The 54634-nt window shown below is 63.7% G+C and carries 54 protein-coding genes and 2 tRNA genes (2 of these 56 cut by a window edge); 29 read left to right on the top strand and 27 right to left on the bottom strand.

What is annotated here, in order from left to right:
• Window positions 1-1142 carry the 3' portion of an FAD-binding domain-containing protein gene (locus CWE17_RS07360; protein WP_131455785.1) on the top strand. It extends 340 nt beyond the left edge of the window, so 1142 of the gene's 1482 nt are visible here — the last part of the coding sequence; its start codon lies off the left edge, out of view; its stop codon occupies window positions 1140-1142.
• On the opposite strand, the gene CWE17_RS07365 is transcribed toward CWE17_RS07360, so the two are convergent.
• Window positions 1118-2335, bottom strand: a complete 1218-nt coding sequence (locus CWE17_RS07365) for a DegT/DnrJ/EryC1/StrS aminotransferase family protein (RefSeq protein WP_131455787.1) — start codon at window positions 2333-2335, stop codon at window positions 1118-1120. The genes CWE17_RS07360 and CWE17_RS07365 overlap by 25 nt on opposite strands.
• Window positions 2336-2345: 10 nt before the next feature.
• Window positions 2346-2984, bottom strand: a complete 639-nt coding sequence (locus CWE17_RS07370; protein ID WP_131455789.1) for a thioredoxin family protein — start codon at window positions 2982-2984, stop codon at window positions 2346-2348.
• A gap of 9 nt (window positions 2985-2993) precedes the next feature.
• Between CWE17_RS07370 and CWE17_RS07375 the strand changes: the two genes are divergently transcribed.
• Window positions 2994-3512 (top strand): hypothetical protein, encoded by a 519-nt coding sequence (locus CWE17_RS07375; protein ID WP_131455791.1) that lies wholly within the window; start codon window positions 2994-2996, stop codon window positions 3510-3512.
• Here the strand turns inward: CWE17_RS07375 and CWE17_RS07380 are convergent.
• Both CWE17_RS07380 and CWE17_RS07385 read right to left on the bottom strand, forming a co-directional pair.
• The gene (locus CWE17_RS07380; RefSeq protein WP_131455793.1) at window positions 3497-3946 is read right to left on the bottom strand and encodes a hypothetical protein; all 450 of its coding nucleotides are present in this window, start codon (window positions 3944-3946) and stop codon (window positions 3497-3499) included. The genes CWE17_RS07375 and CWE17_RS07380 overlap by 16 nt on opposite strands.
• Entirely contained in the window at window positions 3946-4851 is a 906-nt protein-coding gene (locus CWE17_RS07385; RefSeq protein WP_370318286.1) for an FAD-binding domain-containing protein, read from the bottom strand. Before CWE17_RS07385 ends, CWE17_RS07380 begins: the two co-directional genes overlap by 1 nt.
• 97 nt (window positions 4852-4948) lie before the next feature.
• Here CWE17_RS07385 and fabI point away from each other — a divergent pair, with 97 nt between their 5' ends.
• The 4 genes from fabI (at window position 4949) to CWE17_RS07405 (ending at window position 8849) form a co-directional block, all read left to right on the top strand.
• Window positions 4949-5731, top strand: a complete 783-nt coding sequence (fabI, locus tag CWE17_RS07390) for an enoyl-ACP reductase FabI (RefSeq protein WP_131456001.1) — start codon at window positions 4949-4951, stop codon at window positions 5729-5731.
• 55 nt (window positions 5732-5786) lie between these two features.
• Complete coding sequence (gene hisB, locus CWE17_RS07395) at window positions 5787-6392, top strand: imidazoleglycerol-phosphate dehydratase HisB (protein WP_131455795.1); 606 nt, start codon at window positions 5787-5789, stop codon at window positions 6390-6392.
• A 74-nt stretch (window positions 6393-6466) separates the two neighbouring features.
• Window positions 6467-7954, top strand: a complete 1488-nt coding sequence (locus tag CWE17_RS07400; RefSeq protein WP_131455797.1) for a carotenoid oxygenase family protein — start codon at window positions 6467-6469, stop codon at window positions 7952-7954.
• 190 nt (window positions 7955-8144) lie between these two features.
• Entirely contained in the window at window positions 8145-8849 is a 705-nt protein-coding gene (locus CWE17_RS07405; protein WP_240789309.1) for an SIMPL domain-containing protein, read from the top strand.
• Between the two features lie 10 nt (window positions 8850-8859).
• On the opposite strand, the gene CWE17_RS07410 is transcribed toward CWE17_RS07405, so the two are convergent.
• From CWE17_RS07410 to CWE17_RS07435, 6 genes are all read right to left on the bottom strand, one after another.
• The gene (locus tag CWE17_RS07410; protein ID WP_131455801.1) at window positions 8860-10455 is read right to left on the bottom strand and encodes a BCCT family transporter; all 1596 of its coding nucleotides are present in this window, start codon (window positions 10453-10455) and stop codon (window positions 8860-8862) included.
• Window positions 10439-11626 carry an FAD-dependent oxidoreductase gene (locus CWE17_RS07415; protein WP_131455803.1) on the bottom strand — a complete coding sequence of 396 codons (1188 nt, stop codon included), beginning with the start codon at window positions 11624-11626 and terminating at the stop codon, window positions 10439-10441. The genes CWE17_RS07410 and CWE17_RS07415 overlap by 17 nt, the downstream gene beginning before the upstream one ends.
• An 8-nt stretch (window positions 11627-11634) precedes the next feature.
• On the bottom strand, window positions 11635-12711 hold the full coding sequence (locus tag CWE17_RS07420) for a Glu/Leu/Phe/Val dehydrogenase dimerization domain-containing protein (protein WP_131455805.1): 1077 nt from the start codon (window positions 12709-12711) through the stop codon (window positions 11635-11637).
• Window positions 12711-13748, bottom strand: coding sequence for an SAM-dependent methyltransferase (locus CWE17_RS07425; RefSeq protein ID WP_131455807.1), 1038 nt, complete (start codon window positions 13746-13748; stop codon window positions 12711-12713). Before CWE17_RS07425 ends, CWE17_RS07420 begins: the two co-directional genes overlap by 1 nt.
• Before the next feature lie 88 nt (window positions 13749-13836).
• Window positions 13837-14424, bottom strand: coding sequence for an RdgB/HAM1 family non-canonical purine NTP pyrophosphatase (gene rdgB / locus CWE17_RS07430; protein ID WP_131455808.1), 588 nt, complete (start codon window positions 14422-14424; stop codon window positions 13837-13839).
• Window positions 14425-14508: 84 nt separating this feature from the next.
• Entirely contained in the window at window positions 14509-15996 is a 1488-nt protein-coding gene (locus CWE17_RS07435) for a phosphoglucomutase/phosphomannomutase family protein (protein WP_131455810.1), read from the bottom strand.
• A gap of 62 nt (window positions 15997-16058) precedes the next feature.
• Here CWE17_RS07435 and CWE17_RS07440 point away from each other — a divergent pair, with 62 nt between their 5' ends.
• Window positions 16059-17609 carry a TM0106 family RecB-like putative nuclease gene (locus CWE17_RS07440; RefSeq protein ID WP_131455812.1) on the top strand — a complete coding sequence of 517 codons (1551 nt, stop codon included), beginning with the start codon at window positions 16059-16061 and terminating at the stop codon, window positions 17607-17609.
• Here the strand turns inward: CWE17_RS07440 and CWE17_RS07445 are convergent.
• A complete protein-coding gene (locus CWE17_RS07445) occupies window positions 17564-18463 on the bottom strand; it encodes a glycine cleavage T-protein (protein WP_131455814.1) in 900 nt (299 codons plus the stop codon). The two genes, CWE17_RS07440 and CWE17_RS07445, sit on opposite strands and share 46 nt — an antisense overlap.
• Complete coding sequence (gene pyrE / locus CWE17_RS07450; protein WP_131455816.1) at window positions 18460-19044, bottom strand: orotate phosphoribosyltransferase; 585 nt, start codon at window positions 19042-19044, stop codon at window positions 18460-18462. Before pyrE ends, CWE17_RS07445 begins: the two co-directional genes overlap by 4 nt.
• Window positions 19045-19101: 57 nt before the next feature.
• Between pyrE and CWE17_RS07455 the strand changes: the two genes are divergently transcribed.
• The 4 genes from CWE17_RS07455 (at window position 19102) to CWE17_RS07465 (ending at window position 22101) form a co-directional block, all read left to right on the top strand.
• Window positions 19102-19617: an occludin/ELL family protein gene (locus tag CWE17_RS07455; RefSeq protein WP_240789310.1), complete on the top strand. Its 516-nt coding sequence runs from the start codon at window positions 19102-19104 to the stop codon at window positions 19615-19617.
• A gap of 59 nt (window positions 19618-19676) precedes the next feature.
• Window positions 19677-19749 (top strand) — tRNA-Ile (locus CWE17_RS12045).
• Window positions 19750-19762: 13 nt separating this feature from the next.
• Window positions 19763-21070, top strand: a complete 1308-nt coding sequence (locus CWE17_RS07460; protein ID WP_131455818.1) for a hemolysin family protein — start codon at window positions 19763-19765, stop codon at window positions 21068-21070.
• A 26-nt stretch (window positions 21071-21096) separates the two neighbouring features.
• Window positions 21097-22101 carry a Gfo/Idh/MocA family protein gene (locus CWE17_RS07465; RefSeq protein WP_131456007.1) on the top strand — a complete coding sequence of 335 codons (1005 nt, stop codon included), beginning with the start codon at window positions 21097-21099 and terminating at the stop codon, window positions 22099-22101.
• Here CWE17_RS07465 and CWE17_RS07470 read toward each other — a convergent pair.
• Complete coding sequence (locus CWE17_RS07470; protein ID WP_131455820.1) at window positions 22085-25306, bottom strand: glycoside hydrolase family 15 protein; 3222 nt, start codon at window positions 25304-25306, stop codon at window positions 22085-22087. The genes CWE17_RS07465 and CWE17_RS07470 overlap by 17 nt on opposite strands.
• Window positions 25307-25355: 49 nt before the next feature.
• Between CWE17_RS07470 and CWE17_RS07475 the strand changes: the two genes are divergently transcribed.
• Window positions 25356-26111, top strand: a complete 756-nt coding sequence (locus tag CWE17_RS07475) for a WecB/TagA/CpsF family glycosyltransferase (protein WP_131455822.1) — start codon at window positions 25356-25358, stop codon at window positions 26109-26111.
• 15 nt (window positions 26112-26126) lie between these two features.
• Here CWE17_RS07475 and CWE17_RS07480 read toward each other — a convergent pair whose 3' ends face one another.
• Together CWE17_RS07480 and tgt are read right to left on the bottom strand one after the other, a co-directional pair.
• Window positions 26127-26270 (bottom strand): photosystem II reaction center protein K, encoded by a 144-nt coding sequence (locus CWE17_RS07480; protein WP_007100770.1) that lies wholly within the window; start codon window positions 26268-26270, stop codon window positions 26127-26129.
• 30 nt (window positions 26271-26300) lie between these two features.
• Window positions 26301-27419 carry a tRNA guanosine(34) transglycosylase Tgt gene (gene tgt / locus CWE17_RS07485; protein WP_131455824.1) on the bottom strand — a complete coding sequence of 373 codons (1119 nt, stop codon included), beginning with the start codon at window positions 27417-27419 and terminating at the stop codon, window positions 26301-26303.
• A gap of 74 nt (window positions 27420-27493) precedes the next feature.
• On the opposite strand from tgt, the gene cobS reads away from it, so the two are divergent.
• Window positions 27494-28261, top strand: a complete 768-nt coding sequence (gene cobS / locus CWE17_RS07490; RefSeq protein ID WP_131455826.1) for an adenosylcobinamide-GDP ribazoletransferase — start codon at window positions 27494-27496, stop codon at window positions 28259-28261.
• Here the strand turns inward: cobS and CWE17_RS07495 are convergent.
• Window positions 28224-29366 carry a sensor histidine kinase KdpD gene (locus tag CWE17_RS07495; RefSeq protein WP_131455828.1) on the bottom strand — a complete coding sequence of 381 codons (1143 nt, stop codon included), beginning with the start codon at window positions 29364-29366 and terminating at the stop codon, window positions 28224-28226. The genes cobS and CWE17_RS07495 overlap by 38 nt on opposite strands.
• A 388-nt stretch (window positions 29367-29754) precedes the next feature.
• Here CWE17_RS07495 and CWE17_RS07500 point away from each other — a divergent pair, with 388 nt between their 5' ends.
• Window positions 29755-30123 carry a DUF3155 domain-containing protein gene (locus CWE17_RS07500; protein WP_131455830.1) on the top strand — a complete coding sequence of 123 codons (369 nt, stop codon included), beginning with the start codon at window positions 29755-29757 and terminating at the stop codon, window positions 30121-30123.
• A gap of 54 nt (window positions 30124-30177) precedes the next feature.
• On the opposite strand, the gene CWE17_RS07505 is transcribed toward CWE17_RS07500, so the two are convergent.
• Entirely contained in the window at window positions 30178-30858 is a 681-nt protein-coding gene (locus tag CWE17_RS07505; protein WP_370318287.1) for an alpha/beta hydrolase, read from the bottom strand.
• Between CWE17_RS07505 and purH the strand changes: the two genes are divergently transcribed.
• Both purH and CWE17_RS07515 read left to right on the top strand, forming a co-directional pair.
• Window positions 30857-32458, top strand: a complete 1602-nt coding sequence (gene purH / locus CWE17_RS07510) for a bifunctional phosphoribosylaminoimidazolecarboxamide formyltransferase/IMP cyclohydrolase (protein WP_131455834.1) — start codon at window positions 30857-30859, stop codon at window positions 32456-32458. The genes CWE17_RS07505 and purH overlap by 2 nt on opposite strands.
• A gap of 49 nt (window positions 32459-32507) precedes the next feature.
• A complete protein-coding gene (locus CWE17_RS07515; RefSeq protein WP_131455836.1) occupies window positions 32508-32969 on the top strand; it encodes a DUF4079 domain-containing protein in 462 nt (153 codons plus the stop codon).
• Window positions 32970-33006: 37 nt separating this feature from the next.
• Here the strand turns inward: CWE17_RS07515 and CWE17_RS07520 are convergent, their stop codons facing one another.
• The 4 genes from CWE17_RS07520 to sfsA all read right to left on the bottom strand — a co-directional run bounded on the left by CWE17_RS07520 (window position 33007) and on the right by sfsA (window position 37317).
• Window positions 33007-33633: a DUF1997 domain-containing protein gene (locus tag CWE17_RS07520; protein ID WP_131455838.1), complete on the bottom strand. Its 627-nt coding sequence runs from the start codon at window positions 33631-33633 to the stop codon at window positions 33007-33009.
• A 62-nt stretch (window positions 33634-33695) separates the two neighbouring features.
• Entirely contained in the window at window positions 33696-34892 is a 1197-nt protein-coding gene (locus tag CWE17_RS07525) for a 4-hydroxy-3-methylbut-2-enyl diphosphate reductase (RefSeq protein ID WP_131455840.1), read from the bottom strand.
• Window positions 34893-34991: 99 nt separating this feature from the next.
• Complete coding sequence (locus CWE17_RS07530) at window positions 34992-36458, bottom strand: ammonium transporter (RefSeq protein WP_131455842.1); 1467 nt, start codon at window positions 36456-36458, stop codon at window positions 34992-34994.
• Between the two features lie 94 nt (window positions 36459-36552).
• Complete coding sequence (gene sfsA, locus CWE17_RS07535; protein WP_131455844.1) at window positions 36553-37317, bottom strand: DNA/RNA nuclease SfsA; 765 nt, start codon at window positions 37315-37317, stop codon at window positions 36553-36555.
• Between the two features lie 113 nt (window positions 37318-37430).
• On the opposite strand from sfsA, the gene murJ reads away from it, so the two are divergent.
• Window positions 37431-39038: a murein biosynthesis integral membrane protein MurJ gene (murJ, locus tag CWE17_RS07540; RefSeq protein WP_131455846.1), complete on the top strand. Its 1608-nt coding sequence runs from the start codon at window positions 37431-37433 to the stop codon at window positions 39036-39038.
• Here murJ and CWE17_RS07545 read toward each other — a convergent pair.
• Genes CWE17_RS07545 through CWE17_RS07555 form a run of 3 tightly spaced genes read right to left on the bottom strand, consistent with a single transcriptional unit; the run spans window position 39025 to window position 39864 of the window.
• Window positions 39025-39288: a cytochrome-c oxidase gene (locus tag CWE17_RS07545; RefSeq protein ID WP_131455848.1), complete on the bottom strand. Its 264-nt coding sequence runs from the start codon at window positions 39286-39288 to the stop codon at window positions 39025-39027. The two genes, murJ and CWE17_RS07545, sit on opposite strands and share 14 nt — an antisense overlap.
• Before the next feature lie 25 nt (window positions 39289-39313).
• Complete coding sequence (locus CWE17_RS07550) at window positions 39314-39604, bottom strand: DUF3181 family protein (protein ID WP_131455850.1); 291 nt, start codon at window positions 39602-39604, stop codon at window positions 39314-39316.
• Window positions 39601-39864, bottom strand: coding sequence for a hypothetical protein (locus CWE17_RS07555; protein WP_131455852.1), 264 nt, complete (start codon window positions 39862-39864; stop codon window positions 39601-39603). Before CWE17_RS07555 ends, CWE17_RS07550 begins: the two co-directional genes overlap by 4 nt.
• A 123-nt stretch (window positions 39865-39987) precedes the next feature.
• Here CWE17_RS07555 and CWE17_RS07560 point away from each other — a divergent pair.
• The 7 genes from CWE17_RS07560 to CWE17_RS07590 all read left to right on the top strand — a co-directional run bounded on the left by CWE17_RS07560 (window position 39988) and on the right by CWE17_RS07590 (window position 46675).
• A tRNA-Arg gene (locus CWE17_RS07560) sits at window positions 39988-40061 on the top strand.
• 86 nt (window positions 40062-40147) lie between these two features.
• Entirely contained in the window at window positions 40148-41440 is a 1293-nt protein-coding gene (glyA, locus tag CWE17_RS07565; protein WP_131455854.1) for a serine hydroxymethyltransferase, read from the top strand.
• A gap of 93 nt (window positions 41441-41533) precedes the next feature.
• Entirely contained in the window at window positions 41534-42712 is a 1179-nt protein-coding gene (locus CWE17_RS07570; RefSeq protein WP_240789320.1) for an undecaprenyl/decaprenyl-phosphate alpha-N-acetylglucosaminyl 1-phosphate transferase, read from the top strand.
• Window positions 42684-43997, top strand: coding sequence for a competence/damage-inducible protein A (locus tag CWE17_RS07575; protein ID WP_131455856.1), 1314 nt, complete (start codon window positions 42684-42686; stop codon window positions 43995-43997). Before CWE17_RS07570 ends, CWE17_RS07575 begins: the two co-directional genes overlap by 29 nt.
• A gap of 26 nt (window positions 43998-44023) precedes the next feature.
• A complete protein-coding gene (leuC, locus tag CWE17_RS07580) occupies window positions 44024-45448 on the top strand; it encodes a 3-isopropylmalate dehydratase large subunit (RefSeq protein ID WP_131455858.1) in 1425 nt (474 codons plus the stop codon).
• A 49-nt stretch (window positions 45449-45497) separates the two neighbouring features.
• The gene (locus CWE17_RS07585) at window positions 45498-46124 is read left to right on the top strand and encodes a 3-isopropylmalate dehydratase small subunit 2 (protein ID WP_131455860.1); all 627 of its coding nucleotides are present in this window, start codon (window positions 45498-45500) and stop codon (window positions 46122-46124) included.
• 74 nt (window positions 46125-46198) lie between these two features.
• A complete protein-coding gene (locus tag CWE17_RS07590; RefSeq protein WP_131455863.1) occupies window positions 46199-46675 on the top strand; it encodes a pentapeptide repeat-containing protein in 477 nt (158 codons plus the stop codon).
• A 3-nt stretch (window positions 46676-46678) separates the two neighbouring features.
• Here the strand turns inward: CWE17_RS07590 and CWE17_RS07595 are convergent, their stop codons facing one another.
• Window positions 46679-49771: a DUF3769 domain-containing protein gene (locus CWE17_RS07595; protein WP_370318293.1), complete on the bottom strand. Its 3093-nt coding sequence runs from the start codon at window positions 49769-49771 to the stop codon at window positions 46679-46681.
• A 171-nt stretch (window positions 49772-49942) separates the two neighbouring features.
• Complete coding sequence (locus CWE17_RS07600) at window positions 49943-50062, bottom strand: photosystem II reaction center protein I (RefSeq protein WP_006042333.1); 120 nt, start codon at window positions 50060-50062, stop codon at window positions 49943-49945.
• 61 nt (window positions 50063-50123) lie between these two features.
• Here CWE17_RS07600 and CWE17_RS07605 point away from each other — a divergent pair, with 61 nt between their 5' ends.
• Window positions 50124-53159: a glycoside hydrolase family 38 C-terminal domain-containing protein gene (locus CWE17_RS07605; protein ID WP_131455867.1), complete on the top strand. Its 3036-nt coding sequence runs from the start codon at window positions 50124-50126 to the stop codon at window positions 53157-53159.
• Window positions 53160-53166: 7 nt separating this feature from the next.
• On the opposite strand, the gene psbN is transcribed toward CWE17_RS07605, so the two are convergent.
• Complete coding sequence (gene psbN, locus CWE17_RS07610) at window positions 53167-53307, bottom strand: photosystem II reaction center protein PsbN (RefSeq protein WP_131455869.1); 141 nt, start codon at window positions 53305-53307, stop codon at window positions 53167-53169.
• Window positions 53308-53390: 83 nt separating this feature from the next.
• On the opposite strand from psbN, the gene psbH reads away from it, so the two are divergent.
• The 4 genes in view from psbH to CWE17_RS07630 are tightly spaced (at most 9 nt apart) and all read left to right on the top strand, a layout consistent with a single transcriptional unit that may run on beyond the window.
• Window positions 53391-53591, top strand: coding sequence for a photosystem II reaction center phosphoprotein PsbH (gene psbH, locus CWE17_RS07615; RefSeq protein ID WP_131455871.1), 201 nt, complete (start codon window positions 53391-53393; stop codon window positions 53589-53591).
• A gap of 9 nt (window positions 53592-53600) precedes the next feature.
• Entirely contained in the window at window positions 53601-53912 is a 312-nt protein-coding gene (locus CWE17_RS07620) for a TatA/E family twin arginine-targeting protein translocase (RefSeq protein ID WP_131455873.1), read from the top strand.
• Window positions 53912-54529: an aminoacyl-tRNA hydrolase gene (gene pth / locus CWE17_RS07625; protein ID WP_131455875.1), complete on the top strand. Its 618-nt coding sequence runs from the start codon at window positions 53912-53914 to the stop codon at window positions 54527-54529. Before CWE17_RS07620 ends, pth begins: the two co-directional genes overlap by 1 nt.
• Window positions 54526-54634 carry the 5' end (the start) of a DUF3146 family protein gene (locus CWE17_RS07630; RefSeq protein WP_131455877.1) on the top strand. The gene runs 149 nt beyond the window's last position, so the window shows 109 of its 258 coding nt (coding positions 1-109); its start codon is at window positions 54526-54528; its stop codon lies beyond the right edge, outside the window. Before pth ends, CWE17_RS07630 begins: the two co-directional genes overlap by 4 nt.

Below are 54634 nucleotides of genomic sequence, written 5' to 3' on the forward strand. Positions count from 1 at the left end.
GCGACCGGGCGGTGGCCAAGGCGTTGCAGGCCGATGGTCGCAAGGTGCTGGTGGATTGGGACCAAGTGCTGGTGGCGCCTGAGGCGCTCAAAACCGGCGGTGGCGATCCCTACAGGGTCTACGGACCTTTCCTGCGCAACTGGCGCGGCCAGGTGGAGCGCAGCGAGCCCAGCACCGTTGAGGCTCCTTCCGGCTTGATCGATCTGGAGGCTGCGGCCCTTGACGCGATCAGCAGCGGTGAGGGTCCTCTGGGCCGCCTCTGCCTGGAGGGTCAGCGTGCGTTGGAGCGCCTGAGGGCTGAGCATGGTTTCCGTGGCACTGAGATGTGTCCCTGCCGGCCTGGGGAGGCCGCGGCGGCGGAGCAGTTGGCCACGTTTGTGGATGGCCCGTTGATGGCCTACGAGCCCGACCGTAACTTCCCTGGTGTGGTGGGCACGTCCTATCTCAGCGCTGCCCTGAGTGTGGGCACGGTGAGTCCGCGTCAGGCCTGGTGTGCAGCCCAGGAGATCAAAGCGTTGGCCCGCAGCGATGAGCAGCGCCAGGCGATCACGGTGTGGGAGCAGGAGCTGGGCTGGCGCGAGTTTTATCAGCAGGCCTTGTTTCATTTTCCCGAGCTGGCGGACGGTCCCTACCGGCCGCAATGGCGTCAGTTCCCTTGGGACAACAACAAGGACTGGTTTGACTTCTGGAAGGATGGTCAAACCGGCATGCCGATCATTGATGCGGCGATGCGACAACTGAACGAAACCGGATGGATGCACAACCGTTGCCGCATGATCGTGGCCTCGTATCTGGTCAAAGATCTGATCTGTGATTGGCGCTGGGGGGAGCGCGCCTTCATGGAGCTGGAGGTGGATGGCGATTTGGCGGCCAACAACGGCGGCTGGCAGTGGAGCGCCAGCAGCGGCATGGACCCCAAGCCCCTGCGCATCTTTAATCCCGCCACCCAGGCTTCAAAGTTCGATGCGGAAGGGGAGTACATCCGCCGCTGGGTGCCGGAGTTGCGCCACGTGAACACCAAGGATCTGCTCAGTGGAGAGATTGCTGCATTGGAGCGGCATGGTTATCCCGAGCCGCTGGTGAATCACAAAACCCAGCAGGCGCGCTTCAAGGCGCTCTACGCCACCATTCGCTCCGCCTGAGTGGTGCTGGCCAGTAGGTTGCGCAACACGGCAATCACCCTGTCCTGCTGATCGCTGGATAGCTCAGGGAAGATCGGCAGGCTCAGGACCTCGCTGCAGAGCTGTTCGGTGATCGGCAGGCTTCCGGGTGCGAGGCCGAGGGCCTCGTAGGCCGGCTGGCGGTGGATCGGAATCGGGTAATAGATGATCGTGTTGACGCCCTGCTCCTGAAGGCTCTGCTTGAGCCAGTCACGGCAGCGGCTGCTGGGTAATCCGAAGCTGCTGGCTGGGTCGTCGCACCGACCGGCGCAATTGGGCTGGTTCTCGGGGCAGAGGCGCACGCGCACCACGAACTGGTTCCAGCCATGGCCGACGGCTGTGGCAGAGGCGGGGTCGGGGAGTTGGAGACCAAGCAGGCCTGCCAGAGCCTCCTGATAGCGGGCGGCGATTGCATTGCGCTTCTCCACCCAATGGCCCAGATGGGGCAGTTTCACGTTGAGCACTGCGGCCTGCAGAGCATCGAGTCGGCTGTTGTAGCCCAGCTCCGTGTGCAGGTAGCGCCGGGGCATGCCATGCACTGCCAGTTCGCGCATGCGTTGGGCTAGGTCGGCATCGCGACAGGTCACGGCACCACCATCGCCGGCAGCCCCCAGGTTTTTGGTGGGGAAAAAGCTGAAGCAGCCCACATCACCCCAGCTGCCGACAGCTTTGCCGCCCCAGTGGGCTCCTGTGGCTTGGGCGCAGTCTTCCACCACCTTCAAGCCATGGCGTTGGGCGATCGCCATCAGGGCCCCCATGTCCACTGGCCTGCCGAACAGGTGTACCGGTATCAGCGCTTTAGTGGCCGGGGTGATGGCCGCTTCGATCTGGCTGAGATCGATCAGGTAGGTGACGGGATCCACATCCACAAAAACCGGCTTTGCCCCAACGGCGCTTACGGCTTCGGCGGTGGCAAAAAAGCTGAAGGAGGCGGTGATTACTTCATCGCCTGGGCCGATGCCCAGGCCGCGCAGGGCCAGGATCAGTGCATCGGTGCCGCTGTTGCAGCCCACGGCATGGGGGCAATCAACGCTGGTGGCAAACGCTTGCTCAAACCGTTGAATCTCGGCCCCACCGATGTACTGGCCGCTGCGCAGCACCCGCAGAACGGCATCGTCGAGCTCCGCTCCCAGATCGCTGAGCTGCTGACTGAGACTGAAGGGAGGCACCTGCATGGCAGGCACCTTAAGCCGAGCCGCTGAACCACGGGGGCTCCTGGCCTGGATGCCATTTGATGTTGCAGCCGATCGATGCCTGTTGGTCTGCACTGGGGGTGCCTCCTGTTAGCACCGCTTGGAGGGCCGAGCGGAGGTCGCTGCCAGTGACGGGGAGGCCATTGCCGGGGCGGCTGCCATCCAACTGGCCGCGGTAACGCAGGATCTGAGGCGCCGCTGACGGGACCGTTGTCTGATCCGGCGGACTGACCGGCGGGCTGAATAGGTAGAACTCCGGCGTGCAGGCGGCCCGCAGCGCCTTGGCCAGCGTCTGCTCCTGGTCGATGCCATAGGGGAATCGCCAGCCGTTGGCTTGGGCCTGGCGAGCCAGGGCCTCAGGACCATCCTCGGGGTGGGTGATCCAGCTGTTACTGGCGACGGCCACCAGGCTGACCCGATCGCCGTAATCCAGATCAAGCCGGCTGAGCTCTGCCTCGATGTGTTTCACAAAGGGGCAGTGGCTGCAGAGCAGCATCAGCAGCAACGGTTGTTGCGGCAGCTCGCCGCTGCTGAGATGGGTCGCGCCAGGTCCCGTGCCGGTTGCAATCGGCAGCGAAAAAGCCGGAAGGGCGCTGCCCAGCGGCAGCATGGTGGAGGGTGTGAGAACCATGAGGCAACGATGGCTCGTTTCTGGACGGCGGCACTGTTCTTACTGATTCTCAGTGGATGCGGTGGTGGCGACCAGAAAGCGAGCTGGCGGATTTTCCCCCTTCAGCGCAGTCAGCCCCATGACGGTCTGGCGGTGGTCAGCCAGCCCGATGGCTATGGGCTCCATCTGTATCTGGAAACCGACAGCAGCGATCCTGCCTTCTGCAGGCCCCGCTGGCTGGCGAGTCCGGCCCGTCTGTTCAACGGCAATGGCACGGCTCCTTTCTCGTCTGGGCTCGCTGATCAGGAGGAGTTCTTTGCCGCGGTGAAGCGTCGGGATGTGCGCCATGCCCTACGCAGGGAGCTGGAGGCTCTCTGCAAGGCCCGTGCCCCAAAGGCTCGCTGGCAGTGGCAGGAGCCGCCGCGGCAGGCCTCAGAGCTCAAGCCCGTTCGTCTGCCTGCGCTGGAGGAAGAGGATCTGCTGACGGATCCAGCCCTGGAGCAGCAACGCGAGGAGGCACTGCTCCATGGGGGTCAACCCCGTTCTTGAGGCGGGAATCGCTCCCAGACCACCGGTTCCGCCGCGCGCCAGTAACGGCTGAAGCGTCCAAGCCGTGGTGGTCTGGGCAGGGTGACGAACGGTTCAGGCTCGAGCATCCAAAGGGGCAGTTTCCGGTCGATCGCAGCCGCGATCCGTTGCAGGCGTGGATCCACTGCCTCGCTGGTGATCACGCCATCGGCGCCATGGTGCTGCGCAAAACCAATCACTTCGGCGGCCACATCGCCGTGGCGGATGCTCACGGGAAGTTCCAAGGCGCACTCGTAAAGAAAGCCCAGACGTTTGCGACTGATGCGCTGGTCGCGGATCCAGTGGCTGTCAAACACAAACAGCGCCGGCGTTCCTGGGGCGGCATCCTCCAGGGCGGGGTTCCTGGGGCCGAGCGCTTCCTCATGAATCCAGAGGATCGGTTTCTGGAGGTCCATCAGCGTCGTCTGCGCGCGGGAACGTTGCGAATCGCTCCAGCCATGGGGATGGCGAATAAACGCTGTTCCAGCTGCTCGTAACTGCCTTCAAAAGGGCAGTTCTGGGCGCTGGGGCAGCCGTTGCAGTAGCGCCCCTCGCTGTAGCGCTCAAGGTTGTCGCGATTGAAGAAATAAGGCTTGTGGCTGAAGCTGCTGGCCACCCATTGCCAGCTCAGGTGATTGCTGGCCGGATCACCATCGAGCAGGTGCTCGAGGAACCAGTCGGCGCCGGCTTTCCAGTGGATACGCCGCCAATGCACCACGTAAGCGGCCAACCACATGCGTGCGTGGTTGTGCAACCAGCCGCTGCCCACCAGGTCCGCCTGAAAACCATCCATGCAAGCCAGCCCAGTTCGCCCCTCGCGGATGTCTTCGGGCAGCGTGCGGCCATAGGAGGAAGGATCGTGCCCCGTTTTGAGCTCCTCCTGGCTGTGATGGATGGCATCGCCCAGATCCATCCACATCCGCTGCCAGAAATCCCTCCAGCCCAACTCGTTGATCAGCTTGCCTCCCTCCTGCTGGCCCTGCCCCCGGCCCGATAACTGGGCAAAGACGGCATCGCGCACCTCAGCAAGGGTGAGTACGCCGTGACGGATCCAGGGCGACAGCCTGGTCACCGCACCTTGGAGATGGTTGCGGCTGCGCCCGTAGCGCTTTGCATCCAGCCGATTGAGCTGGGACTCCGCCGCCTGGCGGCCCCCGCGGATCCCACTGAGGCCCCCCTCCGCCTCTGGGAACGTCTCCTTGAGTAGGTCTTGCAGGGCATCACGATCGGCCAGGTGTCGCGGGAGGTCGCCGGGGCGATCAGGCCAAGACAGGGGAGGTGGCGTAGGCAGCGGCGGCACCGTCAGGAAGCTGGAGCGCACGTCATCCTGTCGATCCGTTGGTCCGATTGCGAGTGATCTGACGGTGGCGGACCCTGGATGGGGGAGAATCGCCGACAGTTACCTCTGTGCCGGTCCGATGCTTCTCGATCTAACGGGCAAGAAGATCCTCGTTACCGGCATTGCCAACAACAAATCGATCGCTTGGGGAATCGCCCAGCAGCTGCGAGCCGCTGGGGCCGAGCTCGGGATCACCTATCTGCCGGATGAGAAGGGTCGCTTCGAGACCAAGGTGCGCGACCTCACCGCCCCCCTGGAGCCCAGCCTGTTTTTGCCCCTGAATGTGCAGGACCCGGCTCAGATGGAAGCGGTGTTTGCGGAGATCAAGAAGACATGGGGTGTGCTCGATGGATTGGTGCACTGCCTGGCCTTCGCCGGCAAAGAAGAGCTGATCGGCGACTACAGCGCCACCACCGCCGAGGGCTTTGCCCGTGCCCTGGAGATCAGCGCCTACTCCCTGGCACCGCTTTGCGCCCACGCCAAGCCCCTGTTCAGCGAGAAGGCCGGCGTGGTCACCCTTACCTATCTCGGCGCTGAGCGGGCGATCCCGAACTACAACGTGATGGGTGTGGCCAAAGCGGCGCTGGAGGCCTCCGTTCGCTACCTCTCCGCTGAGCTGGGCCCCGAGAAGCAGGTGCGGGTCAACGCGATCAGTGCTGGTCCGATCCGCACACTCGCGAGCAGCGCCATCGGCGGCATCCTCGACATGATCCACAACGTGGAGGAGAAGGCGCCCCTGCGCCGCACCGTCACCCAGACCGAGGTGGGGAACACCGCCGCCTTCCTGCTCAGCGAACTCTCCAGTGGGATTTCCGGTCAGACCATCTATGTGGACGCCGGCTACTGCATCAATGGCATGTGAGTCCGGCATGATCGGATTGTTCTGACTGAGTCAGCGCTTCGGGCGCCAACAAGCCATGCGCACAGGTGAAGTGCATCGCGTCACCGGAGAAACCGATGTGCGGGTGAAGCTCGGGCTCGATGGTGGCGGCAGCTGCCAGGTCGAGACGGGGGTGCCGTTCCTTGATCACATGCTCCATCAGATCAGCAGCCACGGCTTGATCGACCTGGAGGTTGCCGCTCGGGGAGATACCCACATCGATGATCACCACACCAATGAGGATGTGGGCATTGCTGTGGGTCAGGCCCTCTCCCAGGCGCTAGGGGATCGCCGGGGCATTCATCGCTTCGGCCATTTCGTGGCGCCCCTGGATGAGGCTCTGGTGCAGGTGGCGTTGGATTGTTCCGGACGCCCTCATCTGAGTTTCGGTCTGCAGATTCCTGCCCAGAAGATCGGCAGCTACGACACAGAGTTGGTGAAGGAGTTCTTTGTGGCTGTGGTCAATAACTCCGGTCTCACCCTCCATATCCGTCAACTCGATGGGGTGAACTCTCACCACATCGTGGAGGCCTGCTTTAAGGCGTTCGCCCGTGCCCTGCGCATGGCCACCGAGATCGACCCCCGCCGGGCTGGATCGGTGCCCAGCAGTAAAGGCGTGCTGGAGCAGGCCGGCGGCAGCTGAAGGGACCGAGCGGAGTGTGATCCGCGCTTCACACTCCGTTACGAGAGGATGGTGCTGCTGCTGTGCTTTCCGCTGTGACCGTTGCCCCTGCCGTTGACCGTTTCAACCGCGCGGACTGGGCCAGCGCGTTTCGCAACGTGGAGCAGGAACTGACGGACGTGGCGCTGACCCCCGTGCGCGGCAGCGTGCCCTCCGCATTGCTCGGCACCCTTTACCGCAACGGCCCAGGCCGTCTCGAGCGGGGTGGCCAGAGGGTGCATCACCCCTTCGATGGGGACGGGATGATCACGGCCTTGCGCTTCAGCGGCGACGGCGTGAAGCTCAGCAACCGATTCGTGCGCACCGCCGGCTGGCTGGCGGAGGAGGCGGCCGGGAAGGTGCTGTATCGCGGGGTGTTCGGCAGTCAGAAGCCTGGAGGGGTTGCCGCCAATGCCTTGGATCTGCGTCTCAAGAACATTGCCAATACCGGCGTGGTGCAACTGGGCGATGACTTGCTCGCTCTCTGGGAAGCAGCGGAGCCCCATGCCCTCGATCCCGTCACCCTGGAGACCCGCGGCATCAGCTTGTTGGGAGGGGTGCTCAAGAAAGCCGAGGCCTTTAGTGCCCATCCCCGCTTCGATCCTGGCCATCACGATCGCCCCCGCATGGTCAATTTCGGAGTGAAAACCGGACCTCGCAGCACGATCCGGCTGATGGAGTTCGCGACGGAATCGGACGCCGCTGCTGGCATCAAGGCTGGGGATCTGCTCAGCGAACGCCGCGACAGCTTCAACGGGTTCGCTTTCCTGCACGACTTCGCGATCACACCCAATTGGGCGGTGTTCCTGCAGAACGCTGTGGAGTTCAACCCCCTGCCCTTCGTGCTTGGCAAGAGAGGTGCGGCCCAGTGTCTGCAATCCAATCCAGACGGTCAGGCGAAGTTCTGGCTGATTCCCCGTGATTGCGGTGCCTTTGCAGGCGAGAAGCCCCGGATCATCGACGCCCCAGACGGCTTTGTCTTCCACCACCTCAACGCCTGGGAGCAGGACGGGGATGTGGTGGTGGAGAGCATCTACTACGCCGACTTCCCCTCGATCGGTCCCGATGTGGATTTCACGGCTGTTGATTTCGATCTGATTCCTGAAGGGTTGCTGGAGCAGTGCCGCATCAATCTGAAGACCGGTCGGGTGGAGACCCGTCGGCTCAGTGAGCGTTGTTGCGAATTCGCGATGGTGAATCCCAACAAGGAGGGTCTCCCCTGCCGTTTCGCTTGGATGGCGGCGGCGGCTCGCGAGCAGGGCAACGACCCGCTTCAAGTGATCAAGAAGTTGGATCTGAGCACGGGTGAGCGTTTGATTTGGAGTGCTCCGCCCCACGGGTTTGTCAGTGAGCCCTTGATGGTGCCCCGTCCCGGTGCGGCGTCAGAGGATGATGGCTGGGTGCTTGAGCTGCTCTGGAACGGTGCCCGCGAAGCCTCTGATCTGGTGATCCTTGATGCTTCAGATCTCAGCGAGTTGGCAGTCTTTGAGCTTCCCTTGGCGATTCCCCATGGCCTGCATGGCAGCTGGGTCACCGCAGCCTGATCGCACGGTTCTGATTGCACGGTTCTGTGCATGGTTGCCCGAACGCTCAGATGGATCTGGTGATGATTCGCGCTCTTGTGGTCATGCATCCGTCACAACTCCTGCGCCGGAACGACTTAGACAGCGGTAACCATCGTTGTCTCCCTGTCGAGTGTCTGTGAAACCGCCCAGACCGCATCGCGCGGCAGCCTTGTTGAATCGTTCGGGCTTGGCTCTGTTGCCGGCTTTGGTCTCGCTACCGACTGCGTTCCTGCCGCCTACAGCGTCAGCTGCGGCAGCGAATCCGCCGGTTTGCAATGGCACCCTGCTGGAGCTGAGTGTTTCCGAACAGGGGCAGACCCGTAGCGATCGTTTCCGGTTCAGCCTGAGGATTCAGGCGGAGGGTGCCACGGCCGCTGCGGCGATGGATCAGCTCAATCAGCGGCTCGAGCAGACGCGGATGACCCTGGATTCGTTGATCAGTGGGCGGCTGACGGTCCCCGCCCCTCGCACCTATGGCATCGGCGGGGGCAGCCAGGGTCCGCGTCGGCAGCAGGCGAGTACAACCATCAGCGGCGAGGTGGATCGAGGGCGCTACGACGCGCTGATTCAGGCAGCCGGGCGCTTGGCTGGGGGCAGCCTCCAGGGGATGACGTCCTTGGCATCCGATCAGGACGGTGCTGCCCTTGCCGATCAGCTGCTCCAAAAGGCCTTGCGCGATGGTCGTCAGCAGGCTGAGCGCACGGCCTCCATCCTCGGGCTCCGAACGGTGACGCTGCTTCGGATTGACCAGCGTCGTGGTGGTTCGATCCGCCCGGTGCCCTATGCCCTCAATACGGCGCGCCAGTTCCGTCCAGATGAGGCACCCAGGCCGGGGCAATCGCTTGCGCTGGACCTGGATTATTGCCTCTCCTGAACGGCGCCGATCAGGTGTTTGTGCCCTGCTGCCTTGCCTCCTTCCAGGCGAGTCTTGGGGCGCTCCACAGTGTGGTGAGCACCAGCGGGGTCACGGGGACCGCTGTGATCACGATGAAGGCCTGAAGGGCGTCGATCGAGGTGCTGTCCCCCACGCCTGAGCCAATACGGAGCAGCACCAGGGTGAGGCTGCCGATCATCAGGGCCCAGAACAGACGCAGCAGCAGCGCAGGTTCGCTCTTGCCACTGACCACCATGGCCGCGGCGTAGCTCATGGAGTCGGCGCTGGTGGCCATAAACAGCACCACCAGCAGCAAGCCCACCGGAATCAGCAGCCAGGCCATGGGCAGTTGGCCAAGGATCGCCAGCAGGGCTGCCGCGGCTCCGTTGTCCCCCAGGGGACCGCTGATGCTCCCTGCCGTCGCCAGTTCCAGCGCCATGCCCGTGCCTCCGAGCAGGGTGAACCACAGATTGGTCACCAAAGGGCAGAGAATTGCCACGGCCAGCACCAATTCGCGAAGGCTGCGGCCGCGGCTGACCCCTGCTGTGAACAGGCCCATCAAGGGGGCATAGCCAAGGAACCAACCCCAGTAGAAGACGGTCCAGCCGTTCAGCCAGCTTCCTTGAGCTCCTTCATTGGAAGCCAGAGCCATCTGGGGCAGGTTGAGGAGATAGGTGCCAAAGGCGGTGAAGAAATGGCGGGTCAGCCAGAGCCCAGGTCCGAGGAGAAGCAGGCCTGCGGCCATGATCAACGTCAGCCACACGTTCAATTCGGAGAGCCATTTGATCCCTCGCTGGATTCCGCTCACCGTTGAAGTGGCGAACACTGCTGTCAGTAGGACCACCACCAGTGACTGCAGTCCGGCGCTGTCACTGAGTCCCGGTAGTTGGCCGGCGGCATTGCTGAGTTGCAGTGAAAGAAAGCCCAGGGGACCGACGGTTCCGGCAATGGCTGCCACCACTGAGAGGCCATCGGCCAGGTCTCCGATGGGGCCATCCACCATGGAGCGAGGCACCAGCCCAACCAGCAGTGTGCGCGGGCGCAATGGTTCCCCACGGCGCTCGCGGATCGAGAGCGTGATCGTGACCGTGGTCGCCACAAGAGCCCAGGCCAGAAAGCCCCAGTGGAGAAAGCTCACGGCCAAGGCCGGGTCGACGGCTGCTGCAGTCGAACCCTCCACACCTTTGAAATACGGGGCCGGCGTCTGGAAATGAAACAGGGGCTCGGCGGCGGACCAGAACACGCCACCTCCTGCCAGCAGGGTGCAGATCAGCACGGCGCACCAGTCGAAGAATTTCAGACTTGGCTGCGCCTCGGCGCCGCCAAGGCGCAGCCTGCCGATCGGGCTCACCGCCAGCGCGATGGCGATCACGAACAGCGCCACCACCATCCACTGCCAGAGCCCACCCAGGAGGTTGCTGGCCAGCAGCTTGCCTTCGTTGGTGAATTGTTTGGCGACTGCCAGATCAGCGGCAGCCAACAGCAGGAAAAGCAGCAATGGACCTGCGCCGATCCAGAGGGGTGGGTGGCGCCACCAGCCCTTAGGGGCCTCGATGGGCAGGGGGGACGATCGTTGGTCAGGCAAGGCTTCAGGCGCGAACGGCATCCCGCTGGTGGTTCCAGCAGGTGAGATCGACGGCGGGTTGTTCACCACTGGCGAGACGAGCCAGGGAATCGCCGATCAGGGGGGCAAATTTGAAGGCTTGGCCGGAGCCGCCGGCAAACAGGCTCAGTTTTGGGGTCAGGCGATCGAGCACGAAATTCACATCGCTGGCCATCGAATAGGGGCTGATCACGGTTTCAACGCGCTCCTGCACGCCTTCCAGTTCGTTGAACAGGAAGCCATCGAGGAGTTCCACCAGCCGAGCCGGAGGCTCGGTGACCATCGCATTGGGTTCGGCCACCCGTAGCTCTTTCGGGCTCCAGTCGATGCCGCACTTAATGCGGGGGCGGCCGTCGGCGGTGGTGCTCAACACTGGGAAGCCGTAGTACAACCCGCCGTCATCACCCCGTTCCCGCTGGAAGCAGAACCACTGCGGATAGCGGCTGGCCAGGGCCGGATCCACGGTGTAATGAGCCCAGAGCATCGGCCATACCTCAAGCTTTGGAGCCAACCCAAGGGGTGCCAAGAGCAGCTGACTCCAGATGCCGCAAGCCACCACCAGCTGATCGGCGCTGATGTGATCCCCGGAGCTGAGGGTGACGCCTCCGCCATCGGCATCCAGCTGGCTCACGGGGCAGTGCTCCAGCAGTTGATGGCCAGCCTTGCGGGCTGTGCGAATCCAGTGGGCCACGACCTTGTCGCTGCGCACCGCGCCAGCGGTGGGCTCGAAGAGACCGGTGAAGTCGGGTTTGGGCTTCAGGGGAAAACGCGCAGCGATTGCGCTGGCACTCAAGGCTTCATAGGGAATGCCCTGGTCATCCATCACCCGGCGGGCACCGGGAATTGAGCCCTCAATCGTTTCTTCATCCCAGCTCTCGCCGTAGAAGAGCAGCCCGTGGGTGTCGCGTAGCTGTTCCCCGGCGTGGGTTTCTTCCTCCCGCCAGAGACGGTTGGCTTCCTGGGCCAGCCGGCAGAGCACGGGATCGGAGTACATCTCCCGGAACATGCGGGTTTCCCCAAAGCTGCTTGCTTTCGCATGGGCCAGGGTTTCGGCCTCGAGCAGCACCACATCGGACACACCGCGGCGGGCGAGGGCTGCGGCGCAGCTGAGGCCGGCCATGCCACCGCCGATGATCACCACAGACGCCCTCTGGGGTAGGGCGTTGGCCTGCATGGGTGCCGTCACAGTCCCACTCCCGTGGGTTCTCCGAAGCTGAGTCCGATCGGCTCGGTCCTGGATTCCGCTGTCACCTCGGTGAGGGCGTCGCGCACGCTCAGTCCTTGATCACGCTGGCTCAGGTAGTCACTGGCCCGCTGGCGTACCTCCTCGCGAACGAAGCCGTAAACGTCCTTGGCGCTGGCCGATTCCCAGGCATCGGGAGCGAAGCGTTCGATCGAGTCGGCGATGACCGCCCCGGCATTCACGAGCGGATCAGGCAGCACCCGGATCCCTCGGCGTCGCAGATCATCAGCGAGCTGGGGGACTTGAAAGGGGGCATTGGCGGCCGGCACAACAGCGCCGGTGCGCAGGGCGCTGGCCATTTCTGTGTTGATCAGACCCGACACAGAGCAGGGCAGCAGCAGATCGAGTTTCAGTTCCCACCAGGGACAACGTTCCGGTAGCGGCGTGGCGCCCGGAAAGCCAGATCGACCACGGTCGAGATCCACGGTGAACACGGTCCAGCCATGCTCCACCAGCTGTCGAGCGACTGTGCCTCCCACAGCTCCGCAGCCATGGACTAAGGCGCGTCCGGGAGTGGCGTCGACCAGCTCGGCTTCCAGCACCGCTTCCACAGCGCCGAGGGTTCCGTGGGCCGTTGCGGCGCTGGCATCCACGGGGCTGCCCACAGCGGCCAGCACATGGGGAGTGAGCGCACTGAGACGCTCCATGTCCTCCAGGCTGGTGTTGAGATCGCAGCCCGTAATCATCGAACCGTCGAGGGATTCCAGCAAGGCAGCGGTGACGCTGATCAGCTCCTCCTTGACGGCCTCTGGTTCTGTGGCCCGGGCCACGATCTTGCCGCCGGCAAACCCGGTGCCGTACAGGTCGTGTTTGTGGGTCATCAGGCCTGCCAGTCGCTCGCCGTCGGCGATGCAGGCTTCGTCACTGGGGTAATTGAGCAGGCGCAGTCCACCGTTTGCGGGGCGACTGGCATCGGTGTCTTCGCCGACCACGAAGACCGACAGGTGTTCGGAGACGTGTTCCGCTAGCACCGACACCGCGGGAGCGGTCGGTGGGGTGGGATTCGGGTCAGTCATCAGGCCACTCGCTCCATCATCTGGTGATGCTCCACGTAATCCAGGCTCCATTCGCTCGGGGCGTCAGCGATGCGCTGCTCCAGGCGTTGGAAGACCGCATCGGCGGCTGCATCTCCGGCGCTGCTGGCGAAGCTGTGACGGCTCCAGCTGCGGATCGTGGCCATGAGGCCGGCGGCGAAGGCTGCGGTGTTGCCGTCGTCGTTCCAGCGTTTTCTGTAAGGGCAGCTCACGTGGACCGTGCGTTCATCGACAAGACGCAGGCCATTGCGATACGGCGCTGAGGTTGGATCCTTCAGCGGCGCCATGAACTCCTCGGGCGATTTGTAGAAATTGAGAACGGTGCCGTTGCGGTACTGCTCCTCACTGATCGCTCCCTCATCGGCCAGTTCCCGCCAGATCTGATGAAGCTGGTCGTGAACGTTGCGGGTCTTGCCGCCGTTATGGCCCAGGTAGCGGCCCTCCTCATCACGGGAGAGATTCACCGTGAGTAGGCGACCGCCCACCTGCAATTCGCGGCTGCGCAGCTCGAGGATCGCCGTCCAGTCCTGCATGGCCTGGGCGGTGAAGCGCTCCAACGCCTCTGCATCGCCGGATGCCAGCACATGGGTATGGCGCGGGAGTGCTCCCGGAGACTGGCTCAGCCAGTGCATAGCGGTGGCGGAGAAGCCGAAGCTCACCGTGCTGGGTGCCGTGGTCGGCTCATAGAAGCTGCGGGCGCTTACGAGCACCGTCGGCTTCGGTGGCCGGGGGATCTGCAGGGCCAAGTTGGCGGCGAGTGCAACGTTGTCGTTGCTGGGCAGATCGTTCCCGATCAGGGTCAGATGGGCTCCGGGTTGTTGGGCATGGAGGTGATCAAGCACCCGGTTCCAATGCTCCACGGCCGTGCCCCCATCGGCGGCGCCGTAATCAACCAGAACGTGATGGTTCTGATCGTTCAGTTGTTCAACACAAGTCAAGGCCCAGTCCGAGGCGGCATCGATGCAGAGACGTGCGCCTTCGGTCTGCGCGCTGTAACCCGTGGTCATGGCGATGGCCATGGACCTCGTCAGCGGCAGCTTTCACCGTACAGGGTGCATCTGTCAGCACTTCGTGACAGGGAACACGCTGCGCTGATGCCTGCGGGCCTCAACCAGGCTGGAGAAGTTGCTGGAGCTGGGGCTCCAAGAGGGCGAAGGCTCGGCCGCGGTGCCCGTGATGTTTCTTCTCGTCCAGGCTCATCTCGGCAAAGGTCAGCCCGGTGTTGGCGACTTCAAAGATCGGGTCGTAGCCGAATCCCTGATCGCCTCTGGGGGCAGTCGTGATCAGACCGTGGCACTGCCCTTCCACCTCCGCCAGCACGCTCCCATCGGGGGCGGCAATGCAGAGGGCCGCGCTGAAATGGGCGTCACGGTTTGCGTTGTCTCCCAGTTCCTGCAGCAATCGAGCAATTCGCTCTGGATCCGTGGCTGCATAACGGGCGGAGAACACGCCCGGCGCTCCCTGCAGCGCGTCCACGCTGAGCCCGGAATCATCCGCCAGCGCCCATGCGCCTGTGGCTGCCGCCACCGCACAGGCCTTGAGGCGGGCATTCGCGGCAAAGGTGGAGCCGCTTTCCTCCACCTCCAGGCCCTCAGGTTGGGGCTGCACCTCCAGCGGTAGTGCACTGAGTAGGCGGGCGAATTCGCGGATCTTGCCGGCATTGCCGCTGGCGATCACCAGGGTGCGTTGTCTCATGGTTTTCAACACTTGGCTCGTCCCATAGCTCTCTTGTCAGACAGTTTTCTCATCACACAGCCTTTTCATCACACAGCTTTCTCATCAAACAGCCGTGGCGAAATCGCGGGCCCAGGCCAGCACCGCTGCGACCCGCTCCTCGTCGGGGCCTTCGCAGTAAAGCCGGAGCAATGGTTCGGTCCCCGAGAAGCGCAGCATCAACCAGTGGCTTGGTCCGAGCCGAAGCTTCACGCCATCGGTGCGCACCACCTCCTGCACGGCAACACCGGCGACCTCCTGGGGCGGTTGATCGGCCAGCAGAGTCTCCAGGCGCCGGCGCGATTCCATGTCGGCCAGCCTCAGGTCGAGACGGTCGTAATGGCTGGCTCCACCACAGCGGCTCTGCAAGCTGCGGATCCGTTCGCCCAGGGGCTGGCCACCTTCGACCAGGGCCTCGAGCACTAGCAGGGCTGCGAACAGTGCATCCCGTTCCGGCAGATGCATCCCAAAGCCAACCCCACCGGATTCCTCGCCACCGATCAGGACCTCGCCAGCCAGCATCTCGGCAGCGATGTATTTGAAACCCACCGGCAGCTCCAGCACCGTTCGACCCAGGTCTTCAGCGACCAGGCGCATCAGATCCGAACCACTCACCGTTTTCACCACGGAGCCCGGTAGCTGTCTGGCCCTGGCGAGATGATCGATCAGGAGGGGCATCAGCTGTTGGGTGCTGCAGAAGCGACCCTGTTCATCCACCGCTGCAATCCGATCGCCATCGCCATCGAACACCAGGCCAACGGCTGGCTTTCCGGCTGCTGTGGCTGCTTTCACCGCAGCGATCAGCTCCCCCAAATAGGGGGCGAGGGGTTCGGGGGGGGCTCCCCCGAACAGGGGATCGCGCTGGCTGCGAATTTCGCGGACAAGGCTGTTTTCGTTAGAGCTGTTTTCGTAAGAGCTGTCCTCGCCAAGCAGCTCCCACACGCAGCCTGCCGCCGAGCCGTGCATCGGATCCACAATCACCTGGAGACCCATCGCCTCTAGGCCGCGGCGCAGGGAGGAGAGATCAAGTTTGCGGCGAAGGCCTTCGAGGTGTTCACCACGGCCGTCAAAGCGTGCGGTGACCCCCTGCACAGGTGGCGTGATGCCACCAGCCGCCAGGCGCTGCTCCACGGCGGCAGTGAAGTCTCCCTCCACTGATCCTCCGAAGGGGCCCTTGATTTTGAGCCCCAGCCATTCCGGTGGGTTGTGGCTGGCGGTGATCACCAGGGCGCCGAGGGCGCTGCGCTCCACCACCGCCCAGCTGCAGGCGGGCGTTGGTACTGCTGAGTCCGTGAGCAAGGGCTCCAGATCACAACCGCGTACGGCGGCGGCAATGGCCTCCGCCAGCTCAGGGGCAAGAAAACGGCGGTCGTAGCCGATCACAACCGTGCGGGAGTTCAGGCCGGTAGGAGCGCGGTGGGCCAGTTCCTGGGCGGCAGCCGCCGCCACGGGGAGGAGCCGCTCCAAGGTGATGTCCACCCCGAGAATCCCTCGCCAGCCATCGGTCCCGAACTTGATCGGCGCTGCAGCCAGGGGCAAGGGGGCAGAGGCCATGGGCGCAGATGGAGGAACGCACTGAAACAGGATCTAGCAGCGGGCCGCCGTAACGTCGTTGGATGGGTGACACCCCTGCTGCTGACAAGGCTGTCCCGTCCGGACAGGTGCTGACAGACCGCCTGTTGCGGAGCTGGTTGCGCTGTCGCCGTCGGGCCTGGCTGGATCGCCATGGGGACCCGAGCACCCGCTTGTATTCAGCCCATCGCACCCTTCAGCTGGATGATCAGCAGCGCAGTTTCGTCGCGTTGCTGCCTGAGAAACCCGCTCGGGGACTCGCTGCCTTGGAGCAGGGGGCGGCGGCGGCCGTGGGGGTGCGTCTCAGGGGGCCCGGCCCGGCCGGGTGGTGGCTTGAGGCCCATCCGCCCCTCTTGCAGCGGGTCTCCGGCCAGAGCCGCTGGGGCTCCTTCGCCTATTGGCCAGTGCTCGCCCGTCAGGGGCGTCGGTTGACCCGAGAACATCGCCTGCCGCTGGCCCTGGCTGGCCGGCTGCTCGAGCCGCTGCAAGGGGCGGCAGTGCCCGAGGCGCTGGCGGTGGCCGGTGCCGGACGCCGATTGGAGAAGGAACGTCTGCCTCTCAACAGCAGCCTGCAGCGCCAGCTGGATGAAGCCCTGCGCAAGCTGGCTCAGGATTTGCTTCGGCCCAATCCACCGGCCCTTGCGGCGGATCGTCGCAAGTGCACGCTCTGTAGCTGGCGCGGGGTCTGTAATGCCGAGGCGGCTGCGGAGGGGCACCTCAGCGAAGTGAGTGGCATTGGTGCCAAGAGGCGAGAGATGCTGCAAGAGCTCGGATTTGCCCGATTGGCCGATCTTGCGGCTGCCGACCCGCAGCAGTTGGCCCTGCAGTTGGAACGCTTCGGTGAGCAGCACGGTGCCATCGCGGCTCCGCTCGTGGCTCAGGCCAGGGCCCAGAGAGATGGAAGGGTCGAACACCTGGGGTCAGGCCCGGCTTTGCCGGAGCTGGGCTCTGCTCCTGGGGTTTTGCTCTACGACATTGAGTCGGATCCCGATGCCCGCGATGACTTCCTGCATGGGTTTGTGCGTCTGCCGCGCTCAGATTCCGGTGGGTGGGATCTGGCTGCAGCCACCTACCACCCAGTGCTGGTGCTTCAGGAGCACGGGGAAACACGCTGTTGGGAGCGTTTGCAGGCTTTTCTGAGTCGCTATCCCGGCTGGCCGCTTCTGCATTACGGCGAAACGGAATCCCTTGCCCTCGTGCGGATGGCCCAGCGGCAAGGGCTCGCAGAGGGGGAGCTTGCGACCATTCGCGCGCGAATGGTCGATGTGCATGACCGCCTTCGCCGGCATTGGCGCCTGCCACTCAACAGCTATGGACTCAAAACCGTGGCCGCCTGGCGCGGCTTCCGCTGGAGGCAGCAGGGTGTCGATGGAGCCCGTGCCCTGCTCTGGTGGCGGCAGTGGCGTGGTTCCGGCCGGCACGATCGCGGCCATGTGCAGGCCTTGCGCTGGATCTTTACCTACAACCACGACGACAGCCTGGCCACCTGGGCAGTGGCGCAATGGCTGCTCTGTCAGGACAGGCTATTAGATCAGAACAGCCTGTTAGATCAAGACAGTTCAGGATCCCGGAAGCCGGCGGGCAGGTCCAGCTGAATCTCGACGGGATGCTCCGTGGCGAGACCTGCCAGTTGAAGATGGCTGGCCTCCAGTGCGGCTCGGCGCACCAGGGCCAGACCCTGGTAACGGCCTTCACTGGCCAGCACTGACGTGATCACCCCGGCTCGTTCATCGCCCTGCAGCAGTTGTTGGCCGGCGGCAATCGTCAGGGGTGCAGCCGTTGTGGTGGCTTCGGCGGGGAGCTGCCAGCAGCGCAACTGCTGCTTGACCCCCTGACGGCCGGCCACTTTGGCGATGGTTTCCTGACCCAGGTAGCAGCCTTTGCTGAGGCTCAGCCACTCCCCCAGGCCGAGTTCAAGGGGATTGGTCTCTCCGTTGAGTTCTCCGGTGCCGAGGGGCAGTCCCAGCCCTAGGCGCCAGCGTTCGAGTTCTTCAGCACTCGCAGTCGTTGGGGCGGCGGCAGCAGCGATGGCGGTCGATTGGCTTGATGCGGTCTCAGACCTTGAGGCGTCGCCCGACCACTGCACGTCCTCGTGCCAGCTGGTGTCGCTCAGCTCGGAGCGCAGGCGCTGCTGTCGATGCTGTTGTTTGATCGGCAGCAGGCGTACCCGGTCGGCGGGGAAGATCACCCGATCGAAGCCCGAGGCCAGGGCCTCGGCATCACCGGCCAGCACAAGAACGTCAGCGCCGCTGCTGTCCAGTCGGATCTCGAGCAGGGCCTGCAGGCGGCCGGTGGCACTGAGCCAGCAGCTGCGGATCAGTTGGCTCTCGTTGGCCCCGTTCACATCCGCACTGGTCTGGCCGTGAAGGAAGGCCCGGGTGCCGCTGCCCTCGAGCCGCAGAAGCGGGAACCAGGCGTCCCAGAGCTTGTCGGATCCTGTGCCGTTCATGCCGCCAGCTCCTTCGCCCTGGCAGCCACTTGTTCGAGACGGAACAGGCTCATCAGCTCCAGATCGGCAGCGGCCATCGCTGCTGCACCCCCCTCCTCGCGGTCGACAATCGTCACCACTCGATTCACCACAAAGCCGGCATCACGCAGCTGGTTTACGGCTTTGATCGATGAGCCGCCCGTGGTGACTACGTCCTCGAGCACGGTCACGCGGCTGCCAGCCGGTGGGAGCGGTCCTTCCAGCCAGGCGCCGGTGCCGTGGCCCTTGGCCTCCTTGCGCACGATCAAGGCATCCAGCGGTCTGCCGCTCTGGGCAGCGGCCATCGCGACGGCGCTCACCAGTGGATCGGCGCCGAGGGTGAGGCCTCCTACCGCCAGCGCATCCGCCTCCACCAGCTGAAGCATGGCCGGCCCAAGCATGGCCAGTCCGCTGCCGCTGAGCGCCACCGGTTTGCAGTTCACGTAGTGATCACTGCTGCGTCCGGAGGCCAGGGTGAAGCGGCCATGGCGGTAGGCCTCCCGGGCCAGACGGGTGAGCAGTGGATCGCGCGCCTCGTTCTGGGCGGGGGATGGAGTGCTCATCAGGGCTGGTGCATCGCGAATCCTGTGTCTAGTTTGCGCTCAACCCTGGAAACCTCTGTGGCAAGGCTTCCCCTCTCTCTGGTCCTGCTCGCTCTCGGCGGTTTGGCAGCACCGACGGCTTGGGCCAATCCGGTGGTTTGTACCACCAGCCTCGAGGCACCGGCGCCACTGAGCCCTTCCACGGACACTGCTCCGGCACCGGTGGAGGTCACCCACTGCGGACCGGTGGAGCGCACAGATCAGCTGGTGGTGAACCGCTTCTACACCTGGACAGCGCCCTACGCCCGGGGTGTTGACCTGCTCCATCAGGTCACGGATCTGCTGGGCATCGCCGTGGCCGGCCCGGAGGGCAACAGGGTGATGGGGCTTGGTTTCCCCGATCAGACCATCGTCTGGGATGGATCGGCGCTCCAGAACACCTACCAGGTGCTCCTGGAGGAGCAGAGCTCGCCAATTCCTTGGCGGACGGTGGATCTGAGCAGCGGTTTCAGCGGCAGCCTCGCTGGCGATCAGCCGGTGCAGAGACTCGCTCCTGAGCCATCGTCGGTTCCGCCGGTTCGCGGCCTGTGGTAACACTTTGCAGGCACTGTTTTGGCGGCACTGTTTTGCAGCATTGTTCGTCAGGCCGGTGAGGGGGTCTAGCAATCTGGTGAATGCAGCGAACTCATAATTCGCCTAAGGCGAGTTCGATCCTCGCGACCCCCATTTCATCCATCCAATGCGACTGCTGCTGCTGATCGTTCTGCTGCTGTTGCCAGCTTTCTTTGCAGCGGTTGAGGTCTCCCTGCTGCGGCTTCGCCCCAGTCGTGTGCAGGTGCTCACCGAAGAGGGTGTCCCTGGTGCACCGGCGGTCCAGCGTTTGCAGCGGCGTTTGCGGCGGGCCCTGCTGATGTCGCAGCTGGGCGTGACTCTTTCCCTGGTGGCCTTGGGCTGGGTGGCGCGGGGCCTTGGCCATCAGTGGTGGCCCCACGACGCCCAGGCTGGTCGCTGGTGGGACCTGCTCTGGTTCATGCTGCTGGTGGCCCTCGCCACCCTGTTGGCCGGTCTGCTGCCCCGTGCTTGGGTGCTGAATCGTCCGGAGCGGGCAGCGCTGCGTCTGGCGCCCTTGCTGGAGGTGGTGATGCGGGTGTTGAGACCCCTGCTCACGCTGCTCGAGGGGTGCGGCACGGTGTTGCTCCGGCTTGTGGGCCTGACCCCCCGCTGGGATGCTCTCGTGCCTGGTCTGACGGCCGGTGAGCTGGAGACCCTGATTGAGACCGGTGGGGTCACAGGCCTGCGGCCCGATGAGCGCAACATTCTTGAGGGCGTGTTCGCGCTGCGCGACACCCAGGTGCGTGAGGTGATGGTGCCCCGCTCCGGCATGGTCACCCTGCCGGTGGAGGTCCGTTTTGCCGAACTGATGGAGGCCGTGCATCGCACCCGCCACGCCCGCTTTCCCGTGATCGGCCAGTCGCTCGATGATGTGCGCGGTGTGCTCGACCTGCGGCGTCTCGCCGAGCCGATCGCCCGCGGGGCTCTTCAGGAGGACTCTCCGTTGGAGCCTTATCTGCTGCCAGCCCAGCGGGTGCTTGAGACCAGCACCCTGGCGGAACTGTTGGCCCTGATCCGCAGCGGTCACCCCCTCCTGCTGGTGGTGGATGAGCACGGAGGGACGGAGGGACTCGTGACCGCAGCTGACCTCACCGGTGAGATCGTCGGTGAGGAAGTGGAGCCGGAACCGGCCGTTCCCGACCTGGAGGCCCTCCCCGATCAGCCTGGCGTCTGGTTGGTGGCCGGTGACCTGGAGATCTTCGAGCTGAACCGGCAGCTTGGCCTTGAGCTGCCGGAAGCCACCGATCACCACACCCTGGCGGGGTTTCTGTTGGAGCGTCTTCAGCACATCCCGGCCCCCGGGGAAGCCTTGCGACATCAGGGCTTGCACTTCGAGATCTTCGAGATGGAAGGGCCGCGGATCGTGCGAGTGCGACTCCTCATTCCTGACGATCGAGGTGTGTCAGTAGCGGATCAGGAGCAGGATCACCGATAATCTGCCCCGACCCCGTGCCTCTGCCGATGACCGACCCCATGGTTCCGGTGAAGGTCGGCGTGATCGGCATCGGCAACATGGGCTGGCATCACGCCCGCGTGCTCAGCCTGCTCAAGGATGCGGAGCTTGTGGGCGTCGCAGATCCCGATGCTGAGCGCGGTCATCTCGCCACTGAGCAGTTCGGATGCCGCTGGTTTGCCAGTTACGAGGCCATGTTCAGCGAGGTGGAGGCGGTTTGCATTGCCGTGCCCACGCTGCTGCACCATGCGGTTGGACTGGCCTGTCTGGAGGCTGGTCTGCATGTGCTGATCGAGAAGCCGATCGCCGCCAGCCAGGAAGAGGCGGCGGCCCTGATCGCCGCCTCCAGCCGCAACGGTCGCCTGCTGCAAGTCGGTCACATTGAGCGTTTCAACCCTGCCTTCCGTGAACTGACCAAGGTGGTGGCCAGTGAGGAGGTCGTGGTGCTGGAAGCGCGCCGTCACAGCCCCCATGCCGACCGAGCCAATGATGTGTCCGTGGTCTTGGATTTGATGATCCACGACCTCGATCTGGTGCTGGAGCTGGCCCAGGCACCGGTGGTGCGCCTTGCCGCTGCCGGAGGCCGCAGTGCCGAAGGCCCGATCGATTACGTCAATGCCACGCTTGGGTTTGCCAATGGTGTGGTGGCCAGCCTGACGGCCAGCAAGATGAGCCACCGCAAGATCCGCAGCCTCAGCGCCCATTGCCGGGCGAGCCTGGTCGAGACCGATTTCCTCAATCACACCCTGCATATTCACCGCCGTGCCCACGAGTGGTACTCGGCCGATCACGGTGAATTGCTTTACCGCAATGATGGATTCATTGAGGAGGTCAGTACCACCTCGATTGAACCGCTTTACGCCGAGCTGGAGCACTTCCTCCAGTGCGTCCGCGGCCGTGAAACCCCTGCAGTGGATGGTCTTCAGGCATCCCGGGCCCTTCGCCTGGCCGATTTGATCGAGCAGGCGGTGGAGCACCCCGGCATGGGAGTGCCCCTCAGCGATCCGATCTGATCAGCTCCCGCAGAGCGGCGATCTGCCAGCGACGGCAGTCGGCGGGCGAGGACCGGTAGAACTGATCCCACGCGTCAGCCTTATGTACTGCGTAGCTGGAAGCCTCCAGCTCAGGGTGGGTCATGAGCCAGCCCACCCGCACGGCGTGACCGATGACCACATCAAGGGCCACATCGTCATCGATGTGCACCGTTGGGTTGGTGGTCACAAACGCCATCAGTGACAGCAGGCACTCCGTACAGAGCTGTCGGTATTCCGGTGCCGGGATGCGGCTGAGCAGATGCTCCACGAGGGTGGCGAAATTTTTCTCGCCCGGGGTCTTCTCCAGCAGCAGTGCACTGGTGAGACGGTTGCGTCGTTCGAGCTTGTCGCCGATCACGAGGCCGCGGCAATGCTGCAGCAGTGACCAGATCCCAGCATGGAAATCCTTCGGGACCCGTTGCAGAGAGCCCAGCCGGATGCGTTGCTGCAGCCAGTCGTCACCGCTGGGCGACTCCTCCAGGGGGGAGGGAACGGCCCACTGCACCGGACCGCTGAGGTGCAGGGCTTCATTGCGCTGCAAGGAGGCGTGGGCATGTTCAAGGTCGGCGAGCACCGCCCGTAGCCGGCGACCGATCGTATGGGGGGGGTCAGAGCAGAGGGCCTCAAAGGCTTGGTCCTGACTGAGTCTTGATTCCGCTGCCAGTTCGGCGGTGAGCATCAGCATCAGCTGCCCGAGTTGCAAGGTGAGCGTGCCCTTGAGCATCTGGGGTTCGCGGCGAGCGATCCCGTCGAGGGCGAGGAGCAGCTCCTGCTGCAGGGCCTGCTCACGGGAGTCAGTACCGCAGGTGCGTCGGATTCTTGTGGCGATCGCCCCATTGGCCAGGGGGGTGGCCAGGAGGGAGTCGCTGCTGTAGCTGCGCCCCACCACAACAGTTTTCTGACGGGCCAGCAGGTCGATCAGCGCATCCTCCAGCTGGGGATGCACCAGGCCGAGCACTCCGGCGCAGCGGCGCACCACATTCCAGTCTTGTTGATGCAAGCCTCGGTGATAGATCTCCTCCAGCAGGCTGCGCAGCTCCACCGGCGATCCACTCGGACCGGTGAGAATCGCTTCGTCACCGAGATGGCGGTGGAGCAGTTCCAGCACCTCGGCTTGCTCCCGGAGGGAGGAGCTTCTCCATAGACGAGCCCGCAATTCCGGCAGGGAGATCTCATCGAGCTCCTGTTCCTGAGCGGCGGTCAGATCCTCCAGGTCAGTGGAATCCTGCAGCAGTTCGGATGCCGCTGCAGGGGGCTGGAGTGACCGAACCCTTCCGGGATCGAGGCCGGCTGGCAGGTCCAGCCACTGCCCCTGGCTTGCCAGTTGCTCCAAGGGGGCGAGCTGCACAGCAATGCCTTCCAGTTCACCGCTTGCCAGTCGGCTTGCCAGCTCCTGCACGGTCTCGAGATCCCGCTGAACAAGGACGTCTGGCAGGGGGATCAGCAGAAGAGGGGCGCCTGCGCCCCGCCAGTGACGTTGCAGCAGATGCAGTTCGTTCACCACGGTGTCCAGCAGCTGCTTTGGGTCATCCGCGAGGTAGAAGGTGTCCTCCTCAAGCACCGCAGGCAAAAAGGCCATCCGGGCTTCGCCCTGGCGGTAGAAGCGTGCAGTCGTGGCTGTTTCAGCGCGCAGGGGTGGATGGCCGCCAAGCCCCAGGGCTGGGTTCGCCCCCAGTTGCTGAAGTCGTTCACCCAGGGCATCGGAGGGCAGCACCTGGATGCTGCACCGGTCGGGATCGGTGACTGGGATCCCGCGGCTCTGCAGGCTGGCGCTCAGCGTGGAACTGGCTGGAACCAGGGCAACCAGCACCTGATCGGCACCGAGCTGCTGGGGCAGCCTGCGGCCACAGGGGTCCAGGTCTTCCGGCAGGAGCAGTCCGCTCAGCAGCATCTCTCCCAGCCAGGTCAGGCTCTGGGTCCAGAGCAGGGGCACGTTGTCGTTGGCAAGCCGCTTCTGGCTGCCGGGGCTGCGTCGCTCCAGCTCCACCACCGAATCCGGCACCAAATACAGCTCAGGGAAGAGCCGTTGTCCGTTGTGCTCGACCGCTAGCGGCTGCAGCCGCTCCCGCCAGTGACGGGCGTCCTCCCAGCGCTCTTCGCAGCAAGCGGTGACCAGTTCATAGGCGAGGAATAGGGGCCATTCCGATTCGATGCCCTCAAACGTGGCGAGCTCGTCCCGTTTGTAATGAAGGCGGCTGATGTCCTCCACCACGGTCTGGTGACCATCACGTCGGAAGCGCTTGTAGCCATAGGCGCCCCCAAGGTCGCGGCGGATCCGCTCGCAGGTGCGTTGCACAAGTTGGGGGTCTTCCACGGCCCAGGCTGGATACCCCACCACGGAGAGACAGGCGCTGTCTGCCTCCTTGCTGGCCGATTCCCGTGGCAGCAGACCCTGGAGTGCCCGTCGCAGCCGCACAACGGCGCCATGGGGAATCTGCGCCTGCAGGGATCCGTCACCGTGGACGCCGAACAGGTCGAGGCCGTCGAGGGCCTCGAGGGCAGCCTTGGCCATGCCGATCGAACTGGCGTTTCGTTCGGGCAGGCCATGGTTTCCCTTGTCACCCCGCTCCCAGATCCCGTAGTCAGGCACGCGATAGGCCCGGGCCACGTAATAGATCAGGTTTTGGACGAAGTCGGCCTCGTGGCGACTCTGCAACACGGTCAGACCGCTGCGGGTCAGCTGGGCGAGCTGCAGCAGAAACAGCGAAGTGGCGTCGATTTGCAGATGCCCCCAGCCGTCGTCAGGCACCACGGTGTCGCCACTGGCGGTGTCGTATTTGGCGTGGAGTGCATCGAGGGGATCAAGGCTCTGCTTGAACCGCTCCACCTTCGCGGCCTGGCGCATCATGGCGTTCAGCAGGCCGCGCATCAGGGCGAGCACGCGTTGTTCCAACTCCCAGGAGCGTGCTGTGGCGCCGTCGTTCAGTCGACGATGGGCGAGGGCTAGGCCCCAGACGCACTGGATCGAGTACACACAGTCCCGTACCCAGGCGTCGCCGTAGTTGCCATGCACGGTGTGGGCGGTGCTTGCGGGCAGCAAGCCGCTGATCGGATGCTGTCGCTGCAGCACCACCTGATCAATGGCTGCATCAAGGCTTTCGAGCAGGCTCCAGCGCGCCTCCTCTGAGGTGCTGTCTGGGCTGACGAGGGAGGGGTGCGACAGGGAGGGATGCGACAGAACCATGACCTCCAGGCCGACCAGTTCTAAATTCTCTCCTGTAGCAGGACCGCGGATGGACGCCGTCAGTACCGATCCGTGTGATCAGCACCGTTGTCAGGTGCTTGGTGTTGGGGTGGATGCCTGTCGGGATGTCCACGCCGCTGCCATCGGTTTGCATGCACGAGGCGGTGGTCAGATCGTCACCCTGAATGCGGAAATGACGATGGCGGCCAGGGCCGATGCGCAGCTCGGCGCAGCGATTGCCGCCGCCGAGCTGGTGATCCCTGACGGTGCTGGGGTGGTCTGGGCTTTGGCTCGCCAGGGCGTGCGGGTGCGCCGCAGTCCTGGAATTGAGTTGGCTCGTGCTCTCCTGGCCTATGCCGAAGCGCATGGCTGGACAGTGGCCCTAATCGGCGCGGCGCCGGAGGTCATGGATCGCTTGCGCCAGCGTCTGGCGGCAGAGTTGCCGGCCCTGCGACTCGTGATGGCCGAACACGGCTATCAACCAGCCGAGAGCTGGCCACTGCTCGAGCGGCGCCTGCAGGTGCTGAAACCAGACCTCGTCCTCGTCGCCCTCGGAATTCCCCGTCAGGAGACCTGGACCCAGCGGCTGCATGCCGATCAACCCGGACTCTGGATGGGTGTTGGCGGCAGTTTTGACGTCTGGGCCGGAGTCAAGCAGCGTGCACCCCAATGGATGGGGCGACTGCAAGTGGAGTGGCTGTATCGATTGGTGCAGGAGCCGAGTCGTTGGCGTCGGATGCTGTCGTTGCCTGCCTTCGCCTGGGAGGTGATCCGCAGGGGTGAAGGCAGAGCCAAACGACGCTGAGCTCGGCTTCAGGATTCAGCGGAAGCCGACGGAGGCCTGCCAAACGAAGGCAAGCAGCAGGAAGAACAGGGGAATGATCGGCAGGATGTCGACCAGCGGTCCGAAGGCCTGATAGGCCTCGGGCAGTTGGGCCAGCAGATCGAGTGTGGTGGCGGCCATCCCGGCGATGTCATGGGCGATGAGCGGACGCTACCACGTGTGATGGGCGGGAGACTCTGGGAGCCAGGGAGCGAAATCCTCTGCAAAACAACCGTCCCGGATTGCTTGCCCCATTGCAGTCGTGAAGCGGATCAGGTGGGTCAGGTTGTGGAGGCTGAGCAGGGTCAGTCCGAGCAGTTCATCGCTGCGGATTAGGTGATGGAGGTAGGCGCGGCTGTGGCGTGTGCAGGCGGTGCAGGGGCAGCTGGCATCCAGCGGGCTGTGGTCGTGGCGGAAGCGGGCATTGCGCAGATTCCAGCGCTCGCCATCGACCAGGGCGGTGCCATGGCGTCCGAGCCGGGTCGGGAGCACACAGTCGAAGAGGTCGATGCCATTGGCCACGGCCACCGCCATCTCCCGGAGGGTGCCGATGCCCATCAGATACCGAGGACGGTCATCGGGAAGTAAGGGCGTGACCTCTCTGACGATCCGGTGCATCTCCTCCACCGGTTCGCCCACACTCACGCCACCGATGGCGATACCGGGCAGGTCGAAGCCAGCGACTGTGCGGGCACTCTGCTCGCGAAGATGCGGGAAGCAGCCCCCCTGCACAATGCCGAAGAGGGCCTGGTCAGGCCGATTGTGGGCTGAGGCACAGCGCTCGAGCCAGGCGTGGGTGCGGCGGCAGGCTTCCTCCACGTCGCTTTCGCTGGCCGGATAGGGGGGGCATTGATCGAAGGCCATCGCCACATCAGCCCCGAGGGCCATCTGGATCTCCATCGACCGTTCCGGGGTCAGGAGAATCTTGCTGCCATCGCGGGGGTTACGGAAATCAACGCCGTGATCGTCGATGCGGTTCAGCTCACCCAGGCTGAACACCTGGAAACCACCGGAATCGGTCAGCATCGGGCCGTCCCAGCCCATGAAACGGTGGAGGCCGCCGGCATCCGCCACGATCCCTTCGCCGGGCTGCAGATGCAGGTGATAGGTGTTGGACAGCACCATCTGAGCGCCTGTGTCCGCGAGCTGGGTGGTGCTCACCCCTTTCACGGTGCCAAGGGTGCCCACGGGCATGAACCGTGGGGTGTTCACCGGGCCGTGGGGGGTTTGGAAGCAGCCGCAGCGTGCACGCGTGTGGGTGCAGTGGGCTTCGATCTGAAAGCTGAACACAGGCCCCTCAGGCGCCATCCCTGACCTTACGGTGAACCCCTGCCCCCGCCCCTCACCTCTCTCCTCTGGCTGCCATGGCTCCGCTCTGGATCCGCGACTTCGCTGGCGCCTGGGTCTTCTACACCGTGTTGCCGGGTTGGCCCCGCCTTCAGCCCCGCTTTGAACGGATCGCTCGCTTCGCTCCCTGGATCGGCTTGGTGATCGGCAGCTTGCAGACCCTGCTTTGGCTGCTGTTGGAGGCATTGGGCTGGTCGCCACTACCGCTGGTGCTGGCAGTGATCAGTTTCGGTGCCTGGTTGACCGGAGGTCTCCATCTCGATGGTGTGATGGACACCGGGGATGGCCTGGCGGCTGGTCGAGACCGATGCCTGGAGGCGATGGATGACAGCCGCGTCGGGGCCAGCGGCGTGCTGGCGTTGTTGCTGGTGCTCGCACTGCTGGTGGCAGCGCTGTTGACGCTGGCCCAGCATCAACCGTCTCTAGTGCCGCTGGTGCTCCCCGTCGTTGCGTTCTGGGGGCGCTGTTCTCCGCTCTGGGCGATGTTGGGCTTCCCTTATCTGCGCGAGGAGGGAACGGCGTCCTTTCACCGAACCCATGCCCGATCAGGCCAAGAGCTGATTCCCGCCGCAGCGGTTGTTGGGCTTGGGCTCGTGGTGTTGCTGCCGTGGCCGCAGTGGCGAGGGCTGCTGATCAGTGTTCCCTGCGGACTACTAGCGGCCTGGGGAGTGGCCACTTGGCTGGGGCGCCGTCTGGGGGGGCACACCGGAGATACCTACGGTGCCTCCGTGGTCTGGACTGAAACACTCACGCTGGTGTTGTTGGCGCTTCTGCTGGGAGGGTGAGCAGGAAGGCATTGCCTTCCACCGGTAGCTCCGGGCTCAGTGTCTGTGGGTTGCAGAGCAGGCGCAGCTCTCCGCCTCGGTCTTCGGCTAGCTGCCGGGCGAGGGCCAGCCCTAGCCCGCTTCCTGATCGCTCGCGGCTGCGTTCGCCGCGGACGCCCTGCTCGAAGATTTGCTCTCGCTCTGAGGAATGGATGGCTGGTCCTCCGTCCCAAATACAGATGCCGCGTTGGTCGCCCTGATTGCTCAGATGCAGGCCCAGGGGGGCACCGGAGGGGCTGTAGCGGAACGCGTTTTCCAGCAGGTTGGCGATGATCTCGGCGACCACGCCGTCTTCTCCTGGACGCTCCACATCGCTCCAGTCAGGCCAGGGTTGCGGACTCGACCAGGAGCGTCCCTGGAGTGTCGCCGTCGCTGCGGCGCGATCCGCTAACGGTGCCAGCAAGGAGCGCAGGCTCTGCTTTTGGCGGCTGGGGAGCATCGGTGGCAGCAGCAGGGCGCTGGATCCCTGGGCTTCCAGCAAGCGGCTCTCCCGGCCGATTCCGTCGATGGCAGTGATGTAACGGTCCAGTCGTCCTTGCTCATCGAGCAGGTTCTCCACGAGGGGGCGGTGCTGGCTCTCGGGCTCGAGTCGGCGCAGGAGCAGTTGGGCATAGGTCCGTAGGGCGGCCAGAGGATTGCGGAGCTGATGCACGACGAGATCAAGCTGCTCTCGCTGCAGCTGAAGTTGGTGGCTCAAGCGGCTGCGTTCCAGGTCGAGGCTGAGGTTGTAGGCGAGGGCGCCCGCACAGGCCTCCAGGCGGCGATCGAGCCCGCGGGTCCAGGTTGCGGCACTGCTGCATTCAGCCCGCAGAGCCCCGAGCAGCAGGTTGCCTTCACGGAGGGGGTACCAGCGGCGTTCGGCCGCCGGTGCCCGCAGGGCTGGATCCGTTTCGACGGGCGGAAGCGGTGTGGCGCTGTCTGGCCATTGATGCACCATCTCAAGGCCTGGCTCCGTCCCGTCCTGGCCACGGGCGACATACAGCACGAGCCTGGCGATACCCTCCTCTCCCTCAAAGCAATCCAGCTGTTGCTGGGCTAGGGCAAGAAAGCGTTCGCTGAGGAGCATGGAACTCAGATGTGCCGTCGAACACAGACGGATGGCGCTTACCCCGTCCCGGGGGGTTGTCAATCAGGGAAAAAGTCTTAAGATCTGATGATCGACCGATAGCACGCCCCCTCCGAGAGGCGAGGCTTCGGCGTCAACTCCGCTGCGGTTGCGCTTTAGTCGCTACCAAGGCTACAGCAGAGGTTGATGCGTCCCCTGTTGTGCATCGGTTTCGGCCGGTGATGTTGATGCCGTGAGCCGGCGTCAGTGTGGCTCGCCACAGCTGGCGCACCTTTCGGATTGCTGACGTCTCGACGCTTTGCGTCTGTTTTTGCGCTGGTGTTCGTCCGCTCTGGCGGGCTGCTCCGACGCTTTCCACCTTCATGCTCCCCAGTGGGAGTCTCTCGCCATGTCCAAAAAGCGCAAGCGGATCAGTCGCCGCCGTCTCGCCGGTCAGCGTGTTCTCGCCCACGTGCCGACCTACAACCTCGAAACCGGTGAGCACAAGCCCGTCACCGCCGGTCGTCGCTTCATTGCCGAAAACGGCATTACCCCTCCTGCACTGCTGAAGGTTCGCCGCAACGAACACACCACGGATCATTTCTTCTGGGGAGAAAAGGGTCTGTTCAGCGCTCAGTACGCCGAAGAGAACCACTTCCTTTTCCCTTCTCTGCGCTCCATCGTCGACAACATCGGCGAGGACACCCTGTTTGAAGGCCTCGAGCTCGTGGCTGATGACTGGGAAGAGATGGAGGAGTACGAATACGCCTTCGTCTGAAGCCGTTCCCAGGCCTCAAACCACCACCATGGCGAGCAAGCCCTCAGAGTCTGGTCATGACCACCAGGCCCTGAGGGCTTTTGTGATGGCTGGCAGAGCTGCGGCGTCGATGGTGTGTCCGGATTCGCTGGCGACGAGGTCAGCTTTCGCTGCGTTGGTGTTTGCGTTGAGAAGGCTCTGGAGTTGAAGGCTGGCCTGAAACGGCACGATCTCATCGTTTTTTCCATGGAGCAGCAGCACCGATGGCCGATTCGCCGGCGCTGCCCAGCCTGGATGGGGGTAACCGCTGCAGGAAATCACCCCCGCCAGAGGCAGATCACAGCCACTGAGCACGGCCATGGCCGCACCTTGGGAGAAGCCCAGTAACACGGTTTGCGCCAGCGGAATCCCTCCGCTCTCCAGCTCCTTCAGTCGTTGGCAGAGCGCTGCCTGGGCGGAGGGAACGGCTTGCCAGTCGGAGGGGAAGAGTCCATACCACTGGCGGCCCGATCCCTGGGGATGGGGCTCCGGCGCGCGCAGGGCGATCAGTTCCACCGGCTGGGGGAGATCCGCTGTCAACGCCTGGCCGAGAGGCAACAGGTCATCGGCATCTGCACCCCATCCATGCAGCAGCACCAGCCGCTGCTGCGCCCCTGGGGGGCTGAGCAGAAGTCGGTCGCTGGGGTTCGCTGCAGGCATGAACAGAGGCGGAGTCGCTGCTGCGTAGGTTGGCCCATGGAATCCTTCTGCTGCCATGGCTCCCACAGCCCTGCTGAGCGTGTCCGACAAGCGGGGGCTGGTGCCCTTGGCGGAGGCCTTGCACCGTCGCCATGGCTTTCAGCTTCTCTCGAGTGGCGGCACGGCTACGGCGCTCGAGCAAGCGGGCTTGCCCGTGACCCGCGTCGCTGATCACACAGGCGCTCCGGAAATTCTCGGTGGTCGGGTCAAGACCCTGCATCCCCGGATCCATGGGGGGATCCTGGCCCGTCGTGGGGATCCCGCCCATGAGGCCGATCTCGCGGCTCAGCAGATTGCACCGATCGATGTGGTCGTGGTCAATCTCTATCCCTTCAGGGAAACGGTGGCTGATCCTGATGTCAGCTGGGACACCGCCATCGAGAACATCGACATCGGCGGACCCACCATGGTGCGCTCGGCAGCCAAGAACCATGCGCATGTGGCTGTGCTCACCAGCCCCGAGCAGTACGACCGGGTGGTCGCTGCCCTCGATCGCCCCGGTGGGATTGATGCTGGCCTGCGCCGTCGTCTTGCTCTTGAGGCGTTTGCGCATACAGCCGCTTACGACACCGCCATCAGCAATTGGATGAAGGGCCGGATGAACCCGGCCGACAGTGATGCAGGGCAACAGGACAGCGAAGAGGGCGGAGCCGCGCTGCCGTGGCTCGAAGCAGTGCCCTTGCGTCAGACCTTGCGTTATGGCGAGAACCCCCATCAGCAGGCGGCCTGGTACAGCGCACCCCGTCGTGGCTGGGGAGGAGCGCTGCAACTGCAGGGCAAAGAGCTCAGCACCAACAATTTGCTCGACCTGGAGGCGGCCCTTGCCACGGTGCGCGAATTCGGATACGGCACAGAGGGGGCCCACCCTGCGGAGCAGCCGGCGGCCGTCGTGGTCAAGCACACCAACCCCTGCGGCGTGGCCGTTGCCGAGGGGGTGGCCGGGGCGCTCACCCGTGCGCTTGATGCTGACCGTGTCAGCGCCTTCGGAGGGATCGTGGCCTTGAACGGTTCCGTGGATGCCGCGGCGGCCCGTGAACTGACCAGCCTGTTTCTGGAGTGTGTGGTGGCACCGGGATTCAGCCCTGAGGCGCGGGAAATCCTTGCCGGCAAAGGGAACCTCCGTCTGCTCGAGCTTGCCCCTGCGGCGATCGATGCGGCCGGCCGCGATCACGTGCGCAGCATCCTCGGCGGTGTCCTGGTGCAGGATCTGGATGATCAACCGATCGATCCAGCCGGATGGACCGTCGCGACGCAGCGTCCGCCGACAGCCCAGGAACAGGCGGATCTGCGTTTCGCATGGCAGTTGGTGCGCCATGTGCGTTCGAACGCGATTGTTGTCGCCAGGGACGGACAGAGCCTGGGGGTTGGCGCCGGACAGATGAACCGCGTCGGTTCCGCTCGCTTGGCGCTCGAAGCTGCCGGAGAGCAGGCCCGGGGGGCTGTGCTTGCCAGTGACGGCTTCTTCCCTTTCGACGACACGGTGCGTCTTGCGGCCAGCCATGGCATCACCGCAGTGATTCATCCCGGCGGCAGCCTTCGCGACGCTGAGTCCATCAAGGCCTGCGATGAACTGGGCCTGGCGATGCTGCTCACCGGGCGGCGCCACTTCCTGCATTGAGGCCCTGAACCCCTAACCTCGCCCCACGCCCCCTTCCCTCTTCAGCGCGATGACCCTCGCAGCCCTTCCTTTTGCCCTCAACTTTCTGCATCCGCTGATGATGTGGGTGTTATTGGCCGCCGGTGCTTATGCACTGTTCCTGGGCATCAAGGCCAAAAAAGTGCGCACTGGCACCCCGGAAGAGCGCAAAGCCCTGATCCCCGGCAAGTTCGCTCAGCGTCACTACCTCTGGGGAAGCCTGCTGCTGGTGGTGATGGTGTTCGGCACCCTTGGAGGCATGGCCGTGACCTATCTGAACAACGGCAAGCTGTTCGTCAGCCCACACCTGATCGTCGGTTTGGCCATGACCGGGATGATCGCAGCCGCTGCGGCGCTTTCACCGCTGATGCAGCAGGGGAATCTCTTGGCCCGCAAAGCCCATGTGGGCCTGAATATGGGCATGCTCACTCTGTTCCTCTGGCAGGCCGTGAGCGGTATGGAGATCGTCAACAAAATCTGGACCAACCGCTGAGCCGGATCAGGCGGCTGGAGCTAAGCCGCCTAGGCAATCAGAACGCTGCCCGCTTTCTCGGTGGGCAGACAAGCCCATGGCTGGCATGGAAATCTTCCTGCACTTTCCAGGTCAGCTTGCGTGAGATCTGACGCACGATCTGGCGCAGCAGGTGATCGCCACTCGACTGCACCAGTCCCTCAGGCAGCACCGTAATCACCTTGGGCAGCCGGATCCAAACGGAGAGATCCAGTGACCAGCTGACGCTGGTGGCTTCGTTGCTGCCGTTTTCGCTGGTCTGCGGTTCCAGATTGAGGGTCGCCTGGAAGTCAACGTCGTAGAGCTCCTGAAGTGCTGGATCCGCATCGGCCAGGGGCACGGTGACGATCGCGTAGGTGCCCTCCTGCTGCGGCAGCAACCTCAGGCCGATGGTCGGTTCCACCTCGAAGCCGAAATTGCCGAAGCGACCGAGGCGCAGGGCATAGGCCTGGCTGTCGATCGCCGCGACCTCCATTGGGGCGGCACAACGTCGGAACCAGCCTTCATGTCGGTCGAGGTAGACCGCCACCGGGTCGCGTGGCGCCAACATCTCCATGCGATCGGAGAACGTGCTCCGATAGCAGCGGACCTGGCGATCGTCGCTATGGCGCAGGGTTTCGGCTGGAGGTCTCGCCAAAAGCAGCACGGATGAATGTCCCTCGCCGGGGACGGTCCCCGTTAGATCAACCAATGTAAAGGGGCCGGGCCTCAGCGTTCGCTCAGAGCGATCAGACGCTGAATCACATGCTCCACGACGCGATCAGGGGTCGAGGCGCCGGAGGTGATTCCCACCTTCACGGGGCCGTCCGGCAGAAAGTTTTCTTCGCGCACCAAGTCCTGGCCCAGGGGTTTGTGCTCGATGCTGTTGTCGGCATCGATGCGCTCGGGCGTATCGATATGGAACGAGCGAATCCCGCGGCTGATGGCGATCTCCTGAAGGTGGGTGGTGTTGGAGGAGTTGTAGCCCCCGATCACCACCATCAGATCAAGGGGTTCATCCACCAGGGAGAACATGGCGTCCTGCCGCTCCTGGGTGGCATCACAGATGGTGTTGAAGGCGAGAAAGTGCTCGTTGAGGTGGGCCGGTCCGTATTTGCTGAGCATCGTGCGTTCGAAGAGCCGACCGATCTCTTCGGTTTCGCTCTTGAGCATCGTGGTTTGGTTGGCGACCCCCAGGCGCTCCAGGTCTCGATCGGGGTCAAAGCCTGGTGAACAGGCCTTGGCGAAGCGATCCATAAAGGCGTCCCGATCGCCCTGACCGAGGATGTAATCGGCCACCATGCGGGCTTCCTCGAGATCGAGGACCACCAGATAGGTGCCGGCGAAGGAGCTGGTGGCGAGGGTTTCCTCGTGCTTCACCTTGCCGTGAATGATGGATGTGAAGGCCTGTTTCTTGTGCTTCTCCACGGTCGTCCACACCTTGGAGACCCACGGACAGGTGGTGTCCACGATGTGGCAGCCCCGTTCATTGAGCAGCTGCATCTCCTGCACCGTCGCACCGAAGGCCGGCAGGATCACCACGTCTCCTGAGGCCACTTCGGAAAAGTCCTTCACCCCTTCATCCACCGGGATGAACTGCACATTCATGTCGCGCAGGTGGTCATTGACCGAGGGGTTGTGAATGATCTCGTTCGTGATCCACAGCCGTTCACTTGGATAGTGCCGACGGGTTTCGTAGGCCATGGCCACAGCCCGCTCCACGCCCCAACAGAATCCGAAGGCTTCGGCCAGTCGCACCGTCAGTCGGCCGTGGTTGAGGCGGTAATCGTTGTCGCGGATCGAGCCGATTAGGCCACTTTGGTAAGCCTGCTCCAGGCTGCCGGCCACCTCCTCGGCGCGACCGAAGCCCCGACGGTTGTAGCGATCGGAGTGATGCAGAGAGCGCTTGAAGGCGTGGGTATCCATGGCGCGACGTCGGCGGTGGGATGACTCTATGGGTCCAAAACAAAACCCGACCCCCTGAGGGGTCGGGTCGGAACGCTCAGGAGGCTGAGCCAAGGGGTTTTAGTTGCCGGCTGAAGCGAAATCGGGATAGGCCTCCATCCCGTGCTCACCGATGTCGAGACCTTCGATCTCTTCCTTTTCAGTGACGCGGATGCCACCGAACAGGGAACCAATTACAGACCAGGCGATCCAGCAGGTCACAAGGGTCCAGATGGCGTAGGCAGCACAGCCCAGGGCCTGAATACCCAGCTGGGAGATGCCACCGCCGTTGAAGAGGCCGATGCCGGCAGCACCGGGATCCATGCCATCCACGCCCCAGAGGCCGATCACCAGGGTGCCCCAGATGCCGCACACACCGTGCACAGAGAAGGCACCAACGGGGTCATCGATTCCTGCGGCATCAATGGCAGCCACAGCGAACACCACGATCACACCACCCACGGCACCGGCCACCCAGGAGCCCACCAGGGTCATGTTTCCGCAGCCAGCGGTGATGCTCACCAGGCCGGCGAGGATGCCGTTGATGATCATCGTCAGATCCGGCTTGCCGGAGGTCAGGGTCGACACAACCGTGGCAGCGATGGCACCACCGGCAGCGGCCAGGGTGGTGGTGACAGCAACGTAGGGGACGTACTGGTCCATGGCCAACTCGGAGCCAGGGTTGAATCCGTACCAGCCGATCCAGAGCACCAGAGCGCCCAGGGTGGCAATGGCCATGTTGTGACCAGGAATGGCCTGGGGCTTGCCGTCGATGAATTTGCCGATGCGGGGTCCGAGCAGCATGGCGCCGACAAGACCTGCCCAGGCGCCCACGGAGTGGACGATCGAGGAACCAGCGAAATCGATGAAACCAAGCTCGCTCAGCCAACCGCCGTTCCACTGCCAAGAACCGGAGATCGGGTAGATCACAGCGGTCAGGATCAGGGAGAACACCACGAACTCACCGAACTTGACGCGTTCGGCCACAAGACCAGACACGATCGTTGCGGCGGTGCCGGCGAAGGCAGCCTGGAAGAGGAAATCAACCGAGGGGACCAGACCGCCTTCTGCGATCAGCTCAGGGGTGACCGTGGGGTCAAAGAAGAGGCCGCTGAAATACAGCCAGCCCGCGGCGACGGGGTCGCCGTACATCAGTGAATAACCAATGAACCAGTAGGCGGTCACCGCAAGCGCGAACACAAACAGGTTCTTGGCCAGGATGTTGACCGCATTCTTCTGACGACACATACCGGCTTCGACCATGGCGAAGCCGGCGTTCATGAAGATCACCAGGATGGTGGCCACCAGCAACCAGAGGTTGTTGGCCAGGAAGGCGGCATTCAGCTCGGGCATCTCAGCGGCGTGGGCCGAGAGATTGAAGAGACCGAGGCCGAACAGCGCGACCGGCACACAGGCCAGCCACATCAAAGAGCGGTTCGACTTAAAGCCGCGGATGCTGCGGAGGAGGAGCATGGGGCCTTCCAAGAGACTGGCGTCTTGGAGGCGTGTCTTGCCCCGCCTTGCAGGCGAGTGCAGAGCAGTTGTCATGAAAGGAGAGCAGGGCTGCAGAAAGGGCTGGACGCTGGGTCCGGCTTCCAAGCCCCAAAGTGCTCGCTTATGAACCTTTCCCTGGTGACGATTGCTACGGAATTGCCGATTGGTGGCTTTGAACCGGCCTGAGGCCATCCCAGAAGACCCCGTTCCGTTCGAACTGAAACGCGCAGGGAAAGACCTCCACGCCAGCACTCAGGGCCTCTCGGAAGAGCTCGCCGTAGCGGGGATCAGCACTGTCTCCCGGCGCGAACGCCGTGACATCCGGTCGGCTCAGGCAGGGCACCAGCACGGCCCGTGCTTCCGGCGGTAGGGCGCTCAGCTCCTTTAGGTGTTTCTGCCCTCGCTCCGTCACCGTGTCGGGAAAGAGAGCTAGAGACCCCTCGCTCCAGGTGGTGTTCTTGACTTCGAGATAAATGGGGCGCTGATCCTTGGCTGTCTCGTCAGGTTGAAGCAGCAGATCAATGCGACTGCGTTTGTTGGCTCCGTAGGCGACTTCTGGCCGAATCGAGCCGATGGCCCCGAGTTGTGTGTCCAGGTGTCCCGCTTCAATCGCCGCGCGGACCAGGCGATTGGGAAGGGCCGTGTTGATGCCCACCCAGCAGGGGCTGCCATCAGCCCCTGCTACTTCCGCTTGCTCCCAGGTCCAGGCGAGTTTGCGGGTCGGTGAGGGGGCGTAGCGCAGTCGCACGCGTCCGCCGGGATGCAGCACTCCTGTCATCGGTCCGGTGTTGGCGCAGTGGGCGGTCACCTCGCTGCCGTCATCAAGACGCACGTCAGCGAGAAAACGCTTGTAGCGCTTCAGCAGCACGCCCTCCTGCAGGGGCTCGAATTCAAGAAGCGGTTGGCCGGGCATAGCTGCGCAGCACCAGGGACGGAGATGGTGGCCATGGTGGCCCCTGGAGTGGGCCTGACAGCGCCGTGGGGTCGAGAATGCCGCGAAGTTCAGACGTGCCGGCCGGGCTGTTGATGGCGAGATCCCTGAAGCGCATCGCCCTGGTGGTGACCTACGGCACCTTGCTCAGCAAGTTGGGAGGGCTGGTGCGGCAGTTGGTGATTGCCGCTGCCTTCGGGGTAGGGGCTGCCTACGACGCCTACAACTACGCCTATGTGCTCCCGGGCTTTCTGCTGATTCTTCTGGGTGGCATCAATGGCCCCTTTCATAGCGCCATGGTGAGCGTGCTCAGCCGTCGGCCGCGGCAGGAGGGGGCTCAGATCCTCGCCACCCTCAACACGATGGTGAGCGCCGTGCTGTTAGCGGTCACCATCGTGCTGGTGTTGGCCGCCGATCCCTTGATCACCCTTGTGGGACCTGGCCTGAGTCCCGAGCTGCACCAGAATGCCGTGCTTCAGCTTCAGGTGATGGCGCCGATGGCGCTGCTTGCTGGTTTGATCGGCCTGGGGTTCGGCTCACTGAATGCCGCCGATGAGTTTTGGATCCCGGCCATTTCGCCGTTGATGTCTTCTCTGGCCCTCATCCTTGGCGTTGGGCTGTTGTGGGGGCAGCTCGGTGCCTCGATCGCGAGCCCCGCCTTCGCGATCCGCGGGGGGGTGGTGCTGGCCTTTGCCACTCTGGTGGGTGCCTTGTTGCAGTGGCTTCTGCAGTTGCCGGCCCTGGCCCGCCAGGGATTGGCTCGGATGCGTTTGGTCTGGGATTGGCGGCATCCCGGGGTTCGTGAGGTGTGGCAGGTGATGGGGCCGGCCACCCTCTCCTCGGGCATGCTCCAGATCAATGTCTTCACCGATCTGTTCTTTGCCTCTGGCATCCTCGGCGCGGCTGCTGGTCTCGGCTACGCCAACCTGCTGGTGCAGACACCTCTGGGCCTGATCTCCAATGCCCTGCTGGTGCCGCTGCTGCCCACCTTCTCGCGTCTGACCGCTCCGGAGGATCGCGAGGCCCTGGTGGCGAGGATCCGGCAGGGTCTGATGCTTTCCACCGCTGCGATGCTGCCGTTGGGCGCTTTGTTCGTCGCCCTCGGACAGCCGATCGTCGCTCTGGTGTACGCCCGTGGTGCTTTTGACCAGCAGGCCGTCCTTTTGGTCACAGGACTTTTGATGGCCTACGGGGTGGGGATGCCCGCTTATCTGGGGCGAGACGTGCTGGTGCGAGTCTTCTATGCCCTTGGTGACGGCACGACACCCTTCCGCCTCTCCCTGGCGGGCATTGGCCTGAATGTGGTGTTCGACTGGTTGCTCGTTGGCGGCCCGACCCCCTGGGGGCCTCAGCTGCCTTTCAATTTCGGGGCGCCGGGCCTGGTCTTAGCCACTGTGGCGATCAACCTGATCACCTGCGCCGCTTTGGTTCTGGCCCTTCAGCAGCGTCTCGGCGGCCTGCCGTTGGACGCCTGGGGTCGGGATGGACTGCGGTTGCTGCTGGCGGCGGTGTTGGCCGGTTTGTCTGCTTGGGCGCTGAGTTCAGGCCTCGACTGGGCTCCTGATGGCATGGGTCGAATCCTGCAGGTGGCCCTATCCGGTGCGATCGGATTGGTGGTGTACGCCCTGATCGGTCAGGCCAGTGGTGTCCCGGAAGTGCGTGAGATCACGCATGGACTGATGCGTCGGTTCAATCGTCGCTGAGCCGAACCTCCCGCTCCTCCCGCACCTGGATCGGAAGCTCCAGTTGCTGACGGCCCACCACCTGCGGTCCTTGGACGGAGAGGATTCTTGCTTCGATCCCGAATTCGCGGAACGCGGTATCCAGTTCTTGGATCAACGCTTTCTCCACCTGGGCCTCAGCGTCGACCACTTTGCCGATCAGCCGCTCGCCCAGCCGGCCAATCCGTTGGCGCACCACTTCACGTGCGTTGGTGACCTCAATGATCAGCACGGGACCTCCCGGGATGGCTGCAACCTTATCGGCAGTACTCCTCCAGGATCTCCTCGAGATCGCGGAGTTGTGCGGAGGGCATAAGCCTGGCGAGGGGGAGCCTGGTGCTGCCGCCGCCTATGGGCACCTGCACGGCTTCAAGGGCCTGACGGGCCGCTACAGCAGCGCCCTGGTCCATGCGAGCGCTGCATTCAATGGCCAGGGCCTCGGCGAGTCCGGCATCGCCGAGATACAGATGCCAGTTGGCGATCTGCAAATAGAGACGGTCGCTCAGGTTGTTACTGAGATCCCGCAGGGATGCGGCGTCAAGGCTCATGGTCCTGGAGGGGCAGAGGGCTGGTCTTCAGAGGCTGGTCGCATCTTGATCAGCACACCGAGTTGCACCACCAGGATCGCCAGCCAGAACTCGCTGAACAGGTTGAGGTGCTCCCAGGGGTGGCGCATCTGCTGAACGAACCAAAGGCCGCTGTTGACGGCCGCGAAAACCATGGCGTGCAGGCACAGGTTCACAATCCGATTGAAATGCCTGTAGGTCGGGTCCGTGGGATCAGCAGGGCCGTACCAGCGGATAGGCATGGAGCTTCCCGTGACGATGCGTTGATTCTGGCGCCCGGGCTGTTGCTTCCAGTCGATGTGCTCCCAGTCGATGTGCCCCAGTTGACGAAGGGTGCCTCGATAGGGTCAGATGGTTGGGCGCAAGCGCTTGTAGCTCAGCGGATTAGAGCATCTGACTACGGATCAGAGGGTCGGGAGTTCGAATCTCTCCAGGCGCGCTTCTCCAACTGCCTTCGGGCAGTTTTTTTTTGGCTGCTCGCAGGGGTCCTATTTCCTACGATTCGACAACAGTCGGATTGTGTCGATGTCTGAACGAGCCCCTTCCAAGATCAATGTCGCTCTAGGGGAGACCGATCCCGCTATCGCAGCACTGATCGCACGGGAGCAGGACCGTCAGGAGACCCACCTCGAGCTGATCGCTTCCGAGAACTTCGCCTCCCGGGCCGTGATGGAGGCTCAAGGGTCGGTGCTCACCAATAAGTACGCCGAAGGCCTGCCGCACAAGCGCTACTACGGCGGCTGTGAGCATGTGGATGCGATTGAGGAGCTGGCGATCGAGCGGGCGAAGCAGCTCTTTGGTGCCGCCTGGGCGAATGTGCAGCCCCACAGCGGCGCTCAGGCCAATTTCGCCGTGTTCCTGGCCCTGCTCCAGCCCGGCGACACGATCATGGGCATGGACCTCAGCCATGGCGGCCATCTCACCCATGGGTCACCGGTGAATGTCAGTGGCAAGTGGTTCAAGGTCGTTCAGTACGGCGTTGACCGGGAGACTCAGCGTCTCGACATGGAGGCGATCCGGAAGCTTGCGCTCGAGCATCGGCCCAAGTTGATCGTTTGCGGTTACTCCGCTTATCCCCGCACGATTGATTTCCCTGCTTTCCGGGCGATCGCCGATGAAGTGGGGGCCTTCCTGCTTGCCGATATGGCTCACATTGCCGGCCTCGTGGCAGCAGGTGTGCACCCCAGCCCTGTTCCCCATTGCGATGTGGTCACCACGACCACCCACAAGACCCTTCGCGGTCCCCGTGGAGGTCTGATCCTCTGCCGTGATGCCGAGTTCGCCCGTCAGTTCGATAAGGCGGTCTTCCCCGGCACCCAGGGTGGCCCGCTCGAGCATGTGATCGCCGCTAAGGCCGTGGCCTTTGGGGAAGCACTTCAGCCCGCTTTCAAGGCCTATAGCCAGCAGGTGGTTGCCAATGCACAAGCCCTCGCTGCCCGGATTCAGGAGCGGGGAATTGATGTGGTGAGCGGTGGCACTGACAATCACGTGGTGCTGCTCGACCTGCGCAGCATCGGCATGACCGGCAAGGTGGCCGACCTGCTGGTGAGCGATGTGCACATCACCGCGAACAAGAACACCGTGCCCTTTGATCCGGAGTCCCCCTTCGTGACCAGTGGTCTACGCCTGGGCACTGCCGCTCTCACCACCAGGGGCTTTGATGCTGAGGCCTTCCGAGAAGTGGCTGATGTGATCGCTGATCGTCTGCTGAATCCCGAGGACGACGCCATTCAGGCCCGATGTTTGGAGCGGGTCCGTGACCTCTGCTTGCGTTTCCCGCTCTATGGCGGAGTCGCTGTTGCACCGGCGCTTGCCTGACTGTCCCAAATGGTCTTGGAGCCTGGGCATGGACCTGCCTAGGATTTTTCTATTCGATCCCTTTTCGGGGTGATTCCCTCCGCGGAGCTTCCTGTGACCCTCGCGAGCAGCCCCCTCGCAGTCGCCGTGGCGAGCTTCGTAATGGCTGCGGGGATCACCACGATCATCGTTCCTCGGGTGCGGGCTTTAGGACTGCATTTCGGCCTCACCGATCAGCCCGATCCGCGCAAGCAGCACTCCACGCCGATGGTTCGTCTCGGTGGGGTGGCCATGGTGATGGGTTTCGCCCTCGCTCTCGCGGTGACCTGGGGGCTGGGGGGCTTTGGTCTGCTCGCTCCTGACCGAGATCAACTGATCTGGACCACCCTGGCGGGTTCCCTTTGCTTTTTTGTGATCGGCCTGGCCGATGACCTCTTTGCTCTTTCCCCCTGGCCCAGGCTCGCGGGGCAGGTGGCTGTCGCCGTCGTCGTCTGGTCCCAGGGGGTGAGGATCGGTGCCATCGATTTCCCCTGGCTGATCGATGGCGGCACGCCTCTTGTACTGCCCGATCTGCTCAGCCTCGCGGCCACGGTGATCTGGCTTGTGGGCATCACCAACGCGATCAATTGGCTTGATGGCCTCGACGGCCTGGCCGCTGGGGTGGCGGGTATTGCCGCCGTTGGCCTGGTGTCCGTCAGCTTCTCGCTCCATCAGGTGGCCGCTGGTTTCTTAGCGGCTGCTCTGGCTGGCTCCTGCCTCGGCTTTCTTCGCCACAACTTCAATCCCGCCCGCATTTTCATGGGGGATGGAGGGTCTTATTTCCTCGGCTTCACCCTTGCGGCGATCAGCATTGTGGGGCCGGCCAAAGGCATCACGACCGTCAGCTTGCTGCTTCCCCTGCTCATCCTGTCCCTCCCTCTGGCCGATATGAGCGCCGTGATCATGGGGCGTCTCCGGGAGGGCCGCTCGCCTTTCTACCCCGATCGACGCCACCTTCATCACCGCTTACTCAGGGCCGGTTTCAGCCATCGACGGACGGTTCTGTTGATCTACGTGTTCACCCAGTGGCTTGCTGCCTTGGCCATGGTGGTTGCCAATGTGGAGCTGCGCTTCCTCTGGCTGGGCTTGGCTACAGCCATTTTGGTGGGAACCGTTGTGGTGCTGCGTCGTCGCCAACAAGAAGAGCGAGCCGAGCTGCGCCGCTCCTCAGGTTGTGGACCCGACGACGGTGAGCGTCAGACCTGTGTGTCACCGAACTGTTCTCATGGGAACACCCCTGCGCAGCGTGGCTGAACGGGACGATCAACGGGAAGGTGGCGTTGAGCTTCTTTGTGTTGGCACGGAGTTGCTGCTCGGCAACATCCTCAATGGCAATGCCCGCTGGCTGGGCGAACAGCTGGCGGCACTCGGTTTGCCTCACTACAGGCAGTCGGTGCTTGGAGACAATCGCTCCCGTTTGATCCGCTTTGCTCAAGAGGCTGCAGAGCGCTCCAGGGTGTTGATCACCACGGGCGGCCTTGGCCCTACGCCGGATGACCTCACGACCGAGGCATTGGCCACAGCTTTCGAGACTCCCCTGGAGGAGCGGCCCGAGGTCTGGGCCGACATCGTCGCGAAGTGCCGCAGTCGCGGCCGCGAGCCTGGCCCGAGCCTGCGTCGTCAGGCACAACTGCCTCGAGGGGCCCAGGTGCTTCCCAATGCCACCGGTACGGCGCCAGGGATGATCTGGTCACCCCAGGAAGGATTCACGATCCTCACCTTTCCTGGTGTCCCGAGCGAGATGCGGGCGATGTGGAGTGCAACGGCAGCCCCGTTGCTGCGCGATTCTGATCTGGCCCAGGGGGTGATTGCGAGTCGCCAGTTGCATTTCTGGGGCATCGGCGAATCCAGCCTTGCCGAGCAGATCGAGGACTTGCTGTCTGGTCGCAATCCCACCGTGGCCCCCTATGCCGGTGGCGGTGAGGTGATGCTGCGTCTCACCGCAAGGGCCCAGACCGAAGACGAGGCGTTTCGCTTGTTGGACCCCGTGGAGCAGGAGTTGTGCCGTCGCACTGGGCGACTCTGCTTTGGAGCCGATGACGACACCCTGGCCTCTGTGGTGATTGCGTCGCTTCGGGAGCGTGGGCAGACCCTGGCGGTGGCGGAATCCTGTACTGGGGGCGGCCTTGGCGCTTCCCTGACGTCTGTTCCGGGCGCATCGGAGGTGTTGCTTGGAGGCGTGATTGCCTACGCCAATCCCGTCAAGCGAGACCTGCTCTCGGTTCCTCAAGAGCTGCTCGACCGCCATGGGGCCGTCAGTGATCCAGTGGCGATTGCGATGGCGGAAGGGGTCCGTCGCTGCACCGGTGCCGACTGGGGAGTGGCGATTACTGGGATCGCCGGTCCAGGTGGCGGTAGCGAGACCAAGCCGGTGGGCCTGGTGCATTTGGCTGTGGTCGGTCCTGATGGTGCCGAAAGTCGCGGCGAGCGTTTTGGTGCCAGCCAAGGTCGTGACTGGATCAGGCGGCTCAGTGTGGGGGAGGCCCTGAACCGCCTGCGCCTTCGCCTTCTCGAGAGTGCTGCTGTTGCTGACGCTTAGGCTGATGCGCTGATCATTTGGCGGGCATGAGCAGCGGCACGCTTTACGACAAGGTCTGGGAGTTGCACCGGGTGGCGGAGCTTCCCGGTGGATCCACTCAGCTCTTCATCGGTCTGCATTTGATCCATGAAGTCACCAGCCCGCAGGCTTTTGCGGCGTTGGACGACAAGGATCTCGCCGTGCGCTGTCCTGAGCGCACGGTTGCCACGGTGGATCACATCGTGCCAACCACAAGCCAGGCGCGTCCGTTCGCCGATCCCCTGGCTGAAGAGATGCTCAGCACGCTTGAGCGCAACTGCGCGCGGCATGACATCACCCTGCATGGCCTCGGCAGCGGCCGTCAGGGCATCGTGCATGTGATCGCTCCCGAGTTGGGTTTGACCCAACCCGGCATGACCGTGGCTTGCGGCGATTCCCACACCTCCACCCATGGCGCCTTCGGTGCGATCGCTTTCGGGATCGGCACCAGTCAGGTCCGCGATGTTCTCGCCAGTCAGAGCTTGGCGATGAACAAGCTGAAGGTGCGACGCATCTGGGTCGACAATCAGCTCAGTCCAGGCGTGTTTGCCAAGGATCTGATCCTGCATGTGATCCGCACGTTGGGTGTGAAGGCCGGTGTGGGCCATGCCTATGAGTTCGCTGGTCCAGCGATCGATGCGCTCTCTATGGAAGAGCGCATGACGCTCTGCAATATGGCGATCGAGGGAGGTGCCCGCTGTGGCTACGTGAATCCCGATCAGGTGACATTCGATTACCTCGCCGGTCGGCCAGCGGCACCCAGCGGTGATGCCTGGGAGCGTGCTGTGACCTGGTGGCGCTCACTCGCTTCCGATCAAGACGCCAGCTTTGATGATGAGGTGCGCTTCGACGCGGCTGCGATTGCGCCCACGGTGACTTGGGGGATCACCCCTGGCCAGGGCATCGGTGTGGATGAAGCGGTGCCGACCCCTGATGAGCTTCAGCCATCGGACCGACCGATTGCGGAGGAGGCCTACCGCTACATGGATCTGGCTCCAGGTCAGGCGATTGCCGGAGTGCCGATTGATGTCTGCTTCATCGGCAGCTGCACCAATGGTCGTCTCAGCGATCTGAAGGCTGCGGCTGCTGTGGCCCGTGGACGCCATGTGGCTGAAGGCATCAAGGCGTTTGTGGTGCCTGGATCAGAGCAGGTGGCTCGGGCGGCGGAAGCGGAGGGGCTTGATGCGGTCTTCCGTGCAGCTGGTTTTGAATGGAGAGAGCCCGGCTGCTCCATGTGTCTGGCCATGAATCCTGACCGCCTGGAGGGGCGGCAGATCAGTGCAAGCTCCAGCAACCGCAACTTCAAAGGGCGCCAGGGCTCTGCCAGTGGGCGCACGCTGCTGATGAGCCCGGCGATGGTGGCCGCGGCTGCGGTGACCGGCACCGTTACGGATGTCCGCAGCCTGGTGGCAACGGACGCCGTCTCCGGCTGAGTTAAGTCTCATTTCGTTTCTTCCCCGAGTTCTCCACCCGACGCTGTCCATGACCCAGTCAGGCGCCTTCCCCCAGGGCATGATCACCCAAGTGCATGGGCGTGCCTTCACCCTGCGGGGCGATGACATTGATACCGACCGAATCATCCCCGCTCGCTATCTCAAATGTGTGAGTTTCGAAGCGCTTGGCGATCAGGTGTTCGCGGACGATCGTCAGGAACTCGCTGGTGCTCACCCCTTTGATCAGCCCGAACATGTCGGGGCAAGGATCCTTGTGGTTAACGGCAATTTTGGTTGTGGCTCCAGCCGAGAACATGCGCCTCAGGCACTGATGCGTTGGGGGATTCGTGCTGTGATCGGTGTCAGTTTTGCTGAGATCTTTTACGGCAACTGCCTCGCTTTGGGCATTCCCTGTGCAACGGCAACACCTGATGAGGTGGTGCGCTTGCAGGCAGCGGTTGAAGCTGACCCAACGCTCGAATGGTCCCTTGATCTGGAGCGCGGCCGTTGTCAGAACGAGCGGGCGGGCGACTGGGAGGTGCGCCTGGATCCAGGAGCGCGGGAGATGCTGCTGAGCGGTCGTTGGGATGCCACGTCCCAGCTTGTGGCTAGGGAGGCGGAGCTGAACGCAACGCTGCAACGGTTGCCGTATCTCAACGGTTTTCATCCCCTCTGAGCACGCGGGGATGAGCCTGGGGCTGCGGACACTTGCCTGAGTGTCTATGACGGAAGGAGAGGAGTCTTCCGTCTATGGCCTCCATTTCAGCCTCAGCATCTGTCCTGGCGGGGGCCTTCACCCTGGGCCTGACCGCTGTTGCACCCTTGCGCAGCGAGAGCGTGGTGCCTCTCCAGGTGCAGCCGTTCATGGCGCCCATCGAGCAGTTACTCACCGTTGGTGCTTGCCGAGCCTGTGATCTGCGTGGTGCTGATCTGCGCGGTGCTCATCTGATCGGTGTTGATCTCCGTGATGCCGATCTGCGCGCTGCCCAGCTCGCGGATGCCAACCTCGAGGGAGCTGATCTCAGTGGTGCGCGCCTCGACGGGGCTGATCTGCGTGGGGCGATGCTGACCAATGCCGAGCTCTCCGGCACGGATCTTCGCCATGCCGATCTGCGCAACGCGGTTGTGATCAATGCCTATGCACCGGGGGTGCAAACGAATGGCATGCAGTTTGCCGGCTCCGATCTCACCGGTAGCCATCTGATTTATGGAGGTGGGCCCGACTGATGTTCAGAAGGGTCTGGTTTCCAACGTGTTCGGCAGGTTGCGCGGGGTGTAAGGGATGAAGGGCACACCAGTGCCGGTGAAATTGAAGTCATTGAGACGGAAGCGGAAGCCACCGATTCCTTCGTAGGGGTTGTAGTAGAAGCCGAAGTCATAGCTGCGCCGCTGCCAGCGCAACTCGATGTTGGAGTTGATCACGTCGCCGTAAAACTCTGAGGCTGGATCCACGTTGAGAGCCACGCCCATGTTCAGGAGCAGTGGTCCTGCGATCTGCTGGGTGATGCCAATCCCAAGAGTGCCCAGATCGATGGCCTGGTCAAAGTCGAATGGGCTGCTTCCCTGCTTGAGCGTGCCGCCGCCGCTGACCGACAGCTGGGTGTAGTCGAGGAAGGGTTTGCTGAAGGTGCCCAGGGTGAGGGTCGGGCCTCCCGACAGACTGATCGTGTTCTGAGATGTGCCGTTGCCGTATGCCGCCAGCAGGGTGTTGACGTTGGTATTGAAGGTGAGGCCAGGCACAATCGCTACTGGTGAGTAGCGATAGGCCCCTTCAGGAGTAAGGGGAGCTGTTTTGCCGCGCCAGAGCGGATAGCTGCTGTTGAAGGAGCCGTAGAAATTTGCCCTCCAGAGTTCGCTCAGGTTGGTGCTCTCGAAGTCTTCGGCCTGGTAATTGCCAAGCCCGATTCGCCACAGATAGGAATTGCTGAGTTTGCCCCAGTTCACGTTGCCCTTCTGTTCGGCGAAGCCGCCGAACGCCGAATAAACATCGGTTTCGCCTAAGGAACCGTTCCAGGTCCGGTAGCGATAGGCGCCGAAGAAGCGGGTGGTGAATTCCCCGATCCAAGGAAGCGTGAAGTTGTTTTTGATGCTTCCCCAATAGCGACTGCCATTGGCGATGTTCTGAGGGCTGAAGGTGCTGATGTCGGCGTTGACCGTGGTGTCCCAACCCCAGAGCTGGCCATTCAGCTCGGCTTCCAGTCCAAACAAATCGCCGATGGTGGTGGGCTGAGTCACATCGCCGCTGTCGACGGAGGAGCCCGGTGCCACGTAGCTGTTGGTCTGGCCATCAATAGCCCGCTGCACCAGAAACTGCGGTTGCAGGCTCAGGGTGTAGTCACTGCTGAGTTCGATCGGCTTGAGGTTTCTGCCGATGAAGAATCCATCACGGTCTTCATTGTCGATGCCGAACACCCAGCGATTCTCAATCTCCTCCTCCTTCTGAATGCGTTGAGTGCGGCTCACTGGAATCGGGAGCCGTTCCTCGACAATCAAACGGTTGCGATCGCTTTGGATCACGATGTCGCCATTGGGCTGTTCCCTGGCAATGACGTTGTCTGCATCGATGCGGGTCTGGGCTGGTGTGAACGGGTCATTACTGAAACCCATCCGATCGGCTTGCCACCCTTCTGGGGTCACGCGGACCCGTGCCGCCTGAATGCGCCAGCGACTGATCTCGCCGGTGACCAGCTGGGTACGGCCAACTCTTTGGAGCTGTGTCGGTTGGATGGCTCCAAAGGTGTTCTCTTCCTCGATGTCGCTATTACGAACGGAACTTGCAACTCCGACCCGCCGGTCGACCGTGAGCGCTTGTTGGAACTGGATGCTGCTGATGCGCTGGTCGATGGCTGCGATCGCTCTGGCCCTCTCTGCTTCTTGTTCTGAAAGGGACAGCTTGGAGGTCTCGCTCTGAGCCAGACGGGTGACAGGTGGCGGGGCAGCGGTTGGGGTTGGGTTGCCCAAGGTGATGTCATCCAGCAGCTCGTTCAGGCTCTGCGGTGGCACGCGACTGGCGCGGTCAGGGTCGGGACAGCCCAGGGGTGGTGGGACCACCTCCTGCTTCGGCGCTGCAGGATCCTGGCCCCAGCGGTAGCGCACCCCGACTAGATAAGCGTTGCTGCCCTCCCTGACACCGCTGTAGGTGCCGAAGGCGCCGGAGCGGTGGTGGATCCTGCCTACCACTGAGAGCTCGGGAGAGACGGCGGCCTCGAGTTCAAAGGCCAGGTAATTGAGCAGCTGCGCGTAGTTTTCCCGGTAGGTGCGCTCGTAGTTGCTGACGGAGGTGTTGTAGCTGATGCCCTCGACAAATCCGAAGCTCAGCCAGGGTTGCAGCCAGAGTCGCGCCCCTAGGCCGAGGATCCCTTCAGCAAAGGTCTGATCAGGCGTGTCGGCATAGGGCACTGATTGGTTGAATTGGCCGCCTTGCTGGCTGTAGGCGTGGTGGCCAAACAGGTCGGCCTCCAGTTCCAGCGATAGGGGGCCTGCCCGCCAGATGCGCTTCTGAATACTCAGGCCGAGTAGGTATTCCGGTCGCATCCTTCCGTTGAAGAGGAAGGTATCGCCGAAGTTGGAATCGATCATCTGCCCACCCCAGGCCGTCACAGCCCAGGGATGGGGATGCCAGGGGGGGACCGGGGGCAGCACTGGCGGGCAGGCCATCCCTGCATCGGCGGGCTTGTTGTTGGGTTGTGGCGCATCGGGCACCTGCCATTCCGGTGCCGGCGGGAGTTCCACGTCCCAAAAGCCGCTGCCGTCACCCTGGGGGCTGATCCGCTCGGCGGTGCTTGCCTCCAATTCGATGCCGAGGGCTGTGGGGAACCCCAGACCGCTGCTTTCAATGACCGGCAGGAGGCGCGACGTGCCAGTTGATGGATCCGTGGGCTTCTCCTCAGGCTTGGGGTTGGCTCCGCCTCCGTAGGGGTTGAGATCGATGGCGGCGCTGTCGAGATCCAGGACGCCGTACACGTCTTCCAGCTCGCCCTCCCCCTGGATCAGGCTGAAGCGAAGCGTGCTGGCCTGGAAATACTGCGCACCCTTGCGATAACGAACGCTGCCACGGGCGAACAGTGTGTTGAAGTTGCTGTCGAACTCGATGCGGTCAGCCTGCAGGACCCCGCCGTTGAGGACCGCCCGTACGTTGCCCTCGGCGATGAATAGGTTTCTGCGCGAGTCGTAGCTCTGTTGATCAGCCTTGAGCTTGATCTCCAGCGGTGGACGGGGCTGTTGCTCCGAGTCTTTTGTGCTGCCGGCAGACTTGCTTTCAGCAGGCGCAGGCGTCTCTGCCGCCGCTGGCGAGATCGGGCTGATCAGGGAGCCCAGGAGCACAAGCGAGTAGAAGCGCCTGGCCAGCAGGTCGGAATGACCGGATGTGACGTTGCGAGCCGGCAAGCGCTGCTGCTGCTGTGGCCGCTGATCTTGCCACGCGCAGCAGGCTCAACTCTGCAGATGTTGTCCAGTGTCTGGCGTGACTGAACGCGCGGTCAGCCGCCTCTGGATTCAGTCTTCGAGGTCCTTGCGGCTGGGGGTGCGGCTGGGATCGCTCGCCAGGAAGCCGAACACGAAGATCCCGAGGAAGAAGAAGACGACCGAGTAAACGGAGATCTTGAGGGCAAGCATGGAGACCGACCGGCGTCTGGGACAGCGCCATCATCCTATGGGGCAATGTTTGGTGATCACGATGCAAACCCAGCTCCAGGCCCGGCGATTGGGGTGGATTGAAACGTTTCGAAGCCGCTCGCGTCTGGATCTGATCGGTCACTGGCTGCGCAGCGACGCCCCAGAACGGGGACCTGCTCTGGAGGATCCATGGGGGCGTGAGCACCGTCCCGACTGGGTGCAGCGGGGGTTGCTCGTCTGGCCGAGAGGTGGAGTTTGGAGGCGACTGCGACAGGAGATCCGCTGCCCGCCTGCCTGGCGGAATTGCACGGGAGCCCAGGCGCGTCTGGTCTTGAGCTGGTGGGCTGATGCCGTGCGCATCTGGGTGGACGGTCAGCTCGTCCATGAGGGCGACCTCTTCGATACCCGCTGTCGCTGGTCGATGCCCTCGGTCTGGTTGAGCGGCAGGCCGATCGTTCTGGAGCTGGAACTGCGCAGCCCTCTCCACGACGACGGTGCCCTGATCAGCAGTGCCATCGTTCTTGAGCCAGAGACGCCGTCCGCAGCCGATGGGGCGGAATGGCTGTTGCTGCCTCAGGCCCTGGATTTAGCGCTCGCGGTCTCTCCGGCAGGGCCTGAGGAAGAGGCCGAGACAGGGTTGCCGGAGTCATGTCTGGATCTGGATCCTCTGCAGGACGCCGCGGCTGAGGCGGTGGCGGATGCGTTGAGGCGGCTCGCTCCTGCCGCCGGCCAGGTGCACTGGTTTGGTCATGCCCATCTTGATCTGGCCTGGCTCTGGCCGGTGGCCGACACCTGGGAGGCCGCAGAGCGCACCTTCCGCTCCGCTCTTGCCTTGATGGAGCGATTCCCTGATCTGCATTTCGCCCACTCCACCCCTGCCCTCTATGCATGGCTTGAACGCTTTCGTCCGGCTTTATTCGCCAGGATCCAAGCCGCCAGTTCGGCTGGCCGCTGGGAACCGATCAATGGCCCCTGGGTCGAGACCGACTGCGTGCTGATTGGCACGGCGTCGCTGCGCCGCCAATTCGCATTGGGCCAGGCCTACAGCCATCGAGCGTTCCCCGATTGGCGCCATGAGCTGGCCTGGCTTCCCGACAGTTTCGGCTTTGCTGCCGGCCTGCCGGCGATTGCGGCCATGGAGGGGGTGCGGTGGTTCTGTACGCACAAACTGGCCTGGAATGCCTCTAACCCCTTCCCCCATCGCCTGTTTCGCTGGCGAAGCAGGGGTGCGGCTGAGGTGCTGGCGTTGATGTTGCCGCCGATCGGCACCGATGGGGACCCTGGGGCCATTCAGGCGGAACAGCGTGCCTTCGAAGCGGCCACAGCGTTAGACCAGGCCCTCTGGATTCCAGGGGTGGGTGACCACGGTGGCGGTCCCACCGCTGAAATGCTCGAGCAGTTGCAGCTTTGGGAGGGGCATCCCCAGGTCTCGGTCCGGCGGCCAGGCAGTCTCCGTGACTACCTGCAGGGGTTGGAGGCTCACATCGAGAGCCTGCCGGTCTGGCGGGATGAGTTGTATCTGGAACTTCACCGGGGCTGCCCCACCAGCCGTCCGGATCAGAAGCGCCACAACCGCAGCCTGGAGCGGCTGCTCAGAGAGGCGGATCTGGTGGCTGCATTGCTGAGCGCAGGGTTAAGTGCTCGAGCTGGTGCCGGTGCCCCCGCTGCTACTGACTGGCGACCGCTTCTGTTTCAGCAATTTCACGACATCCTTCCTGGAACGTCGATTCCGGAGGTGTTTGAGCAGGCTGAACCCGTCTGGCGGGCTTCGCGGCGGCAGGCCCTGCGCCAGCGCAATCAGGGATTACGCGACTTGCTCGGGCTTGCTTCGGGAGAGAACCGCTGGTGCTGGGTTGGTTTGCAGCCGCTGGCGTGCTGGTCACCCCTGCTGCGCCTGCCCCGGGGGCACTGGACCCATGCCGGTCAGGCGTTGGCTGTTCAGGATGCGCCCACCGGTGGCAGCTGGGTGCAGCTGCCCTGCCAGGAGGGGGTCGCGGCGGTTGCGCTCGAGCACGTGCCGTTCCAACAGGCTGCTGTCTTCACACAACCGCCAGTGCGGGGCGCTGTGCAAGTGACCACCCTCCCAGGGGGTGGCTGGCGGATCGGCAACGGCTTGGTCTCCGCCGAGATCGATGCCTCTGGACTTCGTCAGCTCAGGGATGCTGCTGGAGCTCCGCAGCTGTCCGCCCCGCTGGAGTTCCGCCGTTTTGGTGATCACGGCGAGTTTTGGGATGCCTGGGATCTGGCTGCTGACTACCGGGAGCACCCCCTGCCTCTCGAAGGGCCGCTTGATGCGCCTCAACTCGTCGAATCGGGGCCGCTGCTGGCCCGTTGCCTGTGGCGCTGTAACGCCGGTGCGAGTCGGATCCGAGTGGATCTGCAGCTCCGTGCCGATCACCCTTGGATTGAGATCACATGCAGCATTGACTGGTGTCAGACCCATGAGCTGCTGCGCCTGGAGCTTCCCCTGGCCACCGAAGCCGTGCGCTGGGCTGCGGACACCAGCGGCGGGGTTCTTGAACGGCCGGCTTTGGCTCAGACCGCCAGGGAGCAGGCCCGTTGGGAGGTGCCGGTGATCTCCTGGCTAGCTAGCCAGGCGGCAGCTCCAGCAGGGGGGCTCGCGGTGTTGCTGGATGGTCCGCAGGGGGTGGACCTGGTGCCGGATCGGCTTGGCGTTTCCCTGCTGCGCGGCCCTACCTGGCCGGATCCCTCGGCGGATCAGGGCTGGCATCGCCAACGGCTTGCGCTCATGCCGGTTCCGGAGGGCTGGGAGCGAGGCGCCGTTCCCCAGGCGGCCCTCGCCTTTCGTGAAACCGGTTGGTGGGGCAAAGCGACTACAGCAGGAGACCAACGTCTGTTGCCGGGCCTTCCGCCGGGGTTGGTGCCGATTGCCCTCACCAGCGAAGCCCCAGAGGGTTCTGTGCGTCTTCAGGTCCACAACCCCGGTGGTCGCCGCCAGCAGTGGAAGCTGCCGCAAGACGCCGGCTGGAGTGTTCGATCCTGTGGTGCCAGCGATGGAGATGGCGAATGGGGTGAAGCCATCTCAGTCAGGCCGGGAGCGCTTGTGGATCTTGAGCTCCGCCGTTCCGACCCCTGAGCGGGCTTCAGTCGTCGTGATCGTCGAAGGGATCGTCCAGCTGCTTTGAGGGAGGTCCAAAGGCTGTGTAGACGCCGAACCCGGTCAGCCCGAGCAATACGGCCAGCACGGCGATCGCCACGGAAAGGGCCGGGGAGGAGGTTTCCATCACATCTCTCGACAGGTTCGGCCCGATCAGGACCGTGGCCCCTACAGTATCGAGACTGAACCTCACCCGAGACCAAGCCCGCCATGGCTCAACGCACTCGTCTGGGAGATCTCCTCCGTCCCCTCAACTCTGAGTACGGCAAGGTGGTGCCCGGCTGGGGAACCACTCCTGTGATGGGCGTGTTCATGGCCCTGTTCCTGGTCTTCCTGCTGGTGATCCTGCAGCTGTACAACAAGTCCCTGATCCTCGAGGGCATCAACGTCAACTGGAACGGCCTCGGCTGAGGAAAGCCCATGAATGTCTTCGGCATCGGCCTTCCTGAGATGGCCGTCATTGGTGCTGTGGCCCTGCTTGTGTTTGGGCCCAAGCGCCTGCCGGAGCTGGGGCGGACCCTGGGGAAAACCTTGAAGGGTTTTCAGTCTGCTTCCAAGGAATTCGAGCGCGAGATCAACAAGGCGATGGCTGAGCCAGAGCTGCCTGAAGCTGGCCTGCCTGAACCTGGGGAAGTGAACGATGTGAAGGCGATCCCTAGCACCGCCTCAGTGGATAGCGCCTCTGCTGACAGCGCCTCTCCCGACATCAAGGCCTCCAATCCTGAGCTCTGATGGATCGGGGCCAATTGCGCCTCGTCGTCGGTCTCGGAAACCCCGGAGATCGCTACGCGGGCACGCGTCACAATGTTGGCTTCATGGCCCTCGAGGCCATGACTCGCCGCGAAGGCACTCGCTTCCGTTCCATGCCCAAGTTGCATGGGGAGCTGGCTGAGCTTGGCCTTGGGGCCGAGCGTCTGCGCCTGCTGATGCCGCAGACCTTCATGAACGACAGCGGTCGGGCGATCCGTGCCGCCCTCGATTGGTTCGATCTAGACGTGAACCAGTTGCTGGTGGTCGTCGACGACATGGATCTGCCTTTGGGAAGACTGCGGCTGCGGGCCAAGGGCAGTGCTGGTGGTCATAACGGGCTGCGCAGCACGATTCAGCATCTGGGCACCCAGGATTTCGCCCGCTTGAAGATCGGCATCGGTGCCCCTGGTCGTACCCCCGAGGAGCGGCGCGCCCGCACGGTGTCGCATGTGTTGGGCAGCTTCAGCAAAGAAGAACAGCCGCTCCTGGAGACCGTTCTTGATGCGGTGCTCAAGGGGCTCGATTTGATCCAGCGTCAGGGCCTGGAGCGGGCTGGTAATCAGCTCAATGGTCTCCAGCTCGCGGAGACGGACGCATGAGTCCGCTGCCTGTGACAACGGCCCATCTCAGGGTGTTGCGTCAGAGCTTTCAGGACCAATGTTTGGAGGGGGAGGTGCAAGCTGGCGGATTTGCTTGGCAGTTCT

The sequence above is a fragment of the Synechococcus sp. BS56D genome (assembly GCF_004332405.1).
In the GTDB taxonomy this organism is placed as follows: Bacteria; Cyanobacteriota; Cyanobacteriia; order PCC-6307; family Cyanobiaceae; genus Synechococcus_C.

Excerpts from the sequence above, each read along its gene's own strand:
- CWE17_RS07505 (WP_370318287.1), bottom strand. The coding sequence starts at position 30,858 with ATGGCAGCAGAAGGATTCCATGGGCCAACCTACGCAGCAGCGACTCCG.
- CWE17_RS07435 (WP_131455810.1), bottom strand. The coding sequence starts at position 15,996 with ATGGCCTCTGCCCCCTTGCCCCTGGCTGCAGCGCCGATCAAGTTCGGG.
- pyrE (WP_131455816.1), bottom strand. The coding sequence starts at position 19,044 with ATGAGCACTCCATCCCCCGCCCAGAACGAGGCGCGCGATCCACTGCTC.
- CWE17_RS07415 (WP_131455803.1), bottom strand. The coding sequence starts at position 11,626 with ATGCAGGCCAACGCCCTACCCCAGAGGGCGTCTGTGGTGATCATCGGC.
- glyA (WP_131455854.1), top strand. The coding sequence starts at position 40,148 with ATGTCTGAACGAGCCCCTTCCAAGATCAATGTCGCTCTAGGGGAGACC.
- CWE17_RS07420 (WP_131455805.1), bottom strand. The coding sequence starts at position 12,711 with ATGACTGACCCGAATCCCACCCCACCGACCGCTCCCGCGGTGTCGGTG.
- CWE17_RS07425 (WP_131455807.1), bottom strand. The coding sequence starts at position 13,748 with ATGGCCATCGCCATGACCACGGGTTACAGCGCGCAGACCGAAGGCGCA.
- CWE17_RS07475 (WP_131455822.1), top strand. The coding sequence starts at position 25,356 with ATGGACGCCGTCAGTACCGATCCGTGTGATCAGCACCGTTGTCAGGTG.
- CWE17_RS07370 (WP_131455789.1), bottom strand. The coding sequence starts at position 2,984 with ATGGTTCTCACACCCTCCACCATGCTGCCGCTGGGCAGCGCCCTTCCG.
- CWE17_RS07600 (WP_006042333.1), bottom strand. The coding sequence starts at position 50,062 with ATGCTTGCCCTCAAGATCTCCGTTTACTCGGTCGTCTTCTTCTTCCTC.
- cobS (WP_131455826.1), top strand. The coding sequence starts at position 27,494 with ATGGCTCCGCTCTGGATCCGCGACTTCGCTGGCGCCTGGGTCTTCTAC.
- psbN (WP_131455869.1), bottom strand. The coding sequence starts at position 53,307 with ATGGAAACCTCCTCCCCGGCCCTTTCCGTGGCGATCGCCGTGCTGGCC.
- CWE17_RS07365 (WP_131455787.1), bottom strand. The coding sequence starts at position 2,335 with ATGCAGGTGCCTCCCTTCAGTCTCAGTCAGCAGCTCAGCGATCTGGGA.
- CWE17_RS07480 (WP_007100770.1), bottom strand. The coding sequence starts at position 26,270 with ATGGCCGCCACCACACTCGATCTGCTGGCCCAACTGCCCGAGGCCTAT.
- leuC (WP_131455858.1), top strand. The coding sequence starts at position 44,024 with ATGAGCAGCGGCACGCTTTACGACAAGGTCTGGGAGTTGCACCGGGTG.
- CWE17_RS07410 (WP_131455801.1), bottom strand. The coding sequence starts at position 10,455 with ATGCCGTTCGCGCCTGAAGCCTTGCCTGACCAACGATCGTCCCCCCTG.
- CWE17_RS07605 (WP_131455867.1), top strand. The coding sequence starts at position 50,124 with ATGCAAACCCAGCTCCAGGCCCGGCGATTGGGGTGGATTGAAACGTTT.
- CWE17_RS07470 (WP_131455820.1), bottom strand. The coding sequence starts at position 25,306 with ATGGTTCTGTCGCATCCCTCCCTGTCGCACCCCTCCCTCGTCAGCCCA.
- CWE17_RS07445 (WP_131455814.1), bottom strand. The coding sequence starts at position 18,463 with ATGAACGGCACAGGATCCGACAAGCTCTGGGACGCCTGGTTCCCGCTT.
- sfsA (WP_131455844.1), bottom strand. The coding sequence starts at position 37,317 with ATGCCCGGCCAACCGCTTCTTGAATTCGAGCCCCTGCAGGAGGGCGTG.
- psbH (WP_131455871.1), top strand. The coding sequence starts at position 53,391 with ATGGCTCAACGCACTCGTCTGGGAGATCTCCTCCGTCCCCTCAACTCT.
- murJ (WP_131455846.1), top strand. The coding sequence starts at position 37,431 with ATGGCGAGATCCCTGAAGCGCATCGCCCTGGTGGTGACCTACGGCACC.
- CWE17_RS07585 (WP_131455860.1), top strand. The coding sequence starts at position 45,498 with ATGACCCAGTCAGGCGCCTTCCCCCAGGGCATGATCACCCAAGTGCAT.
- CWE17_RS07525 (WP_131455840.1), bottom strand. The coding sequence starts at position 34,892 with ATGGATACCCACGCCTTCAAGCGCTCTCTGCATCACTCCGATCGCTAC.
- CWE17_RS07375 (WP_131455791.1), top strand. The coding sequence starts at position 2,994 with ATGGCTCGTTTCTGGACGGCGGCACTGTTCTTACTGATTCTCAGTGGA.
- rdgB (WP_131455808.1), bottom strand. The coding sequence starts at position 14,424 with ATGAGACAACGCACCCTGGTGATCGCCAGCGGCAATGCCGGCAAGATC.
- hisB (WP_131455795.1), top strand. The coding sequence starts at position 5,787 with ATGCGCACAGGTGAAGTGCATCGCGTCACCGGAGAAACCGATGTGCGG.
- CWE17_RS07500 (WP_131455830.1), top strand. The coding sequence starts at position 29,755 with ATGTCCAAAAAGCGCAAGCGGATCAGTCGCCGCCGTCTCGCCGGTCAG.
- purH (WP_131455834.1), top strand. The coding sequence starts at position 30,857 with ATGGCTCCCACAGCCCTGCTGAGCGTGTCCGACAAGCGGGGGCTGGTG.
- CWE17_RS07575 (WP_131455856.1), top strand. The coding sequence starts at position 42,684 with ATGGGAACACCCCTGCGCAGCGTGGCTGAACGGGACGATCAACGGGAA.
- CWE17_RS07440 (WP_131455812.1), top strand. The coding sequence starts at position 16,059 with ATGGGTGACACCCCTGCTGCTGACAAGGCTGTCCCGTCCGGACAGGTG.
- CWE17_RS07460 (WP_131455818.1), top strand. The coding sequence starts at position 19,763 with ATGCGACTGCTGCTGCTGATCGTTCTGCTGCTGTTGCCAGCTTTCTTT.
- CWE17_RS07550 (WP_131455850.1), bottom strand. The coding sequence starts at position 39,604 with ATGAGCCTTGACGCCGCATCCCTGCGGGATCTCAGTAACAACCTGAGC.
- CWE17_RS07620 (WP_131455873.1), top strand. The coding sequence starts at position 53,601 with ATGAATGTCTTCGGCATCGGCCTTCCTGAGATGGCCGTCATTGGTGCT.
- CWE17_RS07515 (WP_131455836.1), top strand. The coding sequence starts at position 32,508 with ATGACCCTCGCAGCCCTTCCTTTTGCCCTCAACTTTCTGCATCCGCTG.
- CWE17_RS07590 (WP_131455863.1), top strand. The coding sequence starts at position 46,199 with ATGGCCTCCATTTCAGCCTCAGCATCTGTCCTGGCGGGGGCCTTCACC.
- CWE17_RS07495 (WP_131455828.1), bottom strand. The coding sequence starts at position 29,366 with ATGCTCCTCAGCGAACGCTTTCTTGCCCTAGCCCAGCAACAGCTGGAT.
- pth (WP_131455875.1), top strand. The coding sequence starts at position 53,912 with ATGGATCGGGGCCAATTGCGCCTCGTCGTCGGTCTCGGAAACCCCGGA.
- CWE17_RS07530 (WP_131455842.1), bottom strand. The coding sequence starts at position 36,458 with ATGACAACTGCTCTGCACTCGCCTGCAAGGCGGGGCAAGACACGCCTC.
- fabI (WP_131456001.1), top strand. The coding sequence starts at position 4,949 with ATGCTTCTCGATCTAACGGGCAAGAAGATCCTCGTTACCGGCATTGCC.
- CWE17_RS07380 (WP_131455793.1), bottom strand. The coding sequence starts at position 3,946 with ATGGACCTCCAGAAACCGATCCTCTGGATTCATGAGGAAGCGCTCGGC.
- CWE17_RS07555 (WP_131455852.1), bottom strand. The coding sequence starts at position 39,864 with ATGCCTATCCGCTGGTACGGCCCTGCTGATCCCACGGACCCGACCTAC.
- CWE17_RS07465 (WP_131456007.1), top strand. The coding sequence starts at position 21,097 with ATGACCGACCCCATGGTTCCGGTGAAGGTCGGCGTGATCGGCATCGGC.